The sequence below is a fragment of the Diaphorobacter sp. C33 genome, assembly GCF_030503915.1.
Taxonomy (GTDB): domain Bacteria; phylum Pseudomonadota; class Gammaproteobacteria; order Burkholderiales; family Burkholderiaceae_C; genus Diaphorobacter; species Diaphorobacter nitroreducens.
The window spans coordinates 3,580,276-3,636,201 of sequence record NZ_CP129980.1 but is presented as its reverse complement, the minus strand read 5'-3'; the positions used below and the strand labels follow the sequence as shown (position 1 = coordinate 3,636,201).

52 protein-coding genes (1 of these 52 only partly in view) are annotated in these 55,926 nt (G+C 67.9%); 31 read left to right on the top strand and 21 right to left on the bottom strand.

The window, feature by feature from the left end; translation table 11 throughout:
- The 3 genes from QY917_RS17160 to QY917_RS17150 all read right to left on the bottom strand — a co-directional run.
- Window positions 1-953, bottom strand: the 5' portion of a protein-coding gene (locus QY917_RS17160) for an ABC transporter substrate-binding protein (RefSeq protein WP_123675000.1). 628 nt of this gene lie to the left of the window's left edge; only the first 953 of its 1,581 coding nucleotides appear in the window; its start codon is at window positions 951-953; the stop codon falls past the left edge of the window.
- A gap of 255 nt (window positions 954-1,208) precedes the next feature.
- Window positions 1,209-2,402, bottom strand: a complete 1,194-nt coding sequence (locus QY917_RS17155) for a porin (RefSeq protein WP_012655666.1) — start codon at window positions 2,400-2,402, stop codon at window positions 1,209-1,211.
- A 332-nt stretch (window positions 2,403-2,734) separates the two neighbouring features.
- Window positions 2,735-3,766 (bottom strand): porin, encoded by a 1,032-nt coding sequence (locus QY917_RS17150; protein WP_088887586.1) that lies wholly within the window; start codon window positions 3,764-3,766, stop codon window positions 2,735-2,737.
- 311 nt (window positions 3,767-4,077) lie between these two features.
- On the opposite strand from QY917_RS17150, the gene coq7 reads away from it, so the two are divergent.
- Complete coding sequence (gene coq7 / locus QY917_RS17145) at window positions 4,078-4,695, top strand: 2-polyprenyl-3-methyl-6-methoxy-1,4-benzoquinone monooxygenase (protein WP_047349133.1); 618 nt, start codon at window positions 4,078-4,080, stop codon at window positions 4,693-4,695.
- 16 nt (window positions 4,696-4,711) lie between these two features.
- On the opposite strand, the gene QY917_RS17140 is transcribed toward coq7, so the two are convergent.
- Window positions 4,712-5,161, bottom strand: coding sequence for an OsmC family protein (locus tag QY917_RS17140; RefSeq protein WP_011804132.1), 450 nt, complete (start codon window positions 5,159-5,161; stop codon window positions 4,712-4,714).
- A gap of 323 nt (window positions 5,162-5,484) precedes the next feature.
- Here QY917_RS17140 and ilvA point away from each other — a divergent pair, with 323 nt between their 5' ends.
- From ilvA to QY917_RS17125, 3 genes are all read left to right on the top strand, one after another.
- A complete protein-coding gene (gene ilvA, locus QY917_RS17135) occupies window positions 5,485-7,047 on the top strand; it encodes a threonine ammonia-lyase, biosynthetic (RefSeq protein ID WP_103738129.1) in 1,563 nt (520 codons plus the stop codon).
- A 66-nt stretch (window positions 7,048-7,113) separates the two neighbouring features.
- Entirely contained in the window at window positions 7,114-7,926 is an 813-nt protein-coding gene (locus QY917_RS17130) for an adenosylcobinamide-GDP ribazoletransferase (protein WP_123674999.1), read from the top strand.
- Entirely contained in the window at window positions 7,923-8,534 is a 612-nt protein-coding gene (locus QY917_RS17125) for a histidine phosphatase family protein (protein WP_123674998.1), read from the top strand. The genes QY917_RS17130 and QY917_RS17125 overlap by 4 nt, the downstream gene beginning before the upstream one ends.
- Before the next feature lie 56 nt (window positions 8,535-8,590).
- Here QY917_RS17125 and QY917_RS17120 read toward each other — a convergent pair whose 3' ends face one another.
- Window positions 8,591-9,040 carry a type II secretion system protein N gene (locus QY917_RS17120; RefSeq protein WP_123674997.1) on the bottom strand — a complete coding sequence of 150 codons (450 nt, stop codon included), beginning with the start codon at window positions 9,038-9,040 and terminating at the stop codon, window positions 8,591-8,593.
- A gap of 50 nt (window positions 9,041-9,090) precedes the next feature.
- Here QY917_RS17120 and gspG point away from each other — a divergent pair, with 50 nt between their 5' ends.
- From gspG to QY917_RS17070, 10 genes are all read left to right on the top strand, one after another.
- The gene (gene gspG, locus QY917_RS17115) at window positions 9,091-9,543 is read left to right on the top strand and encodes a type II secretion system major pseudopilin GspG (RefSeq protein ID WP_162844519.1); all 453 of its coding nucleotides are present in this window, start codon (window positions 9,091-9,093) and stop codon (window positions 9,541-9,543) included.
- Between the two features lie 33 nt (window positions 9,544-9,576).
- Entirely contained in the window at window positions 9,577-10,125 is a 549-nt protein-coding gene (locus QY917_RS17110) for a prepilin-type N-terminal cleavage/methylation domain-containing protein (RefSeq protein ID WP_012655660.1), read from the top strand.
- Window positions 10,122-10,520 carry a type II secretion system minor pseudopilin GspI gene (gene gspI, locus QY917_RS17105; RefSeq protein WP_123674996.1) on the top strand — a complete coding sequence of 133 codons (399 nt, stop codon included), beginning with the start codon at window positions 10,122-10,124 and terminating at the stop codon, window positions 10,518-10,520. Before QY917_RS17110 ends, gspI begins: the two co-directional genes overlap by 4 nt.
- 151 nt (window positions 10,521-10,671) lie before the next feature.
- A complete protein-coding gene (locus tag QY917_RS17100; RefSeq protein WP_123674995.1) occupies window positions 10,672-11,349 on the top strand; it encodes a type II secretion system protein J in 678 nt (225 codons plus the stop codon).
- Between the two features lie 194 nt (window positions 11,350-11,543).
- Window positions 11,544-12,491: a type II secretion system minor pseudopilin GspK gene (gene gspK / locus QY917_RS17095; RefSeq protein WP_123674994.1), complete on the top strand. Its 948-nt coding sequence runs from the start codon at window positions 11,544-11,546 to the stop codon at window positions 12,489-12,491.
- 59 nt (window positions 12,492-12,550) lie between these two features.
- Window positions 12,551-13,780, top strand: coding sequence for a type II secretion system protein GspL (gspL, locus tag QY917_RS17090; RefSeq protein WP_047349125.1), 1,230 nt, complete (start codon window positions 12,551-12,553; stop codon window positions 13,778-13,780).
- Window positions 13,777-14,322 (top strand): type II secretion system protein GspM, encoded by a 546-nt coding sequence (gene gspM / locus QY917_RS17085; protein ID WP_123674993.1) that lies wholly within the window; start codon window positions 13,777-13,779, stop codon window positions 14,320-14,322. The genes gspL and gspM overlap by 4 nt, the downstream gene beginning before the upstream one ends.
- A gap of 16 nt (window positions 14,323-14,338) precedes the next feature.
- Window positions 14,339-15,151: a type II secretion system protein N gene (gene gspN, locus QY917_RS17080; protein WP_123674992.1), complete on the top strand. Its 813-nt coding sequence runs from the start codon at window positions 14,339-14,341 to the stop codon at window positions 15,149-15,151.
- 4 nt (window positions 15,152-15,155) lie between these two features.
- Window positions 15,156-17,501, top strand: coding sequence for a type II secretion system secretin GspD (gene gspD / locus QY917_RS17075; protein WP_123674991.1), 2,346 nt, complete (start codon window positions 15,156-15,158; stop codon window positions 17,499-17,501).
- 11 nt (window positions 17,502-17,512) lie between these two features.
- Window positions 17,513-18,901, top strand: a complete 1,389-nt coding sequence (locus QY917_RS17070; RefSeq protein ID WP_047349121.1) for a GspE/PulE family protein — start codon at window positions 17,513-17,515, stop codon at window positions 18,899-18,901.
- Between the two features lie 130 nt (window positions 18,902-19,031).
- Here QY917_RS17070 and QY917_RS17065 read toward each other — a convergent pair whose 3' ends face one another.
- Entirely contained in the window at window positions 19,032-19,556 is a 525-nt protein-coding gene (locus QY917_RS17065; protein ID WP_123674990.1) for a CZB domain-containing protein, read from the bottom strand.
- A gap of 196 nt (window positions 19,557-19,752) precedes the next feature.
- Here QY917_RS17065 and QY917_RS17060 point away from each other — a divergent pair, with 196 nt between their 5' ends.
- The 4 genes from QY917_RS17060 (at window position 19,753) to QY917_RS17045 (ending at window position 23,422) form a co-directional block, all read left to right on the top strand.
- Complete coding sequence (locus tag QY917_RS17060) at window positions 19,753-20,784, top strand: LLM class flavin-dependent oxidoreductase (RefSeq protein ID WP_123674989.1); 1,032 nt, start codon at window positions 19,753-19,755, stop codon at window positions 20,782-20,784.
- A 61-nt stretch (window positions 20,785-20,845) separates the two neighbouring features.
- On the top strand, window positions 20,846-22,075 hold the full coding sequence (gene gspF / locus QY917_RS17055; RefSeq protein ID WP_123674988.1) for a type II secretion system inner membrane protein GspF: 1,230 nt from the start codon (window positions 20,846-20,848) through the stop codon (window positions 22,073-22,075).
- Complete coding sequence (locus QY917_RS17050; protein WP_011804114.1) at window positions 22,072-23,013, top strand: 5'-nucleotidase; 942 nt, start codon at window positions 22,072-22,074, stop codon at window positions 23,011-23,013. The genes gspF and QY917_RS17050 overlap by 4 nt, the downstream gene beginning before the upstream one ends.
- A gap of 31 nt (window positions 23,014-23,044) precedes the next feature.
- Window positions 23,045-23,422 (top strand): EF-hand domain-containing protein, encoded by a 378-nt coding sequence (locus QY917_RS17045; protein ID WP_123674987.1) that lies wholly within the window; start codon window positions 23,045-23,047, stop codon window positions 23,420-23,422.
- 100 nt (window positions 23,423-23,522) lie between these two features.
- Here QY917_RS17045 and QY917_RS17040 read toward each other — a convergent pair whose 3' ends face one another.
- The 3 genes from QY917_RS17040 to QY917_RS17030 all read right to left on the bottom strand — a co-directional run bounded on the left by QY917_RS17040 (window position 23,523) and on the right by QY917_RS17030 (window position 26,994).
- Complete coding sequence (locus QY917_RS17040) at window positions 23,523-23,963, bottom strand: hypothetical protein (protein WP_012655649.1); 441 nt, start codon at window positions 23,961-23,963, stop codon at window positions 23,523-23,525.
- Between the two features lie 195 nt (window positions 23,964-24,158).
- Window positions 24,159-24,665: a DUF1854 domain-containing protein gene (locus QY917_RS17035; protein WP_123674986.1), complete on the bottom strand. Its 507-nt coding sequence runs from the start codon at window positions 24,663-24,665 to the stop codon at window positions 24,159-24,161.
- Between the two features lie 16 nt (window positions 24,666-24,681).
- Window positions 24,682-26,994 (bottom strand): ABC transporter ATP-binding protein, encoded by a 2,313-nt coding sequence (locus QY917_RS17030; protein WP_123674985.1) that lies wholly within the window; start codon window positions 26,992-26,994, stop codon window positions 24,682-24,684.
- Window positions 26,995-27,245: 251 nt separating this feature from the next.
- On the opposite strand from QY917_RS17030, the gene cphA (QY917_RS17025) reads away from it, so the two are divergent.
- The 3 genes from cphA (QY917_RS17025) to QY917_RS17015 all read left to right on the top strand — a co-directional run bounded on the left by cphA (QY917_RS17025) (window position 27,246) and on the right by QY917_RS17015 (window position 32,600).
- Complete coding sequence (cphA, locus tag QY917_RS17025; protein WP_123675247.1) at window positions 27,246-29,417, top strand: cyanophycin synthetase; 2,172 nt, start codon at window positions 27,246-27,248, stop codon at window positions 29,415-29,417.
- 94 nt (window positions 29,418-29,511) lie between these two features.
- Window positions 29,512-32,097, top strand: coding sequence for a cyanophycin synthetase (gene cphA / locus QY917_RS17020; protein WP_123674984.1), 2,586 nt, complete (start codon window positions 29,512-29,514; stop codon window positions 32,095-32,097).
- 26 nt (window positions 32,098-32,123) lie between these two features.
- Entirely contained in the window at window positions 32,124-32,600 is a 477-nt protein-coding gene (locus QY917_RS17015; RefSeq protein ID WP_287741135.1) for a CreA family protein, read from the top strand.
- A 68-nt stretch (window positions 32,601-32,668) separates the two neighbouring features.
- Here the strand turns inward: QY917_RS17015 and QY917_RS17010 are convergent, their stop codons facing one another.
- Together QY917_RS17010 and QY917_RS17005 are read right to left on the bottom strand one after the other, a co-directional pair.
- Window positions 32,669-33,331 (bottom strand): DsbA family oxidoreductase, encoded by a 663-nt coding sequence (locus QY917_RS17010; RefSeq protein WP_103738113.1) that lies wholly within the window; start codon window positions 33,329-33,331, stop codon window positions 32,669-32,671.
- Between the two features lie 71 nt (window positions 33,332-33,402).
- Window positions 33,403-34,977, bottom strand: a complete 1,575-nt coding sequence (locus QY917_RS17005; RefSeq protein WP_123674982.1) for an AMP-binding protein — start codon at window positions 34,975-34,977, stop codon at window positions 33,403-33,405.
- 182 nt (window positions 34,978-35,159) lie between these two features.
- Here QY917_RS17005 and alkB point away from each other — a divergent pair, with 182 nt between their 5' ends.
- Both alkB and QY917_RS16995 read left to right on the top strand, forming a co-directional pair.
- Window positions 35,160-35,822 carry a DNA oxidative demethylase AlkB gene (gene alkB / locus QY917_RS17000; protein WP_123674981.1) on the top strand — a complete coding sequence of 221 codons (663 nt, stop codon included), beginning with the start codon at window positions 35,160-35,162 and terminating at the stop codon, window positions 35,820-35,822.
- 159 nt (window positions 35,823-35,981) lie between these two features.
- A complete protein-coding gene (locus QY917_RS16995) occupies window positions 35,982-36,353 on the top strand; it encodes a response regulator (RefSeq protein ID WP_012655640.1) in 372 nt (123 codons plus the stop codon).
- A gap of 51 nt (window positions 36,354-36,404) precedes the next feature.
- Here the strand turns inward: QY917_RS16995 and QY917_RS16990 are convergent, their stop codons facing one another.
- From QY917_RS16990 to QY917_RS16975, 4 genes are read right to left on the bottom strand one after another with little or no spacing between them, the layout of a single operon-like run.
- Window positions 36,405-37,553, bottom strand: coding sequence for a hybrid sensor histidine kinase/response regulator (locus QY917_RS16990; RefSeq protein WP_123674980.1), 1,149 nt, complete (start codon window positions 37,551-37,553; stop codon window positions 36,405-36,407).
- Window positions 37,550-38,149 (bottom strand): chemotaxis protein CheB, encoded by a 600-nt coding sequence (locus QY917_RS16985; RefSeq protein ID WP_123674979.1) that lies wholly within the window; start codon window positions 38,147-38,149, stop codon window positions 37,550-37,552. Before QY917_RS16985 ends, QY917_RS16990 begins: the two co-directional genes overlap by 4 nt.
- Complete coding sequence (locus QY917_RS16980; protein WP_012655637.1) at window positions 38,146-38,979, bottom strand: protein-glutamate O-methyltransferase CheR; 834 nt, start codon at window positions 38,977-38,979, stop codon at window positions 38,146-38,148. The genes QY917_RS16985 and QY917_RS16980 overlap by 4 nt, the downstream gene beginning before the upstream one ends.
- Before the next feature lie 41 nt (window positions 38,980-39,020).
- Window positions 39,021-42,434: a response regulator gene (locus tag QY917_RS16975; RefSeq protein ID WP_123674978.1), complete on the bottom strand. Its 3,414-nt coding sequence runs from the start codon at window positions 42,432-42,434 to the stop codon at window positions 39,021-39,023.
- 504 nt (window positions 42,435-42,938) lie between these two features.
- Here QY917_RS16975 and infA point away from each other — a divergent pair.
- Window positions 42,939-43,208: a translation initiation factor IF-1 gene (gene infA / locus QY917_RS16970; protein ID WP_011804098.1), complete on the top strand. Its 270-nt coding sequence runs from the start codon at window positions 42,939-42,941 to the stop codon at window positions 43,206-43,208.
- Here the strand turns inward: infA and QY917_RS16965 are convergent.
- Window positions 43,205-44,266 carry an NAD(P)-dependent alcohol dehydrogenase gene (locus QY917_RS16965; protein ID WP_123674977.1) on the bottom strand — a complete coding sequence of 354 codons (1,062 nt, stop codon included), beginning with the start codon at window positions 44,264-44,266 and terminating at the stop codon, window positions 43,205-43,207. The two genes, infA and QY917_RS16965, sit on opposite strands and share 4 nt — an antisense overlap.
- A gap of 358 nt (window positions 44,267-44,624) precedes the next feature.
- Between QY917_RS16965 and QY917_RS16960 the strand changes: the two genes are divergently transcribed.
- Window positions 44,625-45,242, top strand: coding sequence for a DUF4256 domain-containing protein (locus QY917_RS16960; protein ID WP_302078063.1), 618 nt, complete (start codon window positions 44,625-44,627; stop codon window positions 45,240-45,242).
- Between the two features lie 118 nt (window positions 45,243-45,360).
- On the opposite strand, the gene QY917_RS16955 is transcribed toward QY917_RS16960, so the two are convergent.
- Window positions 45,361-46,263, bottom strand: a complete 903-nt coding sequence (locus QY917_RS16955; protein WP_012655633.1) for a LysR family transcriptional regulator — start codon at window positions 46,261-46,263, stop codon at window positions 45,361-45,363.
- A 115-nt stretch (window positions 46,264-46,378) separates the two neighbouring features.
- On the opposite strand from QY917_RS16955, the gene QY917_RS16950 reads away from it, so the two are divergent.
- A complete protein-coding gene (locus QY917_RS16950) occupies window positions 46,379-47,014 on the top strand; it encodes an NAD(P)-dependent oxidoreductase (protein ID WP_123674976.1) in 636 nt (211 codons plus the stop codon).
- A 168-nt stretch (window positions 47,015-47,182) separates the two neighbouring features.
- Here QY917_RS16950 and glmS read toward each other — a convergent pair whose 3' ends face one another.
- The gene (gene glmS / locus QY917_RS16945) at window positions 47,183-49,093 is read right to left on the bottom strand and encodes a glutamine--fructose-6-phosphate transaminase (isomerizing) (protein ID WP_123674975.1); all 1,911 of its coding nucleotides are present in this window, start codon (window positions 49,091-49,093) and stop codon (window positions 47,183-47,185) included.
- 136 nt (window positions 49,094-49,229) lie between these two features.
- On the opposite strand from glmS, the gene QY917_RS16940 reads away from it, so the two are divergent.
- From QY917_RS16940 to QY917_RS16930, 3 genes are all read left to right on the top strand, one after another.
- Entirely contained in the window at window positions 49,230-49,721 is a 492-nt protein-coding gene (locus tag QY917_RS16940) for an Lrp/AsnC family transcriptional regulator (protein ID WP_012655630.1), read from the top strand.
- 125 nt (window positions 49,722-49,846) lie between these two features.
- Complete coding sequence (locus QY917_RS16935; protein WP_012655629.1) at window positions 49,847-50,842, top strand: DnaJ C-terminal domain-containing protein; 996 nt, start codon at window positions 49,847-49,849, stop codon at window positions 50,840-50,842.
- A 2-nt stretch (window positions 50,843-50,844) separates the two neighbouring features.
- On the top strand, window positions 50,845-51,186 hold the full coding sequence (locus tag QY917_RS16930) for a chaperone modulator CbpM (protein ID WP_011804091.1): 342 nt from the start codon (window positions 50,845-50,847) through the stop codon (window positions 51,184-51,186).
- Window positions 51,187-51,220: 34 nt separating this feature from the next.
- Here the strand turns inward: QY917_RS16930 and QY917_RS16925 are convergent, their stop codons facing one another.
- From QY917_RS16925 to QY917_RS16915, 3 genes are all read right to left on the bottom strand, one after another.
- Window positions 51,221-51,991 carry an ATP-binding protein gene (locus tag QY917_RS16925; RefSeq protein WP_123674974.1) on the bottom strand — a complete coding sequence of 257 codons (771 nt, stop codon included), beginning with the start codon at window positions 51,989-51,991 and terminating at the stop codon, window positions 51,221-51,223.
- Between the two features lie 4 nt (window positions 51,992-51,995).
- Window positions 51,996-53,426, bottom strand: coding sequence for a bifunctional UDP-N-acetylglucosamine diphosphorylase/glucosamine-1-phosphate N-acetyltransferase GlmU (gene glmU, locus QY917_RS16920; protein ID WP_123674973.1), 1,431 nt, complete (start codon window positions 53,424-53,426; stop codon window positions 51,996-51,998).
- Between the two features lie 191 nt (window positions 53,427-53,617).
- Complete coding sequence (locus QY917_RS16915; protein ID WP_238526565.1) at window positions 53,618-53,986, bottom strand: DUF2917 domain-containing protein; 369 nt, start codon at window positions 53,984-53,986, stop codon at window positions 53,618-53,620.
- A 223-nt stretch (window positions 53,987-54,209) separates the two neighbouring features.
- On the opposite strand from QY917_RS16915, the gene QY917_RS16910 reads away from it, so the two are divergent.
- Both QY917_RS16910 and QY917_RS16905 read left to right on the top strand, forming a co-directional pair.
- Window positions 54,210-55,220: a LysR substrate-binding domain-containing protein gene (locus QY917_RS16910; RefSeq protein ID WP_011804087.1), complete on the top strand. Its 1,011-nt coding sequence runs from the start codon at window positions 54,210-54,212 to the stop codon at window positions 55,218-55,220.
- A 251-nt stretch (window positions 55,221-55,471) separates the two neighbouring features.
- Window positions 55,472-55,900: a bacteriohemerythrin gene (locus QY917_RS16905; protein WP_012655624.1), complete on the top strand. Its 429-nt coding sequence runs from the start codon at window positions 55,472-55,474 to the stop codon at window positions 55,898-55,900.
- The last annotated feature ends 26 nt before the right edge of the window (window positions 55,901-55,926 follow it).

The following is a 55,926-nucleotide window of genomic DNA, read 5'->3' as shown; positions in this document are numbered from 1 at the left end:
ATGTTGCGCGTGAGGGCATTGGCGTCGATGGACTGGTACAGCGCCTTGCGCACGCGCAGGTCCTTCAAGGGGTTCTTGCCCTTGATGTTGGAGCCCACGAGTTCGTCGCGGAACTGGTCCATGCCCAGGAAGATGGTGCGGTTCTCCAGTCCGTCCACCACCTTGATGGTGCCCGACGAGCGCAGGCGGGGCAGATCCTGCGGTGAGGGGTCCAGCACCAGGTCCACCTCACCCGACAGCAGGGCGGCAATGCGCGTGGCCGCCGACTTGATGGGGGTGTAGACGATCTCGGTCACATTGCCTTCCATCTGGCCCCACCAGTTCGGATTGCGCTTGAAGACCATCTTCACGTCGGGCTGCCATGTCTCCAGCGTATAGGGGCCCGTGCCCATGGCGTTGCGATGGGCGAAGTTCTCATCGGTGCCCTTGATGTCCTTCGGCTCCACCGATCGGTTCTTCTCGGCCCAGGCCTTGCTCATCATGCGCAACTCGGTCATTTGCCGCAGCAGCACGGGGTTGGGCGACTTGAGGAAGATGTCGATGGTCTGCGCATCCACCTTCACCACCTTGTCGATGCCTTGCACATACGGCGTGTAGTTCGATGTCTTGGACATGGCGCGCTGCAGCGAGTACACGGCGTCATCGGCGGTGAAGGCGGAACCATCGTGGAACTTCACGCCCTGGCGCAGCGTGAAACGCACTTGTGTGGGGCTAACCTCGCGCCACGCCGTCGCCAGCATGGGCTCGACCTCGAAGGTACGGCTGTTGTAGTAGACCAGGCTTTCGTACACATACGAATGGATGGCGTTTTGCAGCGCGTTGTTTTGGGAGTGGATATCCCAGGTGGCGATTTCGCCCTGGCTGGCCCACTTGAAGGTCTTGGCATGCGCCGCTGGAGCCACGGCTGCCACGCAGGCCGCCGCAAGAGAAAGGATCAAGGCATTGATTCGCATGGGAATCCTCTTTTATAGAAAGGAGCGACTATGGCAGCGTGGCCGTGGCCACTGGCAAAGGGAAATCCCTGAAATGGTGCATCGCAGATGCGCCGCCATTCATCCGCAGTGCTGATGCAAAACCAATGCCCGGACTGCGTATCTACGCTCGGCGGGGCAAGAACCGTACTTCGGGAAAAAAACAACCTCCCGAAGGAGGTTGTTTGAAATCGGGGCGGGCCCATAAGGGCCCTTCCCCTCCCCACTCAATGTGCCTTAGAAGCGATGGCGGACACCCACGGTGATGCCGGTACGGCTGCGTGCGCCGCTCGCCGCATCCAGCACGAGCGCGCTGCCGCCGCTGATGCTGGTGTGGTCCACGCCGAAATAGGCATCGGTGCGCTTGCTGAAGGCATAGTCCGCCACGGCCACGTAGAAGTTGACATTGCCGTTGGAAGCACCCGTGGCCGAGCCCGACTGCTTACCGCGGAAGTAGTGCGCGCCCAGGTTGAGCTGAGGCGTCAGCTGATAGCCCACACCTACCTTGAACAGCTGGCGTTTGTTGGCGTCGCCCGGCTGGAAGCCGCCATTGGTCTGGCCGGCCCAGAATTGCCCCAGGATCGCTCCGTCTACGAGGTTACGGAAACCCTGGATCGGGTTGGTCACCGTAGCGTATTTCGCCTTGTTCAGGCCATAGCCTGTATTGAAGTACCACGGACCCGTGCGGTACGAACCGCCCAGAGTCCAGGCGTCTACGTCGGTGCCGCCTGGCAGCGTCGTGCGCATGTAGCCGCCGCCGACGGCAAACCCGCTCGCGGAGTAGCGCAGGTAGCCGCCAGCCGTCTTCCAGGCACCACCCCCCAGGGTGCCTGCAACGTAGGCAGGCACTTGCGCCGCCGAGGCAGGCAGGCCAGCTTCCAATGCCTTGGTGTCGTTGTTCTCGTCAAACGAATATTGCAGCGAGCCTACGAAGCTGCGGTCCGGCGTTGCGAAGGTGTACTTCAGCATGTTGCTGGTACGCGCGCCCATGGCCATTCCCAACTCAGGTTTGTAGGCTTCCATGTAGGGGGAATACGGGAACGAAGCGTAGGTGCTGGTCACCACGTCGAACAGGACATTCCACTGACGTCCGGCAGTCAGGCGGCCATAAGGGCCTTGCAGACCCAGATAGGACAGTTGGAAGAAGGGGGTGGAAACACTGCCGTCATCGGCATTGAGACGGTTTTCCAGCACCACCAGGGCCTTGGACCCGCCACCCAGGTCCTCCTCCACATTGATGCCCCAGCGGCTTTGCGACATGCCGCCACCGATCATCTTCGTCAGGCCATCTTTGCCGGCACCTTCGTTGTTGGTGTGGCGCACGGCGGCATCCACGATACCCCACAGCTCCACCTTGCTGGTACCGGCGGACTGGGCCATTGCCACGCCCGCGCCGCACAGCGCCAGGGCAGCCACAATTTTCTTTTGCATACGACAGACTCCTCTTGGATTGATAACCGGCTCAAGATTCGCAGCCACGCCTTGATGAACTCGCTCACTGGACGTGCGCCACTCGCTTCACAACACTCGACTTCTCCTCCACCAGGGGCCCTGCGGCCAAATCGTGTTCTTGGCAGGAAGCGAGGAGGCTTCATTGTTGAAAACCCGCCGAGCAGGGGCAAGGGCCCATCGCTTTACAGCCACAGGGGTTAACCCGAAAAATCGTCGCACAAGAGACACCAAACCGCAGACGAAAAAAAACCGCTGCCCGAAGGCAGCGGTTTTGTCTTCTTTATCCAAGCTGGCCTCACGCCAGCCCGAGATTAGAAGGAGTGGCGAATACCCAGTTGCACGCCAGTCTGGTTCTCGCCAGCGCCGGGGCCGCCGGTGCTCAGGCTCTTGGCAGCCAGACCCAGGTTGGAAGCGTCCTTGTTCTTCATGTAAGCCACGGTGCCGTACAGAGCCGTACGCTTGGACAGGTTGTGGACATAACCCAGGCTGATCTGGTGAGCCTTGGAGTCGATGGCCTTCTGGTCGTACAGAGCGTACTGCAGCTTGACTTCGCCAGCGCCCACGGGAGCGGAAGCACCCAGAGCGTAGGCGTTGACCTTGCGGTCGGAAGCGCCGGGCACGTCATCCTTGGTCTGCTGGACGATGGCGTTCAGCTTCACAACGTTCAGGTTGTAAGAACCAGCCACGGTCAGAGCGTTACGCTCAGCGTCGGCAGCCAGGTTGCGCTGGTCGTACGACACAGCCACGCCCAGGGGGCCGTTTTCGTAGGCAACGTAGCCACCGACGTAGCGGCCGGCCTTGCCGGAGGTTTGCTCGTCAAAGCCATAGCCCAGGCCAGCGGTGAAGCCGCTGAAGTTGGGGGTGTAGTAGCTGATCATGTTGCTCGAACGGATGCCGTTGGCATCGCCGCTCGTGCCGTACCAGTTGCTCCAGCCCATGAATTGGCCGATACCGGTCTGACCGAACAGGTCGTAGGAGCTGGTCTTGGAGTAGCCAGGGGTCAGTTCACGGCCCAGGCGCACTTCACCGAAACCACCAGCCAGGCTGACCGTGGAACGGCGCTGGAAGTTGAAGCCAGCTGCGTTGCCGTTGTCACCGAAGATTTCGCCTTCCAGCCAGAAGCCAGCCTTCAGACCGCCACCCAGGTCTTCCACGCCGCGGAAGCCCAGACGGCTCGTTGCGTTGCCGCTGGTGCTCAGGCCATACACGCTGTCGCCAGCGGCGTTAGCGTTGTCCACGTAGCCGAAAGCGGTGTCAACGATACCGAACAGCGTCACGGAGGATTGGGCCATTGCGGCGCCGGAAGCAGCCAGCACTGCCAGGGCAATCAGGGATTTTTTCATTGCGAGTTACTCCAAGGTTAAACAGAGGGCCCCGGATCGTAGAGGACTTGGAGGTGCGGCTCACGCACAGCCCCGCCGGTTCCCCGGGCCAACCTCCTGGTGGGGAAGTTGGTCCTATTGCAACAGAGCCCGCCAGGTTTCGCAAAGGAAATCCCTCAGAATCGGGCCAAAAGCGGGTTTTCGTTGCTGTACCGCAACATGGCCAAAACGGCAGCAAAACCGTCTTATTGTTGCTCCGAGTAAGCACTTACCGTACGGTTTTTTGCGTTACCTGCGCCATTACGTGCGCGTAAACAACGTTTTTGTTACCCATGGACACACTCCTCATTGCCGCAGATAGCGCCCTGCGAACCTTGTTCGCTCGTCCGAGAGCGGGAGAACCCTCACCGGCACGCTCCCTGCCTGCGGTGGACCTCTCCGTCGAGCAAAGGCGTCTCTCCAGCGCGTTGATGCGCGTCAATCATGTCGGGGAGGTGTGTGCCCAGGGCTTGTACATGGCGCAGTCGTGCGTGACCCGCGACCCCCAACTGCGCAGCGATCTCCTGGCCGCGGCGCGCGAGGAAACCGACCACCTGGCCTGGACCCGCGAGCGGCTCGACGCCCTGGGGAGCCGGCCCAGTCTCCTCAACCCCTTGTGGTTCGCTGGCGCCTTCGCCATCGGCCTGGTGGCGGCCCGGGTCAGCGACCAGGCCAGTCTGGGTTTTGTGGTGGAGACGGAGCGGCAGGTATCCGCCCATCTGCAAGGGCACCTGCGCCGCCTGCCGGAGGCGGACCTGCCCTCTCGCGCCATCGTCGACCGCATGCAGCGGGATGAAGAACGCCACGCGGCCCAGGCGCAGGCGGCGGGCGCCCTTCCTCTACCGCCCCCGGCGCGTTGGCTGATGAAAGCCGCCGCCAAGGTCATGACGACGACTGCACACTACATCTAGTACGTCCCGCCGCGCTTCAGGCCTCGACGATCTCAAAGCCCGTCGTGATCTGCGCGGTCTTGCCCAGCATGATGCTGGCCGAGCAGTATTTCTCATGGCTCATGGCGATGGCACGCTCCACGGCCGCCGGCGGAATGCCGCGCCCGGTCACCGTGAACTGCATGTGGATCTTGGTGAACACCTTGGGATCGACCTGCGCCCGCTCGGAGGTGAGCTTCACGCTGCAGCCGCGCACATCGTGCCGGCCGCGCTTGAGGATCAGCACCACGTCGTAGGCCGTGCAGCCGCCCGTGCCGGCTAGCACGGTCTCCATGGGACGCGGGGCCAGGTTCTGGCCGCCGTTCTCGGGACGGTCGGCGTCGGGCGCCCCGTCCATGGCCAGCACATGGCCGCTGCCGGTCTCCGCAACAAAGCCCATGCCGGAGCGCGTGCCGGCGTTGCCGGTCCAGCTGACGGTGCATTCCATGTTGTTTTTCTCCAAAAAATCAGGGTGAATCTGTAGCAAATGATGAACGCAGGTGCGATTTTGCTGCAACGCAACAACCGCAGCGCTACAATGCGCCCATGCGTTACCCGCTTCGCACTGTTCGCACAGCGGGGTTCGCACCGATTGTCTCCTCCATCTCCTCAAAGGATGGATTCAGCCCCAGGCTTTACCGCTTGGGGCTTTTTTTTGCCCTGCGGTGAGCCGTCCCTAACCCTGCGGGCGCGCCGTCCTATGATGTGCGCCCGGCTGAGCGCGCCCTGGACGCCCCGTCCGCACCGCAGCGCCGCCCGCCGGTTTGCACCATGACCCAGCCTCTCACCCCGTTCGATTACCTCACAAAGATCCTCACCGCGCGTGTCTATGACGTGGCGGTGGAGTCCGACCTGCAGCCCGCCCGCGCGCTGTCGCGGCGGCTGCACAACAAGGTGCTGCTCAAGCGCGAAGACCAGCAGCCCGTCTTCAGCTTCAAGCTGCGCGGCGCCTACAACAAGATGGCGCAGCTTTCGCCCGAGCAGCTGGCGCGCGGCGTGATCTGCGCCTCGGCCGGCAACCACGCTCAGGGCGTGGCGATGAGCGCCAGCAAGCTGGGCACGCGCGCCGTGATCGTGATGCCCACCACCACGCCGCAACTCAAGATCGATGCGGTGAAGACGCTGGGCGGCGAAGTGGTGCTGAGCGGCGAGAGCTATTCCGACGCCTACGAGCGCGCCGCACAGCTGCAAAAGGAAGAAGGCCTGACCTTCGTGCACCCCTTCGACGACCCGGACGTGATCGCCGGCCAGGGCACGATCGCCATGGAGATCCTGCGGCAGGTGCAGCAGCTGGGCGGCAAGCTGGATGCCGTGTTCGTCGCCATCGGCGGCGGCGGGCTGATCGCTGGCGTGTCCAACTACATCAAGGCCGTGTGCCCTGGCATCAAGGTCATCGGCGTGCAGATGAACGACTCGGACGCCATGGCGCAATCGGTCAAGGCGCATCAGCGCGTCACGCTGCCGGACGTGGGCCTGTTCTCCGACGGCACGGCCGTGAAACTGGTGGGCGAGGAAACCTTCCGCGTCGCGCAAAACCTGGTGGACGACTACGTGATCGTCGACACCGATGCCGTCTGCGCTGCGATCAAGGACATCTTCGTGGACACACGCAGCATCGTGGAGCCTGCGGGCGCCCTGGCCGTGGCCGCCATCAAGCAGTACGTGGCCAAGCACAAGACCAAGGGCGAAACCTACGCCGCCATCCTGTGCGGCGCCAACATGAACTTCGACCGGCTGCGCTTCGTGGCCGAGCGCGCCGAGGTGGGCGAGGAACGCGAAGCCCTGTTCGCCGTCACCATCCCCGAGGAGCGCGGCAGCTTCAAGCGCTTTTGCGAGGTGGTGGGGGCCCTGCCCGGCGGACCGCGCAACGTGACCGAGTTCAACTACCGCATCAGCCACGAGCGGCGCGCCCATGTGTTTGTGGGCCTGTCCACCACGGGCCGCGGCGAGTCCGAGAAGATCGCGCGCAACTTCCACAAGCATGGCTTCGAGGCGCTGGACCTCACGCACGACGAGCTGGCCAAGGAGCACCTGCGCCACCTCGTCGGCGGCCATTCGGCGCTGGCGCGCGACGAGCGGCTGATGCGCTTCACCTTCCCCGAGCGCCCCGGCGCGCTGTTCAAGTTCCTGAGCCTGATGCAGCCCACCTGGAACATCTCGCTGTTCCACTACCGCAACCAGGGCGCGGACTATGGGCGCATCCTCGTGGGCATGCAGGTGCCGGCCGACGACGCAGCGCAGTTCGATGCCTTCCTGCAGACGCTGGGCTACCCCTATGTCGAGGAAACGCAGAACCCGGCCTACCGCCTGTTCCTGCAGGCCAACGGCGCATGATGCAAGCCATTTTGGCCTCCAGCGCCCGTCCATCAAGCGCGAGCAGCTATTGATTCGATAGTAATCATGCGGACCCTGCGCCACTATCTGCTGGCCGTGCAGTTCTTCACGCGCATCCCCGTCACGGGCCGGCTGGCCACGTGGGTGGGCTACAGCCCTGCGATGCTGCGCGCCAGCAGCGCACATTTCCCCGGTGTGGGCTGGCTGGTGGCCGCCATGGCGGTGGGCAGCTATGCGGCACTGTGGCTGGGGCTGGGCGGCGCGGGCTTTGCACCGCTGGCGGCGGCGGTGGGCTGCACCATCGCCACGGTGCTGGTGACCGGGGGCTTCCACGAGGACGGCCTGGCCGACGTGGCCGACGGACTGGGCGGCGCCTACCAGCCCGAGCGCGCGCTGGAGATCATGAAGGACTCGCGCATCGGCGCCTTCGGGGCCATGGCGCTGGTGCTGGCGCTGCAGGCCAAGGTGGCCCTGCTGGCGCAGCTCGGCCACCTCGGCTTGTCCAGCGCGCTGGCGGCATTGGCCGGGGGACATGTGCTGTCGCGCCTGTGGCCGCTCGTCATCGTGCGCGCGCTGCCGCATGTGGGCGACACGGCCACGTCCAAGAGCAAGCCGCTGGCGGACCAGATCTCCGTACGCGCGCTGGCGGCCGCGGCCTTGTGGTGTTTTCCGGCGCTAGCGCTTGTATATCAAGCGCTGGGCGCTTTGGTATTGATAGCAAGCCTGCTGGCCAGCGCCGCCGGTGCGGCCTGGATGCTGTGGCGCTTTGCGCGTCGACTGCAAGGCTTTACCGGCGACTGCCTGGGCGCCACACAGCAGGTGGGCGAGATCGGCTTCTATCTGGGCGCGGCCATCGCGCTGGCGCAACGGGCGGCATGAGCGCGCCGCGCCTGTGGCTGGTGCGCCATGCGCGCCCCGAGGTGGCGCCCGGCCTGTGCTACGGCCGCCTGGACGTTGCCGCCGACGCGCGCCATAGCCGCGAGAGCGCACGCCTGCTGGCGCAGGCGCTGCCACCCCGTCTGGCCGCCCTGCACCACTCTCCGCTACAAAGATGTGAGCTGCTTGCGCAGGACCTGCTTGCCCTGCGGGCCGATTTGGCTTCAAAGGCTGAGCCCCGCATCACCGAGATGGACTTCGGCCAGTGGGAGGGCCGCGCGTGGAACGACATCGCCCGTGCGGACATCGACGCCTGGACCACGCGCTTCGTCCACCATGCGCCCGGCGGCGGCGAGCCCCTGGCGGCCATGCTCACGCGCGTGTCCGCCGCGCTGGACGAGGCCGCGGCCCAGGCGCACGCCGGCGGTGGCGATGTGGTCTGGATCACGCATGCCGGGGTGGCCCGCTGCGTGCACTGGCTGCTGACGCACGGCGCCGCGCGCATGCCGCTGTCCCATGAATGGCCGCAATCGGCTCCGGGCTACGGCGCCTGGACCACGGTACTTCTGCCACTGAAAGGCCGACCGCAGGCAGCACCGGCGCGCGGTTAGGTTATGGGCGCTCCCGTCGGATATGCAGGCCCCGCCGGCGCGGGATCCCCGCCAGGTCAGGGCCGCTTGCGCGGCATCTCCAGCGCCAGCGTCGTGGCGCCGTCCATCGACGCCCCCAGCCGCGCGGCGCCCTTGCCCAGGGACTGCAGCACCAGCCCCGGCTCCACATTCGCGCCCACGCGGTAGGGCTTGGCCGGCTTGCCGTCCACCGCGATCAGCGCGGCGCCGCCGCCGCTGGCCGTGCCGGCCAGCACGCCCATGAGCACGAAGCGGCTGGCTGCAGAGGGTGCCGCCTCGGCGGCCGTCAGCACCGGGCTGGCCCCGAGCAGGCGCGCGAGCGCCTGCGTGTCGGTCACCACCGGCTCGGGCGCCGCGGCAGCCGGTGCCGTGCCGGCCGGGCTTGCGGACAGCTTCAACCCCCAATAGACAGCAGTCGCGCCCGCCAGCGCCCAGAGCAGCAGCGTGGCCAGGCGCGGGGCCCAGCGGCCGTATGTGTTTGTCACCATTGCACGATTATGATTGACCGGATATGTCCATTCCGAGTCGCCGCTTCGAGATGCAGCCCAGCCCTTCCTCCCTCGCGCACCGCGCCCGCCGCCGCCTGTCCGCGGGCTTCACCCTGATCGAGCTCATGGTGGTGCTGGTCATCATCGGCGTGCTGGCCGCGCTGATCGTGCCCAACGTGCTGGACCGCGCCGACGACGCGCGCAGCACGGCCGCGCGCACCGACGTCACCAACATCATGCAAGCGCTCAAGCTCTACCGCCTGGACAACCAGCGCTATCCCACGGCCGAACAGGGCCTGCAAGCGCTGATCGCCAAGCCCAGCGCCGGCCCGGTGCCGAACAACTGGCGCCCCTACCTGGAGAAGCTGCCCAACGACCCGTGGGGCCGCCCCTACCAGTACCTGAGCCCCGGCATCAAGGGCGAGGTGGACGTGATGTCCTTCGGCGCCGATGGCCAGTCCGGCGGCGAGGGCAAGGATGCCGACATCGGCAGCTGGCAGTAAGCCGCAGGGCCCGGCGCCGGCGCCATCCCACGCATGACACGGGTACACCCCAGCCCAGCGGACGCCGCGCAGGGGCCTCGGCCGGCCGCGCCACTACGCCGCGCAGGCTTCTTCTCCCCCCGCCCCTTGCGCAGCAGGCGAGACAGGCAAAGCCGCGCAGCTGTCGCCCAGCGGGGTTTTACGATCCTTGAATTGCTGGTGGTCATTTCCATCATCGCCCTGGCGACCGCCGGCGTGGGCCTGGCACTGCGCGACAGCGGCGCCACCCAACTGCAGCGCGAAGGCGAGCGGCTGGCAGCGCTGCTGGAGTCGGCGCGCGCGCAATCGCGCGCCTCCGGCGCGGCGGTGCGCTGGCGTGCCGATGCCCAGGGCTTTCGCTTCGAGGGCGTGCCGCCCGACACATTGCCCAACCGCTGGCTGGACAGCGCCACCGGCGTGCAGGGCCCTGCGGAACTGTGGCTGGGGCCGGAACCCCTCATCGGCCCGCAACAAGTGGTGATCGTGAGCGGCGCGCACCCCGACCGCGCGGTGCGCGTGGCCACCGACGGGCTGCGCCCGTTTGCCGTGCAGGCGCTGCCATGAGCCACCGCGCGCGAACGGGCACGGGGGCGCGGCGCCGGCGCGGCGCGGCGCGCGGCTTCACGCTGGTGGAGGTGCTGGTGGCACTGGGCATCGTCGCCATCGCCCTCATGGCAGGCCTGCAGGCCACCTCCGCCCTCACGCGCAACGCCACGCGCCAGACCGACGTGGTGCTGGCCCACCTGTGCGCCGAGAACGAGCTGAGCCGGGTGCGCCTGTCGTCGCAGATGCCGTCCATCGGCGACACGCGCGTGGCCTGCGAACAGGCGGGTCGGCGCTACGACGTGGCGGTGACGGTTTCGCCCACGCCCAATCCACAGTTCCGCCGCGTGGACGCGCAGGTCTTCGAGGCCACGCTGCCCGTGCTGCGGCTGTCCACCATCGTGGGGCGGTATTGAGATGCCCCCCCTGAGTCGCTTCGCGCCTACTCCCCCGGGGGGAACGACGCCCGTGGCCTGGCAAAGCCAGTTCCATGGCGTCCGCCCGCGCGGCCTGCGCCGCGGCCTTCCGACAGATCAAGCGCGGCACCGGGTTTGCGCAGAGTCCCCCATGCAAGCAGCGCGCGGCTTCACGCTGGTGGAGCTGCTCGTGGCCATCGCGGTAATGGCGCTGCTCGCCATCGCCAGCTGGCGCGGGCTGGATGGCATGGCGCGCTCGCAGCAGCTCACGCGCGAGCGCACCGACGAGCTGCTGGTGCTGCAGACCGTGCTGGCCCAGTGGGCGGCCGACCTGGATGCCCTGCAGGCCATCGACCATACCGAACCCATCGCCTGGGACGGCCAGGTGCTGCGCCTCACGCGGCGCGGCACGCGCCAGCCCGACGAGGGTGCGCTGGTCGTCGCCTGGGCGCGGCGCAGCGTGGACGGCACCGCCCGCTGGCTGCGCTGGCAGTCCCCCCCGGTGCGCACCCGCACGGAATGGAATGCCGCCTGGCAGCGCGCAGCCCAGTGGGCGCGCACACCCGGCGAGGCCGAGCGCCGACAGGAAACCGTGCTGATGCCGCTGGCCAATTGGCAGCTGTACTACTACCGCAGCGGCGCCTGGGGCAATGCGCTGTCCACCGATACCAGCGCCAGCGCACCGCGCACGGTCGGCGGGCTGAGCAGCGCCGCCGCCAGCATCCCCGACGGGGTGCGCCTGCAGCTCACGCTGCCGCCGGGTGGCGCACTCTCGGGCGTGGTCACGCGGGACTGGGCCAATCCGCTGCTGGGTGGAGGCAAGTCGTGACCGATTCCTGCCCGCTATCCGCCGTCCTGCCCGCCGCCTCCGACACACGCGACTGGCGCGCACCAGGCGAGGGCCGCCGTGCCAGGGCCCCGACGCACTGGTGGCGCCGCCCCGCCCGCGTAACGGGAGCGGCGGGTGGACGCAAAGCCCCTCGGGGTGTTTCTCATCAAGCCGGCGCCGCACTGCTGGCCGCCATGCTCACCGTGACGCTGGTCGCCACGTTCGCGGCTGCGGCCATGTGGCAGCAGTGGCGCGCCATCGAAGTCGAAACCGCCGAGCGCGCACGTATCCAGTCGGCGTGGATCCTGATCGGCGCGCTGGACTGGTCCCGCCTGATCCTGCGCGAAGACTCCATTGCCCGCAGCGGCGACGGCACCGACAACCTCTCCGAACCCTGGTCGGTGCCGCTGGAAGAAGCGCGCCTGTCCACGTTCCTCGCGGCCGACCGCAACGTGGCCCAGGTGGAAGACGCGAGCACCGACACCACCAACGCCTTCCTGTCGGGCCAGATCACCGACCTGCAGGCCCTGCTGAACCTGCGCAACCTGGCCAACGAGGGGCAGGTGGACGCCACGGCGCTGCGGCAATTCCAGCGGCTCTTCGAATACCTCGGACTGCCGCGCGCACAGCTGGACATGCTGGCGCGGCAGATGCTGCGCGCCGAGGCCAAGGACAGTGACTCCGCGAGCGCCGCGCCGCTGCTGCCGCAAAGCGTGGCGCAACTTGGGTGGTGGGGCCTGCCGCAGCGCAGCGTGGATGCGCTCGCGCCCTACGTCACGCTGCTGCCCGTGCGCACCAAGGTCAACCTCAACACCGCCAGCGCCGTGGTGCTGTGGGCCAGCGCCGACGGGCTGGACATGGCCGAGGCGCAGCGCCTGGTGCAGGCACGCGACTCCAACCACTTCCGCAGCGAGGCCGACGCCGCCAAGCTGCTGGGCAACTCCAGCCGCATCTCGGCCACGGTGCATACGGTGTCGTCCAGCTACTTCGAAGTGCGCGGGCGACTGCGCCTGGACATGGCCGTGGTCGAAGAGCGCTCGCTGGTCTACAAACAGCGTGGGGACGTGCGCACGCTGTGGCGCGAACGTGGCGGCCTCGTGCGCACGACGGCTCCCGGCACTGCGGCCGCTGGCGCGCGGTGACCGGCCGCCTTGGCACGAAGCGTCACATCACGCCCCTAAAATGGTCTGTTAACCCATTCATGAGCACCCTTGTCCTAACCCTGCCCCTGGGAACGCCGGGGCCCGCCGCCGAATACAGCTACACGCTCACGGCCGACGGCCACACCGCCACCCGCCACGCCAGCACCACCGCCGCCTTGCTGCCCGACCCGGGCCGCGCCGGCGAGATCGTGGCCGTGGTGCCTGCGCGCGCGCTGTCATGGCAGCAGGTGACGCTGCCGCAGGGTGCGACGGCCCAGGCCGGCCGGCTGCGCGCGGTCCTGGAAGGACTGCTCGAAGAACACCTGCTCGACGACCCCGCGCAACTGCACTTCGCGCTGCAGCCCGGCGCCCAGCCGGGCAGCCCTGCCTGGGTGGCCGTGTGCGACCGCGCCTGGCTGCGCGGCGCCCTGCAGGCGCTGGAAGCCGCGGGGCGGCCGGTGGACCGCGTGGTGCCCGAGTTCGCTCCCGGCCCCACCGCCAGCGGGCAAGAGGAATGCGACGTGCTCGGCACTCCCGAGGACGCCCAGCTGGTACTGACCGGCCACGGGCCGCAACAGGCCGTGGCCGTGCTGCCGCTGGCCGCGGCCGCCGCGCTGGCGGCGCGCCCCGCAGATGATGCGCCGCCCGCCGTGCGCGCCGAACCCGCCGTGGCTGCCCTGGCCGAGCGGCTGCTGAACCGCCCGGTGCAGCTGCACACCGCCAGCCAGCGCGCGCTGGTGGCCGCGCGTGGCGACTGGGACCTGGCGCAGTTCGACCTGGCCAGCACCGGCCACACGCGCGCGCTGCGCAAGCTGGGCAGCGGCGCCAGCGCCTTTGCGCGCGCACCCCAATGGCGGGCCGCGCGCTGGGCACTGGCCGTGGCCGTGGTGGTGCAGGTCGTGGGGCTCAATCTCTGGGCGTGGCAGGACCGCCAGGCGCTGGCGGCCAAACAGGCCGGCGTGCGCAACGCGCTGACCCAGACCTTCCCGCACGTCAAGGTCGTCGTGGATGCACCGGTGCAGATGGAGCGCGAACTGGCGCAGCTGCGCCAGGCCGCCGGCAGCGTGTCGCGGCGCGACCTGGAGCCGCTCATGGCCGCCGCAGGTGCCGCGCTGCCCCCGCCGCGCGTGCCCACGCAGATCGAATATGCCAATGGCGAACTGCGCCTGCGGGGCCTGGAGCTGGCACCCGAGGAACTCACCGCCATGAACCAGCGCCTGGCCGCGGAAAGCCTGAGCGCGCAGCCGCGCGATGGCGCCCTGCTGGTGCGCGCCGAGGACCGCCCATGAACACCCGCACCGCTTCGACCTCGCCCGCGCCGGTTCCCCCTGCGCTGGCCGCGCTGCGCGCCCACTGGGCCCGCATGGCGCCGCGCGAACAGTCCCTGGTGCTGGCCGCCGCGGCCGTGGTGGGGCTGGCCCTGCTGTGGTGGATACTGCTGGCGCCCGCACTGCAGCAGCTGCGCGGTTCGGGCGCGCGCCACGCAGCCGTGGACGCGCAACTGCAGCGCATGCAGGCCTTGCAGGCCGAAGCGCTGCAGCTCAAGGACGCGCCCCGCCCACCCGGCGGCGAGGCCCTGCGCACGCTGCAGACCACGCTGGCGCAGCAATTGGGCGCAGCCGCGCAGATGAACGTCGCGGGCGACCGCGCCACCGTCACCCTCAAGGGCGCCCCCGCCGAGGCCCTTGCCCAGTGGCTGAACCAGGCGCGCAGCACCGCGCGCGCCGTGCCGCTGGAAGCCCGCCTGGTGCAAAGCGCCGCGCCCGCCAACGCTGCCGCGGCCGCCGTCCGCTGGGACGGCACGCTGGTGCTGGCGCTGCCCCCGCAATAGTCCACGCCCCCTGCCCGTGCCACGCTCCCTGCGCCCGACCCCTTCGCTGACACTGCCGCGCGCGCCCTGGCGCTGGGCCGTGGCCGGCGTGTGCCTGGGCGCGCTGCCCGCGCTGGTGCTGTGGGCCCCGGCGCGCTGGCTGGCCACAGGCGTACAGCAGGCCAGCGGCGGGCAACTGCAGCTGCAGCAGGCACGCGGCACCGTCTGGAACGGCTCGGCCCGCCTGGTACTGACCGGTGGCGCCGACAGCCAGGACCAGGCCGCCCTGCCCGGCCGGCTGCAGTGGCAGCTGCGCCCCGCGTGGAACGGGCTCAGCGCCCGCCTGACGGCCGACTGCTGCATTCCCGCCACCGCGCCGCTGCAGGTGCAGGTGGCGCTGGGCCTGGGTGCCGTGCGCGCCCAGGTGGCCGATGGCCAGAGCCAGTGGCCGGCTGCGGCGCTCGCGGGCCTGGGCACCCCCTGGAACACCGTGCAGCCGCAGGGCCGCCTGCAGCTGCGCACCCAGGCGTTCGCGCTGCAATGGGCCGCAGGGCGTCTGCAGATGCAGGGCCAGGTGCAGCTGGATGCGCTGGGCCTGTCCTCGCGCCTGTCCACGCTGCGGCCCATGGGCAGCTACCGGCTGCAGGTGCAGGGCGGCGGCGCGCCCACGCTGCAGCTGTCCACCCTGGAGGGCGCGCTGCTGCTGTCGGGCAGCGGCCAGTGGGTGGGCAAACGCCTGCGCTTCACGGGCGAGGCCAGCGCCGCGCCCGGGCGGGAGGCGGCCCTGGCGAATCTTCTGAATATCATCGGGCGGCGCAGTGGCGCGCGCTCCATCATCACCGTGGGTTGACCCTATGACCAACTTGCCCCGCCACCCCCTGCGGTTCACTCTTCATTTGATAGCTGCTAGCGCTTTATTGACGGGCGTTAGCAGCCACATTCATGCACAAACCTCCGGGCAGCGCGCCGGCAGTGTGCGGCCCAGCGAGCCGGTGACGCTGAACTTTGCCAACGCCGACATCGAGGCCGTGGCGCGCACCATGGCCACCATCACCGGCAAGAACGTGGTGGTGGACCCGCGCGTGAAGGGCCAGATCACGCTGGTGACCGAGAACGCGGTGCAGCCCAACGCGGCCTTCCAGCAGTTCCTGGCCGCGCTGCGGCTGCAGGGCTTCACGGTGGTCGAGTCGGCGGGCCTGTACAAGGTCGTGCCCGAGGCCGATGCCAAGCTGCAGACCGGCAACGTGAGCGTGTCCCAAGGCGGCGCGGGCGGCACGCCCGCGGGCGGGCAGGTCGTCACGCAGATCTTCAAGCTCAACTTCGAGAACGCGGCCAACCTGGTGCCGGTGCTGCGCCCGCTGATCAGCCCCAACAACACCATCAACGTGAACCCCGGCAACAACTCGCTGGTGATCACCGACTACGCCGACAACCTGCAGCGCCTGGCGCGCATCGTGGCGGCCATGGACGTCTCCAACGCCAGCGACGTGGAGGTGATCCCGCTGCAGCACGCCATCGCCACCGACCTGGCGCCGCTGGTGTCGCGCCTGATCGAGGGCGGCAGCGCCACTGCCACAGGCACTGCGCAGGGCGTGGCCCAGGGGCAGACCGACAATTCGTTCAAGACCACGCTGCTGGCCGAGCCGCGCAGCAACGCGCTGATCGTGCGCGCCGCCAACCCGGCGCGCGTGGCGCTGGTGCGCTCATTGGTGGCCAAGCTGGACCAACCGGCCGCGCCGGGCAGCTCCGCTGCCAGCGGCAACATCCACGTGGTGTACCTGAAGAACGCCGACGCCGTGAAGCTGGCCACCACCCTGCGCGCAGCGCTGGGCAGCGCGGGGGGCAGCGGCACCAGCAGCGGCGGCGGCACGGGAACCGGCAACCTGTCGGGGGGCCTCACGCGGACCGGCGCATCGGGCCTGGGCCAGACCAGCGGCCTGGGCAACAGCACCAATGCCAGTGGCAATGCCGGCGGCCTGGGCAGTTCGGGCCTGGGAACGGGCCAGGGCAGCAGCGGCAGCAGCGATGCCAACCAGCCGTCCACCGGCGGCATCATCCAGGCCGACCCGACGACCAACTCGCTCATCATCAGCGCGCCGGAGCCGCTGTACCGCCAGATCCGCGCCGTGATCGACAAGCTGGACGGCCGCCGCGCGCAGGTGCTGATCGAGAGCCTGATCGTGGAGGTGAGCGCCAACAAGGTGGCCGAGTTCGGCATCCAGTGGCAGGGCGTGCTGGGCAATTACGGCAGCACGCTGGGCGTGCTGGGCAACAACTCCAGCGTGGCCGGACGCAACATCCTGGATCTGGCGCTGGCGGCGGCCACCGGCAACGTGACCTCCATCGCCAATGCCAAGCCGGCGGCCGGCATGAACCTGGCCGTCGCACCGCGCATCAACGGCAAGTACTACCTGGGGGCGCTGGCCAACTTCCTGGAAAACACGGGCGATGCCAACGTGCTGTCCACCCCCAACCTGCTCACGCTGGACAACGAGGAGGCGCAGATCATCATCGGCAACAACGTGCCGTTCGTGACGGGCTCCTACGCCAACACCGGCGGCAGCGGCGGCGCGGTCAACCCGTTCACCACCGTGGAGCGCAAGGACGTGGGCCTGATGCTGCGCGTGCGCCCACAGATCAACGAGAACGGCACCGTCAAGCTCACGATGTACCAGGAGGTGTCCAAGGTCGCGGAGAGCACGCTGTCCAATGCCAACGGCCCCTCCACGAGCAAGCGCTCCATCGAGTCCACGGTGCTGGTGGACGACGGCAGCGTGATCGTGATCGGCGGCCTGCTGGAAGACAGCTATGCGCTGGGCCAGGACAAGGTGCCCGTGATGGGCGACCTGCCCGTGGTGGGCGGGCTGTTCCGCAATGAAAAGCGCACGCGCCAGAAGACCAACCTGATGGTCTTCCTGCGCCCCATGGTGATCCGCGACAGCGCCACCAGCGACGCACTGATGGTGGACCGCTACGAGGCCATTCGCGCGCTGCAGCAAAGCACGCAGCCCGCGCCCAGCACGATGATGAGCGGTGTGTCCGAGGCGCCGGTGCTGCCGCCCCTGCCCGCCCCCGCCTCGTCCGCCGCGCCCGTGCAGCCCGCGGCCGCACCTGCGCCGCTGGCGCCGCTCGCACCCCAGCCGCCCGCGCGCACCGCCACGCCGCCCAGCATGGGCCAGTCGCCCTACAGCCCGCAGTAAGGGCCCGCCGCATGCGCCACCCCCTGCCCTACGCATTTGCGCGCAGCAGCCAGCTGCTGCTGGAAGACGACGGCCAGCAGCTCGTGCTGTGGCACGGCCCGCAGCCGGACGCCGGCGCGCTGTCCGAAGTGCTGCGCAAGCATGCCGTGCACCAGTTCATGCCGCTGGACGCACCCACGCTGGCGCAGCGCATCAGCGCGGCGTATTCGCAAAGCGAATCCAGCGCGGCCACGGTGGTGAGCGAGGTGGAGGAAGGCGCCGACCTCTCGCGCATGATGCAGGAGCTGCCCGCCGTGGAAGACCTGCTGGAGTCCGCGGGCGACGCGCCCATCATCCGCATGCTCAACGCCCTGCTCACGCAGGCCGTGCGCGACGGCGCGAGCGACATCCACATCGAGCCCTACGAGCGCCACTCCAGCGTGCGCTTTCGCGTGGACGGCACGCTGCGCGAGGTGGTGCAGCCCAACCGCGCGCTGCACGCCGCGCTGATCAGCCGCCTGAAGATCATGGCGGACCTGGACATCTCCGAAAAGCGCCTGCCGCAGGACGGACGCATCAGTCTGCGCCTGGGCACCCGCGCCGTCGACGTGCGCGTATCCACGCTGCCCAACGCCCATGGCGAGCGCGCCGTGCTGCGCCTCTTGGACAAGAGCGAGAGCAAGCTGAACCTGGAGGCCGTGGGCATGCAGGGCGAGGTGCTGGCGCGGCTCGCGCACCTGATCCAGCAGCCGCACGGCATCATCCTCGTGACCGGCCCCACGGGCTCGGGCAAGACCACCACGCTGTACGCGGCGCTGGCGCGGCTGGACGCCGCGCGCAGCAACATCATGACGGTGGAAGACCCCATCGAGTACGAGCTGCCCGGGGTGGGCCAGACGCAGGTCAATGCCAAGATCGACCTGACGTTTGCTAAGGCCCTGCGCGCCATCCTGCGCCAGGACCCCGACGTGATCATGATCGGCGAGATCCGCGACTTCGAGACCGCGCAGATCGCCATCCAGGCCTCGCTCACCGGGCACCTGGTGCTGGCCACGCTGCACACCAACGACGCGGCCAGCGCCATCACGCGCCTGACCGACATGGGGGTGGAGCCGTTCCTGCTGTCCTCGTCGCTGCTGGGGGTGCTGGCGCAGCGCCTGGTGCGCAAATATTGCGGCGAGTGCCACGGCGCAGGCTGCGACCACTGCGGCCATACCGGCTACGCGGGGCGCACCGGCGTGTTCGAGCTGCTGGTAGTGGACGACGCCATCCGCGCGCAGATCCACAACCAGGCCCCAGAGGCCGAGGTGCGTACCCAGGCCCTGGCCGGCGGCATGACGCTGATGCGCGACGATGGCGAGCGGCTGATCCACGCCGGCATCACCAGCCGCGAAGAAGTGCTGCGTGTGACGCGCGACTGAGCGGACAGGCCGCAGCGGCGCCTTTCAAAAACAGGAGCGCGGCACGCTTGCCAAGACTGGGTTTTCAATACAAATTGCATTGAAAACCATTACAGACAAGCGCTAGCAGCTCCTATATCAATAGCGCATTTCAGCGTTTACCTGCGGCCATCGGCTGGGGAGGACGCTTCCCGTGGTCCAGCCCGCGCTGCAGTTCCTTGAGCAGCAGCACCACCTGGCGCGACGCATGCTGGCAGCTCTTGAACGCCTGCTCGGCCCGCAATTGATCGCCCTGCGCCAGATGCGTCAACAACACGGCCGCCTGGTGGTGAAAGTACTGGTGGCGGCGCATCAGCATGTCGAAAGCAGGAAAGTGCCCCAGCGCCACGCGCCCGCTGCCGTGCAGCCAGCGGCCCAGCTCGGAACAGGTGTCGTCCACCACCGTTTCGGGGCGCAGCTGTTCGTCGCGCGCGCCCGCCAGCGCTTGGGCCAGCCAGGGCAACCAGCGTTCGTGCATGACGATGGCAGCCTCGATGTCGAACGCCGCCAGGAGCCGCGAAGCCTCTTCGTCGTACAGCACCAGCGCGCTGGCCTCGCTCGCAGGCAGCGAAGTCCAGTCCTCAGGCGCGGCCAGGCCGTCGGCACGCGGCTGAAACAAACGGCTGAAGAACCCCATAGACACCCCCCGCACGCCCCGTGCATCACTTCCTGGCAGCGTCGCACAGGACGCCAAAAGTGACAATATGTTTCGTGTGTTGATTTAAAACAAATTCAGTATATCAATAGCAAAACGCTATGCACCATGCGGGGACCACTGCACCACCATACCCGCGGCGCAGCACGGATTTCACCCGCTGCCCACAATCGGTGCCATGACCGCACATTCCCTGCCTTTACTTTCCATGCTTGATCTCGTGGCCGTGCGCGAGGGCGGCACCGTGGCCCAGGCACTGCAGGTCGCCGTGCAGACGGCGCAGCATGTGGAGGCGCTGGGCTTCAAGCGCTACTGGCTGGCCGAGCACCACAACATGCCGGGCATCGCCAGCTCTGCCACGGCCGTGCTGGTCGGCCACGTGGCCGGGGCCACGCGGTCCATCCGCGTGGGCTCGGGCGGCATCATGCTGCCCAACCATGCGCCGCTGGTGGTGGCCGAGGCCTTCGGCACGCTGGCCGAGCTCTACCCCGGCCGTATCGACCTGGGGCTGGGCCGCGCACCCGGCACCGACGGCGCCACCATGCGCGCCCTGCGCCGCGACCGCGTGGAGACCGAGGCCGACTTCCCCCGCGACGTGGCCGAGCTGCAGCAGCTCTTGGCGCCCGCGCAGCCGGGCCAGCGCATCACCGCCGTGCCGGGCGCCGGCACGCAGGTGCCCCTCTGGCTGCTGGGCTCCAGCCTGTTCTCGGCGCAACTGGCGGCGCAGATGGGCCTGCCCTACGCCTTCGCCTCGCACTTTGCGCCGCGCATGCTGCACGCGGCCATCGACATCTACCGCCGGCTGTTCCGCCCCTCGCCGGCCTGCGCCAAGCCCTACGTGGTGATCGGCGTGCCCGTGATCGCCGCACCCACCGATGACGAGGCGCAGTACCTGGCCAGCAGCACCTACCAGCGCGTGCTGGGCATCCTCACCGGCCAGCGCGGACTGCTGCAGCCGCCGGTAGAGGGTTATCTGCAGAGCCTCGCGCCGCAGGAGCGCGCCGCCGTGGCCGACTTCCTCGCGGTCGGCGTGGTCGGTGGCCCGCAGACCGTGCGCGAGGGCCTGCAGGCGCTGCTGGCCGCCACGCAGGCCGACGAATTCATGCTGGTGAGCGACGTGTACGACCCGGCGCTGCGCCTGCGCTCGCTGGACATCACCGCCCAGGCGCACGCGGCACTGTCACCCGCAGCGGCTACCATGGCGGGCTGAACGGGTCGACTGCGGCCCGCCCAGTTTGCCCCTGCTCGCCCACCGCCGCTGACTTCTCCGCATGCCCGCCTATTCCTTCGAAGCCCTGGACGCCCAAGGCCATGTGCGCCGCGGCACCCTGGAGGCCGACAGCCCCAAGGCCGCCCGCAGCCTGCTGCGCGCCCAGGCCCTGGTGCCCCTGGATGTGGAGGCGCTGGCCGCTGGCGCCGTCCCCGGAACACCCCCCACGCTGGCGCAGCGGCTGTTCACGCGGCCGGTGTTCAACGCCACGGGGCTGGGCGTGTGGACGCGGCAGCTCGCCGGGCTGGTGGGCTCGGGCCTGCCGCTGGAGCGTGCGCTGACCGCGCTCGCCGAAGAGGCGGACGATGAGCGCCAGCGCCACCTGCTGGCCACGCTGCGCGCCGAGGTCAACGCCGGCTCCACCTTCGCACGTGCGCTGGCGCAGCACCCGCGCGAGTTCTCCGACATCTACTGCGCCGTGATCGGCGCGGGCGAGTCCAGCGGCGGTCTGGCCGAGGTGCTGGACAGCCTGGCGGACGATCTGGAGCAGCGCCAGGCCTTGCGCGCCAAGCTCATCGGCGCTGCGCTGTACCCGGCCATCGTCACCGTGATCGCGATCGTCATCGTGCTGTTCCTGGTGGGTTATGTGGTGCCGCAGGTGGCCAGCGTGTTCGCGGGCACCAAGCGCGCCCTGCCCTTCCTCACGGTGGCCATGCTGGCCTTGAGCGACGTGGTGCGCAACTACGGCTGGGCGTTGCTGGGCGGGCTGGTCCTGCTGGCTTTCGGCGCCCGCGCCGCGCTGGCCCAGCCGCGGCTGCGCGAGAAATTCGACGCCGCCTGGTTGCGCCTGCCGCTCGTCGGCAAGCTGGCGCGCGGCTACAACGCGGCGCGTTTCGCCGGCACATTGGCCATGCTGGCAGGCGCGGGCGTGCCCATTCTCAAGGCGCTGCAGGCCGCGGCCGAGACGCTGAACAACCGCGCCCTGCGCGCGGACGCACTCGACGCCCTGGTGCTGGTGCGCGAGGGCGCGCCGCTAGCCTCGGCACTGGCGCAGAAAAAACGGTTCCCCGGCCTGGTGGCCATGTTCGCGCGGCTGGGCGAACAGACGGGCCAGTTGCCCACCATGCTGCAGCGCGCCGCCACGCAATTGGGCACCGAGGTGCAGCGCCGCGCCATGCAACTGGCCACGGTGCTGGAGCCGCTGCTCATCGTGGCCATGGGCGGCATCGTGATGCTGATCGTGCTGGCGGTGCTCATGCCGATCATCCAGCTCAACCAGTTCGTCAAATGAGCGCCACCCTGCAGGACAAGCTCGTCGTCGCGATCTCGTCGCGCGCACTGTTCGACTTCGAGGAAGAGAACCGCCTGTTCGAGGCCGGCGACGAGCAAGCCTACATGCGCCGCCAGCTGGAGCTGGTGCATGAGCCCGCGCGCCCCGGCATTGCCTTCCCTCTGGTGAGAAAGCTCCTGGCGTTCAACACGCCCGATGCCGCGCGCGTCGAGGTGGTCATGCTGTCGCGCAACGACCCTGCCAGCGGCATGCGCGTGTTCGCCTCGGCCAAGGCGGCGGGCATGCGCATCGAGCGCGGCGTGTTCACGCGCGGGCGCAACCCGTTTTCCTATCTGCGGCCGTTGGGCGCGCACCTCTTCCTTTCAGCCAACGAGACGGATGTGCGCGAGGCGCTGTCCATCGGCTTTCCCGCCGCGCGGGTGATGATCGACTCCACGCCTGCGGGCGACCGCTATCCGCGCGAAGTGCGCATCGCCTTCGACGGCGACGCGGTGCTGTTCTCCGACGAGGCCGAGCGTGTGTACCAGCAGGGCGGCCTGCCTGCCTTCCTGCAGCACGAAGTGTCCCATGCCGCCACGCCGCTGGCCGAAGGGCCGTTCAAGCCGCTGCTGGCTGCGCTGCACCGGCTGCAGCAGCAGGCGGACGCCTCGCAGATGCGCATCCGCACCGCGCTGGTCACCGCGCGCAGCGCGCCGGCGCACGAGCGCGCGATCCGCACGCTGCTCGACTGGGGCATCACCGTGGACGAGGCCATGTTCCTCGGCGGGCTGGAAAAAGGCCCCTTCCTGCGCGAGTTCGAGCCCGACTTCTTCTTCGATGACCAGACGGGCCACGTGGCGTCCGCCGCACGCCATGTTCCGGCGGGGCATGTCAGCAGCGGCATCGCCAACACAGCGGCTGCGCTACAGGGTGATACAGCCCGCCCCCCGCGGCGTTGAACCTGTGGCGGCGCGCCGGCTCTACTCCTGAATGTTGCCCTCACGCTCCTTCCGCCCCTTTACGCGCCTGCTGACGGCCCCGGCAGCCTGCGCGTGGCTCATGGCCTGCGCGCTGACGGCTCCGCTGGCCGCTCAGGCGCAGGGCGTGGCCCATGCCACCGCGCCCCGGCACAGCGCCAGTGCGCCCCTGACCAAGGGCGAGATCAAGGCGATCCGCCAGTTCGAGATGCTGGATTTCAACGGCGACGGCAAGCTCAGCCGTGCTGAAGTGGCCATCGTGCCCAAGGTGGCTGCGGCGTTCGAAGATGCGGACACCAACCGCGACAACTATGTGACGCTGGACGAGGTGCGCGCCTTCGCCATCAAGTACCGCGCCGAGCGGGACCGCGCCCGCGCGGCGGCGCGCTGAGAGCGCCGGCGGACCCAAAAATACCAGTCCAATTGGCCTCCAGCGCTTTACCAATAAGCGCTAACAGCTACTTATCTGATAGCAACCGCCGGAGCAAAACTCACAAACCGCCCGTGCGCTTGACCTTGGGATCGGAGTACGTGAGCGACTGACGGTCCTGCACCTGCTGGGCCAGTCGCTCCTGGAGGGTGTTCTTGTTGATGTCTTGCGCCAGCTCCACCGCACTGCCGCTGGCACGCCACATCGACTGGATGAATTCCAGCAGTTGCTTGTAGATGGGCTCCTTGGGCGGCTCCTCAGGCTCCTTCGGCGCTTCCTTCTTGGCCTCGGCCAGGGTCCAGTCGCGGTTGTTTTCGTCGGGCGCCGAGGGCTTGGTGGGCTCGCGCAGGCTGGCCCCCTCGCCCAGGCGGTCCGTGGACTCGACAGGATTGGCAGCGTTCACGGGCCGCACCGCCACGGCCCCCGAGGCACCCGTGGAATACAAGTCCGCGCCCGTGGTACGCCACTGGGCGGGCGATCGGTCTACAGGTGGCAGTTGCATGGCATGGGTCCCCTCGTGAATGCGGCCGGCGGCAGTCGCAACTACCACCTCGTCGTACATTCATTACGGCAAACAAAAGGGGAAATTGAGGCCTTATTAGCCTTTTGTCACAAATTCATGCGGCAACCATGTCTGATTGACGTGGGCTATGACAGGGACAAACGGGCACAGGCCGCGCCAGGTAAGCGCCAGACGCTATAAAAAACGCTCCAGCAACTTGCGCGATGCACGGTCCAGCGCCGTGACATCCGGCACATGGAACTGCAGCCCGTCGCTGGCGGCGATGAGCAGCTTGGTGCGCCCCTCCAGCCGGCGGATGTCTTCCTCGCCCTTGAGCACCAACTGCGTGGCGCCGCGGTCGGTGTCCACCTCCCAGGTACTGGGGGTGGAAAAGCTCGACACGGAGCGGATGCGCGTGATGGTGGGCACAAACTCACGCGCGGCCAATTCCTCCTCGACCAGCGCACGCACGGCAGGCGCCAGTTGTTCCAGGCGGGGCACCCAGGCCAATTCATGGCCGTCCGGCCCGACCAGCGACAGGCCTTCGCCGGGAGCGGCAATGGGGAAGGCGCGCACGGGCGTCACGCCCACATGCGCGGTGCCGTCGGCCGCGCGCAGCACCAGCCGGCCATGGGGATTACGGTGCAGGTCCCAGCCTGCCGCGAGTGCCGAAGCGGTGGAGAGGGATGTGTGAAGGGTCATCGCGTGTCTTTCTCGCTCAGGTGTTGCCCGCGGGGTGAGCGGAGTGCTCGCGCACTTCGATGCGCACGCCCGCGGCCTGGGCGTCTTCCTCGGCACGGCGCGCCTGCGCCTCGTACAGGCGCCAGTAGGCACCCTGCTTTTCCATCAGTTCGTCGTGCGGCCCCACTTCGACGACCTCGCCCCGGTCCATGACCACCAGGCGGTCGGCCTTGCGCAGGGTGGACAGCCGGTGGGCGATGGCGATGGTGGTGCGACCCTGCACCAGGTTGTCCAGCGCCTTCTGGATTTCCTTTTCGGTTTCAGTGTCCACGGCGGAGGTCGCCTCGTCCAGGATCAGGATGCGCGGGTCGATGAGCAGCGCGCGCGCAATGGAGATGCGCTGGCGCTCGCCGCCCGACAGGCCCTGGCCGCGCTCGCCCACCAGGCTGTCGTAGCCATGCGGCAGGCGCAGGATGAATTCGTGCGCATGCGCGGCGCGCGCGGCGGCGACGATCTCCTCGCGCGTGGCGTCGGGCTTGCCGTAGGCGATGTTCTCGGCAATGGTGCCGAAGAACAGGAAAGGCTCCTGCAGCACCAGGCCGATGTGGCGGCGAAAGTCCGCCACCGCCATGCGGCGGATGTCCACATCGTCCACGAGGATGGCGCCGTCGCTCACGTCGTAGAAGCGGCTGATGAGGTTGACCAGGGTGCTCTTGCCAGAGCCGCTGTGGCCCACCAGGCCGATCATCTCGCCGGGGCGGATGGTGAGCGACAGGTTCTTGATGACCGTGCGGCTGCCGTAGCGAAAGCCCACGTCGCGCATCTCGATGGCGCCCTGCACGCGGTCCACCTTCACCGGGTTGACGGGGTCGGGCACGTTGCTCACATGGTCCAGGATGTCGAAGATGCGCTTGGCGCCGGCTGCCGCCTTTTGCGTGACGGAAACGATGCGGCTCATCGAATCCAGCCGTATGTAGAAGCGCCCGATGTAGGCGATGAAGGCCGCCAGCACGCCCACGGTGATCTGGTTGCGCGCCACCAGCCAGATGCCGAAGCCCCAGACCACCAGCAGCCCCACCTCCGTCATCAGCGAGACGGTGGGCGAGAACAGGCTCCAGGTCTTGTTGAGCTTGTCGTTCACCTCCAGGTTGTGCTGGTTGGCGGCACGGAAGCGGTCCGCCTCGCGCTTTTCCTGGGCGAAGGCCTTCACCACGCGGATGCCGGGGATGGTGTCGGCCAGCACGTTGGTCACTTCGGACCACACGCGGTCGATCTTCTCGAAGCCGGTGCGCAGCTTGTCGCGCACGGTGTGGATCAGCCAGGCGATGAAGGGCAGCGGCACCAGCGTGACCAGCGCCAGCCACGGGTTGATGGAGAACAGGATCGCCGCCGTCATCACGATCATCAGCACGTCGGTGGCGAAATCCAGCGCGTTGAGCGACAGAAAGACGTTGATGCGGTCGGTCTCGGAGCCGATGCGCGCCATGAGGTCGCCGGTCCGCTTGCTGCCGAAATAGTCCAGTGACAGCCGCATCAGGTGTTCGTAGGTGGTGGTGCGCAGGTCGGCGCCGATACGCTCGGACACCAGGGCCAGGATGTAAGTGCGCGCCCACCCCAGCGCCCAGGCCAGCAGCGCCGCCAGCAGCAGCCCCCCCAGGTACAGCAGCACCATGCCGGCGGGGATCTGCTGGCCGCTCTGGTAGGGAATGAGGATGTCGTCCATGAGCGGGATGGTCATGTACGGCGGCACCAGCGAGGCGGCGGTGGAGGCCAGCGTGAGCGCGAAGCCCGCGGCCAGCTGCTTTTTGTAAGGCCGGGCGAAACGCCACAGGCGCAATAGCACCCAGGTGGAGGTCTGCGGCGCCTGCTGGCGCGCACAGGCCGTGCACTCGTCGCTGTCGGGCGGCAGCGGCGTGCCGCACACGGCGCAGCGCGGCACGTCTTGCGCTTCGGGCGCGATGGCGCCTTGCAAGCTGTCCAGGCGCCGCACCTGGGCGTCCAGCCGCTGCTGCAGGTGCAGCGCCTGGGGATGGCGCCCCAGCGTGAAGCGCCACAGCGCCAGGCGCCGGTCGGTATCGTGCAGCTCCACCGTGCCCACGCCGCCATGGTCCAGCAGTCGCAGCGCCATGCCGGGCGCCAGGGGCCATTCCTGCGCCGGCGCGTCACCAGCGCGCGCCAGCAGGCGCCGCTCGGTCAGCACCAGCAGGCCGGGGGCAAAGCGCAGGTCGGGCGTCAGGTCAACCTCGAAGGCGGCCTGCACGTTTTCGTCAGGAGCGAGCACTGCCCGCATCTCGGCCCCCCAGGGGCCAGACAAGACACCCGAGGCGTCCACAGAATGGTGATGTTGCATTTGGTTTTGTATGTCCACCCCCGCACGGACGGGGCGTTGGCGGGCCAGTCCGGGCCCATGGGGGGCATTGTCGGCCACCGCGCCCCAGGCCCTTGCGCCGCCGCGGTATCCCCTCGTAACGCACATCATCAGCCCGCGGCTGACACCCGCCAGTGCTGAGCTGCGCCAGTATCGGCGCACAATCTCAGCCCATGGGCATCGCCACATCCGCCGCAACCCGGCAGATATCCGAATCTTCCACGCTGCACTTCATGGCCAAATTCAACGATATCCAACTCCTGCGCACCACCTATCTGCGCGGCCCCAGTGTCTGGACCTACCGCCCGGTCCTCGAAGTCTGGCTGGACCTGGGGGAGCTGGAAGACTACCCCTCCAACAAGATTCCCGGCCTCAACGAGCGCCTGACCACCTGGCTGCCGGATCTGGTGGAGCACCACTGCGGCGTGGGCGAGCGCGGCGGCTTCCTGCTGCGCCTGAAGGAAGGCACCTGGATGGGGCACGTGCTGGAGCACGTGGTCATCGAGCTGCTCAACCTCTCGGGCATGCCGGCCGAGTTCGGCCAGACGCGCGAGATCTCCCGGCGCGGCGTGTACCGCATGGTGTTCCGCTGCCCCGAAGAGGCCGTGGCCCGCGTGGCGCTGGAGCATGGCCACCGTCTGCTGATGGCCGCCATCAATGACGAGGCATTCGACCTCAAGGCCGCCATCCACGCCATCAAGACCGCCATCAACGACCGCTACCTGGGCCCCAGCACCGGCTGCATCGTGGACGCCGCCAGCGCCCGGCGCATTCCGCACATCCGCCTGAACGACGGCAACCTGGTGCAACTGGGCTACGGCGCCGCACAGCGCCGCATCTGGACCGCCGAGAGCGACCAGACCAGCGCCATCGCCGAGGGCATTGCCCAGGACAAGGATTTCACCAAGCGGCTGCTCGCCTCCTGCGGCGTGCCCGTGCCGGAGGGCCAGATCGTCCGCAACGCCGATGAGGCCTGGGAAGTGGCGCAGGAGATCGGCTTCCCCGTCACGGTGAAGCCCTCGGACGGCAACCATGCGCGCGGCGTGACGCTGGAGCTCTCGCGCGAGGCCGATATCAAGGCCGCCTTCGCGCTGGCCGAGCCCGAGGGCTCGGATGTCATCGTCGAGAAGTTCATCGACGGCGTGGAACACCGCCTGCTGGTGGTCGGCGGCAAGGTGGTCGCCGCCACCAAGGGCGAGACGGTCAGCGTGCACGGCAATGGCCAGTCCACGCTGCGCGAGCTGGTGGCCGTGCTCAACGAAGACCCGCGCCGCGGCCCCGAGCAGGAGTACCCGCTGGACTGGATCGACGTGGAAAAAGGCGCCGTGCAGCTGGAGCTCAAGCGCCAAGGTGTGACGCCCGACACCGTGGTGCCCTCGGGCCAGGCCATCTTGCTGCAGCGCAACGGCAACATGGCCATCGACTGCACCGACGACGTGCACCCCGACGTGGCTTACTACGCCCAGTTGGCCGCGAAAATCGTGGGCCTGGACATCGCCGGCATGGACATGATCCTGCAGGATGTCTCCAAGCCCATGAAGGAACAAGGCGGCGCCATCCTCGAGGTGAACGCCGGCCCCGGCCTGCTGATGCACCTCAAGCCCACCAGCGGCGCGCCGCGCCCCGTGGGCCAGGCCATCGTCGAACACCTGTTCCCCAGCACCGAGGAGGCCTCGGGCGCGGGCCGCATCCCCATCGTGGGCATTGCGGGCACGCGCCACAACGCATTCACCGCGCGCTTCGTGGGCTGGCTGCTGCAGCTGTCGGGCAAGCTCACGGGCGTGGCCAGCAGCGAAGGCATGTTCCTCAACAACCGCCGCACACAAAAGAGCGCCACCGCCCACTGGGCCGGCGCGCACCGCCTGCTGACCAACCGACTGGCGCAGGCCGCCGTGATCCAGACCACTGCCCGCTCCATCCTGGAGGAAGGCCTGGCCTACGACCGCTGCCTGGTCGGCGTGGTGACCGACATGGACGGTTTCGAGACCCTGGCCGACCATGACGTGCTGGAGCAGGCCCAGATGACGCGCGTGCTGCGCACCCAGATCGACGTGGTGCTGGACGAGGGCGCAGGCGTGCTCAATGCCGACATCGAGCAGGTGGCCGACCTGGCGCGCCTGTGTGATGGCGAGGTCCTTCTGTATTCCCTGTCGCCAGACAACCCCTTCGTCGCCGCGCATCGGGCCGAGGGCGAAGGCCGCGCCGTGTTCGTGCGCGGTGAGCAGGTCGTGCTGGCCACGGGCGCCAGCGAACGCGTGCTGGGCACGCTGGACGCCCTGAGCCTGCCCGGCGGCCACCGCCCGGACACGGCCGCGATGCTGGCCGCGATTGCCGCAGCCTGGTCCATGGACATCGGGCCGGACCTGATCGCCGCGGGCATCAAGACCTTCGACTATGCCGCGTGACGCCGCGAATGCTTTCAAAAGCATAGCTGCCACCGCTCACCCCACAAGCGCTACAGGCCAATTTGACTGAAAAATCGGGCTGAAAGAAAACACCATGCAGATCACCCGCATCCGCGCCCTGCGCGGCCCCAACCTCTGGAGCCGCAACACCGCCATCGAAGCCGTTGTGCACTGCGAGCCACAAGAGTGCGGCTACGCAGACATCGCGGGTTTTGAAGACCGCCTGCGCGCGCGCTTTCCCAAGATCGGCGCCCTGCAGCCCCACGGCGCCGACCAGCGCCTGTCGCTGGCCCACGTGCTCGAAGTGGCCGCCCTGTCGCTGCAGGCCCAGGCCGGGTGCCCCGTGACCTTCAGCCGCACCCACGCCACGCTGGAAGAAGGCACCTACCAGGTGGTGGTGGAGTACACCGAGGAGGCCGTGGGCCGCCTGGCCATGGAGCACGCCGGCGCCCTGCTGCAGTCCGCGCTGGCCGATACCCCCTTCGACGCCGATGCCGTGGTCGCCGAGCTGCGCGAGCTGGACGAGGACGAGCGCATCGGCCCGTCCACCGGCTCCATCGTCGACGCCGCCGTGGCGCGCGGCATCCCGTTCAGGCGCCTGACCAGCGGCTCGCTGGTACAGCTGGGCTGGGGCTCCAAGGCGCGCCGCATCCAGGCCGCCGAGCTGGACACCACCAGCGCCGTGGCCGAATCCATCGCCCAGGACAAGGACCTGACCAAGCGCCTGCTGCACGCCGCCGGCGTTCCCGTGCCGCTGGGGCGCCCGGTGGCCGACGTAGAGGACGCCTGGGTGGTGGCCCAGGAAGTGGGCCTGCCCGTGGTCGTGAAGCCCCAGGACGGCAACCAGGGCAAGGGCGTGGTGGTCAACATCACCACCCGCGAGGGGCTGGAGGCCGCCTACAAGACCGCCCGCGAATTCGGCGACGAGATCATGGTCGAACGCTTCCTGCCCGGCCACGACTTCCGCCTGCTGGTGGTGGGCCACCAGCTCGTGGCCGCCGCGCGCCGCGAGCCGCCCCAGGTGCTGGGCGACGGCCAGCACACCATTCGCGAGCTGGTGGACATCGTCAACCAGGACCCGCGCCGCGGCTCGGGCCACGGCACGGCGCTGACCAAGGTGCGCCTGGACGACATCGCCATCGCGCGCATCGCCTCCGAAGGCCTCACGCCCGACTCCGTGCCCGTGCAGGGCCAGCGCGTGGTGCTGCGCAACAACGCCAACCTGTCCACCGGCGGCAGTGCCACCGATGTGACCGACGACGTGCACCCCGAGATCGCCGCGCGTGCCATCGAGGCCGCGCAGACCATCGGCCTGCACATCTGCGGCGTGGACGTGGTCTGCGAAACCATGCTCAAACCCCTGGAAGAGCAAAACGGCGGCATCGTCGAGGTGAACGCCGCGCCCGGCCTGCGCATGCACCTGGCCCCGTCGTTCGGCAAGCCGCGCAACGTGGGCGTGCCGATGGTGGACGAGCTGTTCGCGCCCGGCCAGGACGGGCGCATCCCACTGGTGGCCGTCACTGGCACCAATGGCAAGACCACCACCACGCGCCTGATCGGCCAGCTGTTCGCCGCGCACGGCCTGCGCGTGGGCATGACCAACACCGACGGCGTGTACGTGAACGGCCGCCAGATCGACAGCGGCGACTGCTCGGGCCCCAAGAGCGCGCGCAACGTGCTGTTCCACCCCGAGGTGGACGCGGCCGTGCTCGAATGCGCGCGCGGCGGCATCCTGCGCGAAGGCCTGGGCTTTGACCGCTGCCAGGTGGCCGTGGTCACCAACGTCGGCGCGGGCGACCACCTGGGGCTGAACTTCATCACCACCGTGGAAGACGTGGCGGTGCTCAAGCGCGTGATCGTGCAGAACGTAGCCGCCGACGGCTACGGCGTGCTCAACGCCGCCGACCCGCACGTGGCCGCCATGGCCAGCGTATGCCCGGGCAAGGTGATCTTCTTCGCCGTCGACCGCCACCACCCCGTCATGGCCACGCACCGCGCCCAAGGCAACCGAGTGGTGTATGTGGATGGCGACTCCATCGTGGCGGCCGAAGGCTCGTGGCGCGAGACCATCCCCCTGCGCGAGATCCCGATCACGCGCGGCGGCACGATCGGCTTCCAGGTCGAGAACGTCATGGCCGCGATCGGCGCGGCGTGGGGCGTAGGCCTGCCCTGGCAGACCATCCGCCGCGGCCTGGCCGGCTTCATGAACGACAGCGACAACGCGCCCGGCCGCTTCAACGTGATGGACTACCGCGGCGCCACCGTGATCGCCGACTATGGCCACAACCCCGACGCCATGCGCGCGCTGGTGCAGGCCGTGCAGGCCATGCCGGCCCAGCAACGCAGCGTGGTGATCAGCGGTGCGGGCGACCGGCGCGACCAGGACATCGTCGAGCAGACCCAGATCCTGGGCCAGGCCTTTGACGACGTGGTGCTGTACCAGGATGCCTGCCAGCGCGGCCGTGCCGACGGCGAGGTGCTGGCGCTGCTGCGCCAGGGCCTGCAGGGCGCGCCGCGCACGCGCTACGTGACCGAGATCCACGGCGAGTTCCTCGCCATCGACCATGCGCTGGAGCGCCTGCAACCGGGCGACCTGTGCCTGGTGCTGGTGGACCAGGTGGAGGAAGCCCTGGCCCACTTGGCGCAGCGCTGCAGCGAAGCCTCGGCGGTTGCGCCATGAATGCGCGCGGCGGCCTGCGCGCAGGCATGGCAAGCCTGGCGCTGCTGGCCTGCACCCTGGGCTTGGCTGCCGGGCCGGCCGCGGCCCAGGCCGAGAAGATCGGCACCGTGGACACCGCCTTCCAGTGGATCGGCCGCGACCACGACATCATCGTGGAGGCCTATGACGACCCCGCCGTGCAGGGAGTGACCTGCTATGTGTCGCGTGCGCGCACCGGCGGCATCAAAGGCACGCTGGGCCTGGCCGAGGACCGCGCCGAAGCCTCCATCGCCTGCCGCCAGGTCGGGCCCATCACCTTCGTGCAGCCGCTCAAGGCGCAGCAGGAAGTGTTCAGCGAACGCATGTCCATCCTGTTCAAGCGCCTGCGCGTGGTGCGCATGGTGGACGCCAAGCGCAACACGCTGGTGTACCTGACCTACTCCGAAAAGCTCATCGACGGCTCGCCACAAAACAGCGTGACGGCCGTGCCCGTGGACCGGGCCACGCCGATCCCGCTGCGCTGACAGGTTTCAAGCCAAAACAGGCTGCAGCGCTTGATGAGCAAGCGCCATCAGCTATCAATAAAAGAGCATCACGCCTGCTGCGCGATCTGCCGCAGCGCCTGCTCGAACACCTCGACCGGCTGGCCGCCCTGGATCAGGTGGCGGTCGTTGATGATCACCGCCGGCACCGAATGGATGCCGTGCCCCTGGTAGAAGGCCTCGCGCTCGCGCACCGCCTCGGCATATTCCTGGGACGCCAGCACGGCGCGGGCGCGCGCCTCGTCCAGCCCCAGTTGCGCCACCAGACGCAGCAGCACGCCGTGGTCGCCAGGGTTCTCGCCCTGCGTGAAATACGCGGTGAACAGCGCGTGCTTGAGCGCGCCCTGCTGCTCCGGCGTGCCCTCTTCCTCCAGCCAGTGCAGCAGGCGGTGCGCATCGAAAGTGTTGTAGATGCGGCCGCGCCGGTCCATGTTGAAGGTAAAGCCCAACTGCGCGCCGCGCGCGGCGATGGCCTCGCGGTTTTGCTGTGATTGCTCCGGCGTGGCGCCGTACTTTTGCTGCAGGTGTTCGCCGATGTCCTGGCCCTCGGGGCCCATCTGTGGGTTCAGCTCGAAGGGCTGAAAGTGCAGATCCAGCGCCACCTCGCCGTCCAGCCGCTTCGCGGCCTGCTCCAGCGCGTGCAGGCCGATGGCGCACCAGGGGCAGGACACGTCGGAGACGAAGTCGATCTTGAGGGAGACGGGTTGGTTCATGGCATGGGCTCCAGCCGGGGCAAAGCGCCCATGGTAGGGGCGACGCAATGTCCGCGCCGCTCCCGGGTCTGTTACGCCCCGCTCCCCGCCCCTTCGGCCTGCAGCCATGCGCGCAGCTCGGTCTTGAGCACCTTGCCATAGCTGTTCTTGGGCAGGGCCGGCACCCAGCGGTAGGCCTTGGGTCGCTTGAAGCGCGCGATGTGGTCCAGGCACAAAGCGTCAAGTTCCGCGTCAAGTTCCGCGTCGAGTTCCGCATGCAGCGCGGCATCGTCCACGGCGCCGCCCTCGCCCGCCACCAGGAAGGCCACCACCACCTCGCCCCAGTCGGCGTCGTGCTGGCCCACCACGGCCACCTCGCTCACGCGCGGGTGCAGCAGCAGCACCTCCTCCACCTCGCGCGGGTAGATGTTGGAGCCACCCGAGATGATCACGTCCTTGCTGCGGTCGCGCAGGGTCAGAAACCCGTGCGCGTCCAGGCTCCCAACATCGCCCGTGTGCAGCCAGCCGCAGCGCAGCGTCTGCGCAGACGCCTCGGGATTGCGCCAGTAGCCGGCCATCACCGTATCGCCGCGCACCACCACTTCGCCCAACTCGCCCGTAGGCACGGGTCGGTCCTCGTCATCCACCACCCGCACCTGTACGCACGCATGCGCCACGCCCACCGAGGCGATGCGCTCGGCCCAGCGCGGGTGCGCCGTGTCGGCCAGGTGCTCGCGCGCCAGCGCGGTGATGGTCATGGGGCTTTCGCCCTGGCCATAGATCTGCACGAACTTCTGGCCCATGGTGTCGATGGCGCGGCGCAGGTCGTCCACATACATGGGACCGCCGCCATAGACGATGGTCTTGAAGCCGTCCACATTGGCGCCCGTGCGGCGCACATGCTCCACCAGCCGGTGCACCATGGTGGGCGCCGCAAACAGCGACAGCTGGCCCACGTCCGCGGCCAATTGCACCAGCTCGGCCGGGTCGAACCCGCCGGACGCGGGCACCACATGGCGCGCGCCGCGCAGCATGTGGGCGTAGTTGTACAAGCCCGCGCCGTGCGACATGGGCGCGGCATAGACCATGGCGTCGCCGGGCTGCACGTCGTCCACGTCGGTGAAGTAGGCCATGGTCATGGCCAACAGGTTGCGGTGCGTCTGCATCACGCCCTTGGGCCGCCCGGTGGTGCCCGAGGTGTAGAACAGCGAGGCCACGTCGTCGGGGGCGCGCTCCTGCAGCGCCAGCGGCACGCCCTGCGCCGCTTGCTCCCAGGCGGATGCCCCCAACACCTGCACCGCCGCGGCGTCGGCGCCCGCAGCCAGCGCCGCATCGTGCAGCGCCGCAGACACGCACACCACGCGCGCGCCGCTGTCGGCAAGCACATAGGCCAGCTCGCGCGCGTGCAGCTTGTAGTTGACGGGCACCGAGATGGCGCCGCACCAGTGGATGGCGTGCAACGCCTCCAGGTACTGTGGACCATTGGCCGAGAAGATGGCCACGCATTCGCCCGGCTGCACGCCGCAATGCGCGCGCAGGTGTGCGGCCAGCGCGGCCACGCGCGCGGCAAGGGTACGGTAGTCGTGCAGCAGGCATGTGCCAGCCAGCAGCGCGGGCCGCTCGCCATGCACCAGCGCGCTGCGCTGCAACAGGTGGGCAATGTTCATGGGGTTGTCGCGTTGTCTCCTGGTGCGACTATAGGCAAGCGCCGGCAGCGCGCACAGTCGCAGAAATACACAAGGGAAATCCCTGGCGGGGATGAGCGCCGACCAATCGATTGCTCCTTAATCAGTAGCACATTGCGCTGGATGGTTAAGCGCTGGGGGCCCTTTTGGCTCACACTACGTGCATGCCATCTGTGCCCTCCGAAGACCTGTTTGCCGACGACCCCGCGGAGCCATCCACGCTGGCGCTGGGCATGCAGGCCGTGCTGCTGCGCGGCTTCGCGCTGGCACAGGCACCCCAGTTGCTGGAAGAAGTGCGACAGGTGGTGCGCCAAGCGCCGTGGCGCCACATGCAGACCCCTGGAGGCAAGGCGATGTCGGTAGCCACCACAGGCTGCGGGCCGTTGTCGTGGGTGAGCGACCGGCGCGGTTACCGCTACGCTGCGCTGGACCCGCTGACCGGCAAGCCCTGGCCCGCCCTGCCGGCGGACTTCGCGCAGCTGGCACATGCCGCAGCGCAGGAGGCCGGCTTTGCCGCTTTCGTGCCCGACGCCTGCCTGATCAACCGCTACGCCCCCGGCACGCGCCTGTCGCTGCACCAAGACCGCGACGAGCAGGACCTGGCAGCGCCCATCGTGTCCATCTCGCTGGGTCTGCCCGCCACCTTCTTGTGGGGTGGCGCCACACGTGGCGAGCGCGCCTTGCGCGTGCCGCTGCGCCATGGCGACGCGGTGGTATGGGGCGGGGTGGACCGGCTGCGCTTTCACGGCGTGCTGCCGGTGGCGCCGGGCCAGCACCCGGCAACGGGCGAATGCCGCATCAACCTCACGCTGCGCAAGGCCACCTGACGCTACATGTTTGATAGCTGCTTGCGCTTACTGGATGGCTCTTGTAGCCATTTTTAACGATAATTTCGCAGAACGGCACATTGTCTTACACCGGCGTAAGACGTTCCCCGCACAATGCCCTTTTGCCCTGCGGCAGAGCCCGCTTCCCAAGGACCTTACTTGCGCATCCTCTACGTCGAAGACAACTGCGAACTGCGAGACACCATCGGCCTGCTGATGGAGGGAGAAGGCCGCACCGTCGTCACCTGCGCCACGGCCGAGGAGGCCTTGCAGCGCGATGCGGCCCAGCCGCACGACGTGGTGGTTTCCGACGTGAGCCTGCCCGGCATGAGCGGGCTGGATCTGTGCCGCCACCTGCTGGCAAGCAACCCCCAGCGCTGGGTGGTGCTCTGCTCGGGCTATCCGCTGGAGCACGGGGTGGGCACGCTGGGCCCGCATGTGCGGTCCCTGCTCAAGCCGTTCGAGCTGGAAGAGCTGGAGGAGTTGCTGGACGTGATCGCCAGCCACCTGCAAAGCGCCAGCCCCGCCTGAGGCGGCACGTGCCCGGCGCTGAAGGCCCGGCATCCCCCCGCCCCCGTCCTGTCAAGCCGCCACCGCGCGCCGCGGCAGCGTCACCGTGAAGCAGGTGCGCCCCGCCTGCGAGGCGGCGTCGATCGTCCCGCCATGGGCCTGCACGATCTGGTGCACGATGAACAACCCCAGCCCCAACCCCTGGTGTTGACCGGCCCGGTTGCGCCGGCCCGTAAATGGCGCGAACAGCCGGGGCAGCAGTTCGGCGTCAATCCCGCCGCCATTGCTCACGCGCAGCACCACGATATCGGCGGCGGCGCCGTCCAGTGACAACTCCACCGGCTGGTCGGGCGTGCCGTGGTGCATGGCGTTGCCCAGCAGGTTCGCCAGCATCTGGCCCAGGCGCTCTTCGTCCCACTCGCCGCGCAGATCCCCTTGCTGCTCAAGCCGCAGGTGGCGCTCGGGGTGGCCGGCACGGACTTCCTGCACCACGCGCTGCGCCTGCGGCCCCAGGTCCATGGGTGCAGGCTCGATGGCCAGCCCGCCATGCTGGCGGGCGCGCGTCACATCCAGCAGGTCCTCGATCATGCGGCCCATGCGCCGCCCGGCCTGCTGCACGTTGCACGCCAGAGCCTGCACCTTGGCGGGCTCGGGAGCGCGCTGCAGCGCACTGGCCACGGCCATGATGGCGCTGAGCGGGCTGCGCAGATCGTGGCTGAGCACGGCCATGAACATCTCGTTGATGTACAACGCCTCGGTGCGCTCCTGCAGTTCGCGTGCCAGCGCATGCCGCTGGCGCTGCAGGTCGAAGAACACCCGGGCCTTGTTGACCAGCATGTGGGGGTCGACGGGTTTGTAAAGGAAGTCCACCGCACCTTTTTCGTAGCCGCGGAACTGCCAGCCCTGGTCCCGCGAGCCGGCGGTGATGAAGATCAGCGGGATGTGCCGCGTGCGCTCGCTGCCGCGGATCAACTCCGCCAGTTCGAAACCGTTCATCTCGGGCATTTGCACGTCCAGCAGCGCCAGCGCCACGTCGTTGTGGGCCAGCAGCAGTTCCAGCGCCTGGGCGCCGGAGCCGGCCATGAGGATCTCTACGTCCTCATCCTTCAACAGCGCCTGCAATGCGACAAGGTTTTCAGGAACGTCATCCACGATCAGGCATTTCACGCACGCGCCGGTTCGATGACTCGCGGCCTGTGCAGCCGGTGGGGCAAAAATCACGAAAGTCCCTCCTTATGCAAGGTGGTCAACAGCGCGGCGATGCGTGCCGGGGGCAGCACCTGATCGGGTTGGATCAGGGCCAGCGCCGCCTGCGGCATGGCCATGGACGAAGCGCTGTCGGGCGACTGCACCACCGTGGCGCCGCCAGCGGCCTGCACTGCGCGCAAGCCCCGCGCTCCGTCACTGTTCGCGCCCGACAGGAGCACGGCCATGAGCCGCGGCCCATATTCATCGGCGGCGGATTCGAACAACACGTCGATCGACGGGCGCGAAAAATTCAGCGGCGCATCCACGGACAGGCACAGCCTCGGCCCCGAATCCACCAGCAAATGATAGTCAGGCGGCGCGAAATACACCGTGCCCGGCTCCACGGGCTCCTTGTCCTGGGCCTCGCGTACCGGCAGGGCGCAGCGCTGGCGGAAGATGTTGCACAGCAGGCTGGGCCGCTCGCGCGGCAGGTGCAGCACGACCAGCAGGGCCGCATGGAAACCCGCAGGCAGCGCGGGCAGCACCGCGCCCAGCGCTTCGATGCTGCCGGCCGACCCGCCAATGGCAATGGCGTCCAGGCGCACGCGTGGCGAAGCCACCTGCCTCATGCGTCACCTCTCTTCTGAAAGATGCGCTCGGGCGCCACGAAGTCCTCGAATGCCGGCGCGTGCGAGGAAAAGCGCAGGGATTCCTTGGCCCCCAGGCCCAGGAATCCACGCCGGCACAGCGCCTCGCGGAACAGGCCCAGGGCGCGGTCCTGCAGCGTACGGTCGAAGTAGATCAGCACGTTGCGGCAGGAGATGAGGTGCACCTCGGCAAATACACTGTCGGTCGCCAGACTGTGGTCGGAGAAAACGATATGCCGGCGCAGGCTCTTGTCGAACACCACGCGGCCATAAGCGGCGCTGTAGTGGTCGGACAGCGAGGAACGCCCGCCCGAGCGCGCATGGTTTTCGGTGAAGCCGGGCACGCGCTCAATGTCGTATACGCCCGCCTCGGCACGCTGCAGTGCCGTGCTGTTGATGTCGGTGGCGTAAATCAACGAGCGTTCCAACAACCCCTCTTCACGCAGCAGGATGGCGAGCGAATATGCCTCCTCTCCCGTGCTGCAGCCCGCGACCCAGATCTTGAGCGAGGGGTAGGTACGCAACAGCGGCACCACCTTTTCGCGCAGCGCGCGAAAGTACTCCGGGTCGCGGAACACATCGCTGACCTGCACGGTGAGGTAGTCCAGCAGCGCGGGAAACACCCCGCGCTCGTGCAGCAGCCGATGCTGCAGTTGGGACAGCGTCTCGCAGTCGAACCGCGTGAGCGCGGCCTGGAGCCGGCGCTTGAGCGACGACTGCGCATACCCGCGGAAGTCGTAGTGGTAGCGCAGGTAAATGGCCTCGATCAGCAGCTGCTGCTCGATCTCTGCGGTCTTGCGTTGGTGCGGCAAGTGTTGGCTCCGATATCGTGGGTCCTCGCGCTGGCGCACGCTCACTTGGGCATCCACACCCTCATCAGCGACAGGAGTTTCTCCACGTCCAGCGGCTTGGCGATGTAATCGTTGGCGCCGGCGGCCAGGCATTTCTCCTGATCGTCCTTCATGGCCTTGGCGGTCAGGGCGATGATGGGCAGACGGCGCCACTCGGGGCGCCGGCGGATTTCCGCCATGGCGGTAAAGCCGTCCATCTCGGGCATCATGATGTCCATCAGCACCAGGTCCACGGTGCTCTCGCCGGCGGCGTTGGCACGTTCCAGCGCCTCCAGGGCCTCGCGTCCGTTGCGCGCGATCTCCACGCGCGCCCCCGTGGGCTCCAACACGCTGGACAGCGCGAACACATTGCGCACGTCGTCCTCCACCACCAGGATGGTGCGCCCTTCGAAAGTGGACTCACGGTCGCGCGCCAGCTGCAGCATGCGGCGCCGGTCGTCCGGCAAGGTGGACTCCACCTGGTGCAGGAACAGCGTGACTTCGTCCAGCAGGCGCTCGGGCGAGCGTGCGTCCTTGATGATGATGGACTTGGAGAAGCGGCGCAGCTGCTGTTCCTCGTCGCGCGACAAGTTGCGCCCGGTATAGACGATGACGGGCGGAAAGGACACCTCTTCCTGCTCGGCCATCTGCTGCAGCAGCTCGTACCCGTTCAGGTCAGGCAGGTGCAGGTCCATCACCATGCAATCGAACGTGCTGCCCTTGAGCAGGTCCAATGCCTGCCGCGCGGTGGCGGCGCCCACGATCTCCACGCCGTCGGTTGCCAGCAGCTGGCGCACGCTCTCGCGCTGGCGCGCGTCGTCCTCCACCACCAGCACGCGGCGCATGCTCTGGGTGAATTTGGCCTGCATGTGGAGCAGCGCCTGCTCCAGCTCCTCACGCTTGACGGGCTTGAGCGCATAGCCGATGGCGCCGCGCTCCATGGCCTCCTGCATGTAGTCGGCCACCGAGACCACGTGCACGGGAATATGGCGCGTGGCGGGGTTGCGCTTGAGCTGGTCCAACACGCCCAGGCCGGAGAAATCCGGCAGGTTCATGTCCAGCACCACCGCGCTGGGGCCGTATTCCAGCGCCGCCGCCAGGCCGTCGCTGCCCGTCGAGGCAATGACGCACTGAAAACCCATCTCATGCGCGAGGTCGCAAAGGATGCGCGCAAACCGCGGGTCGTCCTCGATGACCAGGATGGTGTAACGCCCCTGTTCCAACTGCGCCCGGTCATCCGGCACGACGTGCACGGGGGCGCATGGTTTTGCCGCCGGGGCCTCTGGCTGGCTCGCAGGCGGTGGTTCGGCCGCGCGCGTGGCAAGCGCCGGCGCCGCTGGCATCTTTGCCGGACGCTCGCCCGGATCGCCGACAAGGGGCGCCGTGACGGGCAGGGTCAGCGTGAAGACGCTGCCTTCGCCCGGCGCACTCTGCACCGCGATGCTGCCGCCGAGCAACTGCGCCAGATCCCGGGAGATCGACAGGCCCAAGCCAGTGCCGCCGTATTTGCGATGGGTACTGCCATCGGCCTGGTGGAAGGCATCGAAGATGCGCTCTTGCTGGTCGGGCGCGATGCCGATGCCCGTATCCCGCACGGCAAAGCACAGCGTGTCGTTGTCTCCTGCGAAGACGCGCATGGTCACTTCGCCGCGCGCGGTGAACTTGAGCGCATTGGAAAGCAGGTTTTTGAGAATCTGCGCCAGGCGCTGCGCGTCGGAGGTTATGAATGCCGGCACGCCCGGCTCCATCACCGCGTTGAATTGCAGGCCTTTGTCCTGCGCCTGGGCCCGCAGCGGCTCCATCACGCCCGCCACCACTTTGGCCACCGTCACCTGGCCAATTTCGACCGAGGTCTGCCCCGCCTCGATCTTTGACAGATCGAGGATGTCGTTGATGAGGTTCAGCAGATCGGTGCCAGCGTTGTGGATGGTCTGCGCATAGCGGACCTGTTCCGCCGTCAGGTTCTGCTGCTTGTTGTCGGCCAGCAGCTTGGCCAGGATCAGGCTGGAATTCAGCGGTGTACGCAATTCATGGCTCATGTTGGCCAGAAACTCACTCTTGTACTGACTGGCCTGCGCCAAATCGCGCGCCTTGGCCTCCAGGGCGTCCTGTGCAGTCAGCAGGCGCTGCTTTTGGTACTGCAGCTGCTCGGTCTGCGCTTCCAGCTGGGCGTTGCTGTGCTCCAACTCCGCCTGCTGCGCCTGCATCAGGTTTTGGGACTCCTGCAGCATGCGGCTTTGCTGCTCCAGTTCCTCGTTGTTGACGCGCAGCTCTTCCTGCTGCGCCTGCAACTCCTCCGCCTGGCGCTGCGTCTCGTCCAGCAGACTCTCCAGGCGCGAGCGATCCAATGCGCCCCGAACAGCCTGGGCCAGCTGCTCCCCGGCGCGCACAAGGAAGTCAACCTCGTGCGGAGCGACCGTGCGGAACCACCCCATCTCGACCACCGCGAGCGCTACGCCATTGAGCACGATGGGCATCATCACCAATTCGGCGGGCGTGGCCTGGCCCGTGCCGGAGGTCACCGGCAGATAGCCGCTGGGCACGTGGCGCACATGCTGAAGAGTGCGGCTCTGCAGCGCCTGGCCCAGCAGGCCCTCTCCCGCCCGCACGGCCGCAGGGCCGGTGTCGGGCGCCAGCGCATAGCCGCCCATGCGCTCGAAGACGCCGTGGCCTTGCGTCACGTAGATGGCCCCCACCCTGGCATCCAACTCCGTCGCCAGATAGCCGATGACAGCGCCCGCCATGTCATGGATGCGCTGCTCACCTTGCAGCCGCGTGCCCAGCCTTACGAGGTTGCCTTTGATCCAGTTCTCGACCTCGCGGCTGCGGTACTCCGCCATGGTCATCACCGCGGACGCACAGGTCAGCAGCAACAGCACGGCGGCACTGCCCCACGTCAGGTAGGCCGAGATGCCAAACGCTCCTTCCCACACCTCCCGCTGGGCCTGCAGTTGCTGCTGTTCGGTGTTGAGCATCTCGCGCACCAGCGTGCGGGTGGTTTCCATGGTGGCCTGACCGTCGCCGCGCATGGCCTCCAGGGCCTCCTCGCGCCGGCCCTCGCGCTGTAGCGCAACGATGTGCGCAAGTTCGGTCATGCGCTTGGTGGCCAACCCCTGCAATTGGTCGAAGCGCTGCTGCTCCAAGAGACTCCCGCGCGTCATCCCGCGCAGCTTCTCCAGGGCCACCGGCACGGCCGCCTGGGCTACGGTGAACAAGCCCAGCGTCTGCTCCTGCCCCGACAGCAGGTAGCCCCGCTTGGCGGATTCAGCGTCCTTCAAATGCGACCAGACCATCTGGATCTGCGTGATCCGTTCGACCGTCGCGTTGAGATTGTCCACGGCTTTCGCGCGCTCGTCGTTGGACCGGTAGGTGAGCACGGCGATCAACAGGGCGGCAAATGCCGCCAAAGCAAATCCCACCATCAGGCGGACGGGCATGCCCCCTCGGATGGCCGTTCGGGGCCGAGCATCGGAACTGGAGACAGTCATGTGTGACGTGGAGTAAACATTGCCGCGCGATGATAGGAGCAACGGGTCCCTTGCTCCTGTAGGGCAACGTCTTCACCGCAGCGTATCCCTCTAGCGATCTTATGTCGCACCTGCCAGCAGGGCCAATCCACCACTGGTCAGCAAGGGTTAGGTAATCGTCCTAAACTCCCATCCTTTCCCGCGTTACGCGCGCCCGGGGAAGCAGATCCCCGCAGCGGCAAGCGCCGGCTTCCTACCCCTTCCCTCGGTGATCCGCCGCACTGTGCGTTCTGCAGCGCGCATACGGCCCTTCATTTCACTGCCGCAGGTGGCAACGCGCCAGCGCAGCAAAAGACGGGCAATACCTCGTCTATCGCGCCGGACGGCCGGCGCGTTCCGCAGCCTGTGCTCTCACAGGCCCCCAGGCAAGGGCATGCCCATGCTGGCTCTTGCCGTCGATCTCAAAGGAGTTCCGTGTCCAATAAAGAGCAGTTGATTGAAATGCAAGGCAAGGTAGACGAAGTGCTGCCGGATTCCCGTTTTCGCGTAGTTCTCGAGAACGGACACACCCTCATCGCCTATTCGGGCGGAAAGATGCGCAAGCACCGCATTCGAGTGCTTGCGGGCGACACCGTGTCGCTGGAGATGTCCCCCTACGACCTCACCAAGGGCCGTATCACCTTCCGCCACCTGGAGCCGCGTGCCGGCGGCGCACCGCGCCGCCCCTCGCCCCATCGCCGCTAGGCCCCGGCCGATTCGGCCAGCGTGGCGATGTCGATGACGAAGCGGTATTGCACGTCGCCCTTCAACATGCGTTCATAGGCGGTATTGATCTCATCGGCGCGGATCAACTCGATATCCGCCACGATGCCATGCTCCGCGCAGAAATCGAGCATCTCCTGGGTCTCGGGAATGCCGCCGATCAAGGAGCCAGCCAGCGTGCGCCGCTTCATGATGAGGTTGAACACATTGGGCGACGGATGGGGCGACGCCGGCGCACCCACCAGCGTCATCGCACCGTCGCGCCGCAGCAGGCGAAGGAAGGCATCCAGGTCGTGCGGCGCCGCCACCGTGTTGAGTATGAAGTCGAGACTGTTGGCATGCGCGGCCATCTCCTGCGGATGACGGGAAACCACCACTTCGTGCGCACCTAACGAGAGCGCCGCAGCGCGCTTGGATTCAGAGGTGGTGAATGCCACCACATGCGCCCCCATTGCGTGCGCCAGCTTGATGCCCAGGTGGCCCAGCCCGCCGATGCCGACCACACCCACGCGATGCCCCAGACCCACCTTCCAATGGCGCAATGGCGAGTAGGTGGTAATGCCCGCGCACAGCAGCGGAGCAACCGCGGCCAACTGCCCTTGCGGATGGCGCACCCGCAGCACATAGCGCTCATGTACGACGATCTGTTGCGAGTATCCGCCCAGCGTGTGGCCGGGCGCGTCCTCGGTCGGGCCGTTGTAGGTGCCGACCATGTGGCCGCAATAGTTCTCCAGCCCTTCGTCGCAATCCTGGCAATGCCGGCAGCTGTCGACAATGCAGCCCACGCCGACCAGGTCGCCCGCCTGGAACGCCGACACCTGCGCGCCCACGGCCACTACGCGCCCGACGATTTCATGCCCCGGCACGCACGGATACAGCGTGCCCGCCCATTCCGAACGCACCTGGTGCAGGTCGGAATGGCACACACCGCAATAGGCAATGCCAATCTGCACGTCGTGCGCGCCCGGCGCGCGCCGTGCGATCTCCAGGGGCTGCAATGGGCGGTCGCTCGCGTAGGCGCCGTAGGCTTTGACGGTCATGGGGTTCTCCTGTGAATGGCTCACGCCCCTGTTGTACAGGTTCGATCCGATGCGTTTCGGAACAGAATCCTATCGGCACTTCCGGCCTGAGGCAGGGCCTGCCTTCCTCCGGGCGTCGCTGTAAGGCAGAGCGTTGCTGGAGTAGAACCGCTTCAACGGCCCCTCAGCCTGGCCATGCCCCCGACCAAGGAGTTGACATGAAGGACACGATGACACCCCCACACCGTGCGGTTGTGAAACGGCTGCTTGCCCACCTCTGCACCGGCCCGGTGGCGTGAAACCGTGACGTCTATGCCAGCCTACTCGGGTTTGGCACCCCACAGCGCTCGCGCTCAAAAAGGTCGCTGCTGGACATGCCATGCGTCGTCGTTTGGGCCCGCTGACGATGCAACAAGCCACCACCCAGGCGCTGAAGGCGCCGTTGCCAGGAGCAGACATGAAAACAGCACAACGTGATGTCCTTGTCCAGACGCTGAAAAAGCGGTTCGAGAGCCACATGCACCGGCACCCCACCGTCGTCTGGGCCGATGTCCATGAACGCTTGAATGCCAACAAACTGAAGGCGCTGCAGGACATGGAGGCAACGGGCGGCGAGCCCGACGTCGTCGGCAGTGCCGCCGCGGACGGAACCTACCTTTTCTGCGATTGCGCGGCGGAGAGCCCGAGCGGGCGCAGGAGCCTGTGCTACGACGCACAGGCCCTGCATGCCCGCAAGCTGCACAAGCCGCAGAACAGCGCCATCGAAGCGGCCGCGGCCATGGGCGTCACCCTGCTGACAGAGGCGCAGTACCGCGCACTACAGGAGGTAGAGGATTTCGACCAGAAGACTTCGAGTTGGATTTGGACCCCGCCAGACGTGCGCGAGCGCGGTGGCGCGCTTTTTTGCGACAGGCGCTACGGCCGGGTTTTCGTGTACCACAACGGCGCCGAGTCGTACTACGCAGCGCGAGGATTCAGAACGTCGCTGAGCGTCTAGGCCGCACCACCACCCGCCGTGCTTCCTCGCCTGTGGCCGAACCCCAGGCGATCCACGCATTACTGACCACGCTGCCGGGCGTTGCCGCAGTGCCCCCACTTCTTGCCTGCGGCCTGCATCAAGCCCTCCGGAGCATTTCGCCCTTCAGAAGCTCGACGAAGGCGCGCGCCGCAGGTGCGATGGCTGTGCCGGGCGGATACACGGCATAGACGCCTCCTTTGGGCAATGTCCATTCCGGGAGCAGCCGAACCAGCGCTCCACTGCGGATGTCACTCTCCAAGTGAAGCAAACTGCCAACCGAAACGCCTGCGCCATTGAGCAGCAAGGCGCGCAAGGCAACAGCGGAATCGGTGCGCAGCTTGGGCGCCATGCGCACCGTGATGTCCTTTGTCCCGTTGGTGAATGACCATGTGAGGGGCGCCGGCAGCAAGGTCAGCGCGATCCACCGGTGATGCGCCAGGTCCTCGGGAGCCTCCGGACGCGGACAGCGGGCCAGATACTCGGGTGACGCCAGGACCGCCTGCCCAAATTCCCCCAGTTTCGCAACCCGCGCGCTTGAATTGCGCAACCACCCCACACGGATGCTCACGTCGATGCCCTCGCCAACGAGGTCTTGCACCTTGTCACTGACCACAAGTTCCAAACTGACCTCGGGATGGCGGACAGCGAACTCCGCCACCACCGGCGACATGACCTGAACGGCATATTCAACAGGCGCACTGACACGCAAGCGGCCACGCAGACCCGATCCACGCGATCCGGCGTGTTGCAGCACCTGCTCAAGCCCCTGCATGAGAGGCGCGCTTTCTTCGAACAACCGTTGCCCCGCATCGGTGAGCGTAACCGTGCGCGTCGTACGGTGGAACAGGGCCGCGCCCAGCACGTTCTCCAGACGGCGAATCTGAAGACTCACCTGCGGACGCGCAATGTGCAGACGTTCGGCGGCGGCCGTGAAGCTGCGCGCATCGGCGACGGCCAGGAAAGCGCGCAACAGGTTGAGATCGCCCACGGGGGATGGCATGATTGGTTCGAATTAGATACCAGTATTGTTCTTTTTGTCCTCTTTTTCTGACGATGCGGCAAGAGGATCATTGACCCCGCATCCCGAATCCGCGGGTCAAAGAAAGGAACATTCCATGCGTATCGCACTGATCGGCGCCACTGGCTTTATCGGCTCCGCCATCCGCCAAGAGGCGCTCTCGCGCGGTCATCACGTGACCGCCATCGTGTCCAACCCCGCAAGACTCCCCGCCGCGCAGGGCCTTGAGGTTCAGGGCGCAGATGCCCTGGATTCTCAGCAATTGCGAGCGGTTCTCCGTGGGCACGACGTCGTGATCAGCGCATTCAGTGGCCATGCCAACTCCGACGTATATGGCTATTACCTCAAAGGAATGCACTCCATCATCGATGCAGCGCGTGCCACGGGCGTCCGCCTGCTGGTCGTCGGCGGGGCGGGCAGTCTGGAGGTCGAGCCCGGCGTGCAATTGCTCGACACACCGTCGTTCCCTGAACAATGGAAAGCGACGGCCGAGGGTGCCCGAGCAGCCCTGAAACTGCTGCGCGAAACACCGGATGTGGATTGGACGGTGCTGAGCCCTCCGCCCATGATCCACCCGGGAACCCGCACCGGACAGTACCGGACCGCGAACGATGCCGTGATCATGGGCGATAGCGGGCCCAGCGACATCTCGCTGGAGGACTACGCGGTCGCCATGGTGGATGAAGCAGAGTCCGCGAAACACCGCGGCCTGCGCTTCACCGTGGCGAACTGAGAGCGAACTGAAAACGAACCGAAAGCCCCGTGCCGGTTCGCGCCCGACCCGGGCCGATCCTCTGCCCCGGCTTTCGCTGCACCAATGAAACACCGATGCCGGCGATAGGCATCGTTGGAATACCACAACCGGGCGGCGGCAACCGTCGCGCCGCCGGTGTGCTTGGCCTTACTCCACCGTGACGCTCTTGGCCAGGTTACGGGGCTTGTCCACATCCGTTCCGCGCGCGCAGGCCGTGTGGTAGGCCAGCAGTTGCAGCGGCACCACGTGCAGCAGCGGCGACAGGGCGCCGTAGTGCTCTGGCATGCGGATGACGTGCAGACCTTCGCTGCTGTCGATATGGGTATCGGCATCAGCCAACACGTAGAGTACGCCGCCACGGGCGCGCACTTCTTCCATGTTGCTCTTGAGCTTCTCCAGCAGCGCGTCGTTGGGCGCCACGGTCACCACCGGCATGCTGCTGGTGACGAGAGCCAGCGGGCCGTGCTTGAGTTCACCCGCAGGGTACGCCTCGGCGTGGATGTAGCTGATCTCCTTGAGCTTGAGGGCACCCTCCAGTGCAATGGGGTAGTGCAGTCCGCGACCCAGGAACAGGGCGTTCTCCTTCTTCGCGAAGTCCTCGGACCAGCTGATGATCTGCGGCTCCAGCGCCAGCACGGCCTGCAGTGCGGCGGGCAGGTGGCGCATGGCTTTCAGGTAGTTGCCCTCGGCCTCCTCGGTCAGGCGCCCGCGCGACTGCGCCAGCGCCAGGGTCAACAGGAACAGTCCCGCCAACTGCGCGGTGAAGGCTTTGGTCGACGCCACGCCAATCTCCACGCCGGCGCGGGTGACGTAGGCCAGCTCGCACTCGCGCACCATGGCGCTGGTGGCCACGTTGCAGATGGTGAGCGTGTGGCGCATGCCCAGGCTCTGCGCATGGCGCAGCGCGGCCAGGGTGTCGGCGGTTTCGCCGGATTGGCTGATGGTCACCACCAGCGTGCGCGGGTTGGGCACGCTGGTGCGGTAGCGGTATTCGCTGGCCACTTCCACCTGGGTGGGAATGCCCGCGATGCCCTCCAGCCAGTACTTGGCGGTGCAGCCGCTGTAGTAGCTGGTCCCGCAGGCGAGGATGAGCACGGAGTCGATCTCCTTGAACACACGCCAGGCTGCCGCGCCCGGCTGTCCGGGCTGGCCCACGCCGTCGAACAGCTCGGGCACGATGCCCTGCAGGCCGTGCAACGTGTCGGCAATGGCGCGCGGCTGTTCGAAGATTTCCTTTTGCATGTAGTGGCGATAGGGCCCCAGCTCCACCGCACCACTGTGTGCGTGCACGGTGCGCACGGGGCGGCTGCCGGCGTCCAGCGGCTGGCCATCGGCCGTGGTGATCCAGTAACGGCCCAGTTGCAGGTCCACCAGGTCGCCCTCTTCCAGGTACACGATCTGGTCGGTCACACCAGCCAGGGCCATGGCATCACTGGCCAGGAAGTGCTCACCCTCACCGACACCCAGCACCAGGGGCGAGCCCGCGCGCGCGCCCACCACGCGGTGCGGCTCGTCCTTGTGGATCACGGCGATGGCGAATGCGCCGTGCAGCCGCGCAGTCGCCGCGCGCACGGCCTGGAACAGGTCGCCGTCGTACAGGCTGTCCACCAGATGCGCGATGACTTCGGTATCGGTCTGGCTGGAGAACACGTAGCCGCGCGCCTGCAACTCGGCGCGCAACTCCTCGTGGTTCTCGATGATGCCGTTGTGCACCAGCGCGACGCGGCCGGGGCGCTCTGCCTGCGCCGGCGCGGCACCGGGTCCGTGGCTGAAGTGGGGATGGGCGTTGTGCACGACGGGGGCGCCGTGCGTGGCCCAGCGGGTGTGGGCGATGCCCGTGGCGCCTTGGAGGTGTTCATGGTTCACCTGCGCCAGCAATTCGGCCACGCGGGCAGTGCTGCGCGCACGGTGCAGGCCACCCGCGGGCATTTCGCCCAGGCTCGCCTCGTGCACGGCGACGCCGCAGGAGTCATAGCCGCGGTACTCCAGCCGCTGCAGGCCTTGCACCAGGATGGGAACGATATTGCGGGTGGATACCGCGCCGACGATGCCGCACATAAATACTGCTCCGATGAAAGAATGGGCGAGATGCTAGGCGGCCTCTCCAGAAATTTTTGATCTGTTTTTCATGGCATATGAACAAAAATTTCTTCCGTCATAATTTAAGAAATATTTCTTCATAAAGCACACTTTGATGGAATCTGATTCCTCGCTGGATGCCGTGGATTTGCAATTGCTGGACCTGCTGCAGCGCGACGCCTCCCTCAGCAACCAAGCTCTGGCAGAACAGGTACATGTCTCACCACCCACCTGCCTGCGCCGCGTGCGGCGGCTGCACACCCTGGGCCTGATCGAGCGGCAGGTGGCGCTGTTGCAGCCCGACCGCCTGGCCGCGCTGCAGGGCCACGGGCTGGCTGCGATTGTGGAGGTTGCACTGGACCGCCAGGGTGCCGAGCACCTGGACGCGTTCGAGGCCCGCGCCGTCGCCGAAGACGAGGTCCAGCAATGCTGGCGTGTCTCGCCGGGGCCGGACTTCGTGCTCATCGTGCACACGCGCGACATGCCGGGCTACCTGGCCCTGTCGCAGCGGCTATTCACGCAGGACGCCAATGTGCGCAACGTGAAGGCGTTCTTCTCGGTCCACCGTGCAAAGTTTGAAACAAAAGTACCTCTAGCGCTTATCTAGCAAGCGCCAAGAGCTATTTAATTTATAGCAATCCTGCACGACCCCTTGACCTTCCGGGACATCGACTCCACTCTGTGAACCTCAAGGCCGCGCCCACTGCGGGCCGGCCATGCATGGAGGGACGCATGGAGTTCAAGGACTACTACCAGATCCTCGGCGTGGCACGCGACGCCACTGCCGCCGACATTAAGAAGGCCTACCGCAAGCTCGCGCGCCGGTACCACCCCGACGTGAGCAAGGAGGCCGATGCCGCGGCCCGCATGGCCGAGGTGAATGAGGCCAACACCGTGTTATCGGACCCGGAGAAGCGCGCCGCCTACGACGCGCTCGGCCGCGAGGCACCGCACCGCGCGGGGCAGGACTTCCGCCCGCCGCCGAACTGGGATGCAGGGTTCGAGTTCACCGGCACGCCCGGCGCCGAGGGCATGGACGCGGCGCAGTTCAGCGACTTTTTCGAGCAGCTCTTCGGCCGCGCCGCCCGCGCCCAGCGCAGCCGGCACGCGGGCCCGTCGGCCCATGATGGAAGCGGCAGAACCTCACCACAGCGCGGGCGCGACCACCACGCCAGCATCGAGCTGGACCTGCGCGATGCCTACCTGGGCGCCGAGCGCACGCTGACGCTGCGCGGTGCGCGGCTGGACGACAGCGGCCACCTGGTCAATGAAGAACGCCAGCTGCAGGTGAACATCCCCAAGGGGGTGCGGGAGGGCCAACTCATCCGCCTGGGCGGCCAGGGCGGCCCGGGCCTGGGCGGCGCGCCCGCGGGCGACCTGTTCCTGGAGGTGCATTTCAAGCCCGACGCACGCTGGCGCGCCGAAGACCGCGACGTGTACCAGTCCGTCACCCTCGCGCCCTGGGAGGCCGAACTGGGCGGCCCCGTCGAGGTGCAGACACCCGGCGGCGCCACCGTGGAAGTGACCGTGCCGCCGCGCTGGAAACCCGGCCGCAAGCTGCGCCTGAAGGAGCGCGGCATTCCCGCCGCCACGCCCGGCGACCTGTACCTGGAACTGCACGTGGCCCTGCCCCCCGCCACCAACGAGGCCCAGCAGCAGGCCTACCGCGCGCTCGCGCAGGCCTTCCCGCAATTCCAGCCCCGCAAGCCCTCTACGCAAGGAGCCTGAGCATGCCCACGCCCCCATTTGTTGATCATGCCCTGGCCGAGCTGCTGGACGAGCAGCCCCGCCTCACGCTGGAAGACCTGGCGCGCACCTGCTGCATGGGCCCCGACTGGGTCGTGGAGCGTCTGGAGGCCGGCTTGCTGCAAGGCGAGCAGGCCGGCGGGCACTGGCGGTTCAGCAGCGCGAGCGTGGTGCGCGCGCGGCGGCTGGCACGCCTGGAATCCACTTTTGACGCCGACCCCGAGCTGGCCGCACTGACGGCAGACCTGATCGAGGAAGTGACTGCGCTGCGCCAGCGCCTGCGCGAGCTGCAGACGCGCCTGGGCCTGCCTGCGGCGATGCCTTGAGCGCGGCGGCGGGAAGCGCGGCAAGCGCAGGCCGCTACCGCGCCGCAGCCGGCCACTCCAGCGCCACCGTGCAGCCCGCACCGGGCGCCGCGGTGGCCTGGATGTGGGCGCCATGGCGCTGCGCGATCGCCTGGCACAGCGCGAGACCCGCGCCCACGCCCTCGAATTCGGCTTCGCGGTGCATGCGCTGGAACACGCCAAAGAGCTGCTGCGCGCGCGTGCCATCAAAGCCCACGCCGTTGTCCCGCACGGTGATGCGCACACCGCCCTGCGCCGCAGGCTCAGCCTGCACCTGCACACGGGGCTGCGCCACGCCGCGCGAGAACTTCACCGCATTGCCCAGCAGTTGCACCAGCAACTGGGCCAGCAGCTCGGCATCGGCCTGCACGACGGGCAGATCCGGCGCAATGTTCCATGCCGCGCCTTCGGCCGCCGCACCCAAAGCCTGCCGAGCCTCCTGCACAGCCGCGGTCAGCGCAACGGCCCGGGGCCGCAGCGCAGCGCTGCGTGCGCGGGCGATGGCCTGCAGCCCGTCGATCATCTGCGCCATGCGGCGCGCGGACTGCTCCATCGTGGCCAGGAAACCCAGCGCCTCGTCCACCTGCGGCGGCTGCTCCTGTAGTACCTCGCGCACCAGCGCGCCATAAGAGGTGACGTGGCGCAGCGGCGCGCGCAGGTCGTGCGACACACCCCGTAGAAAGTCCTCCTGCGCCGCCGCCATATCGCTGATCTGCTGGCGCGCCTGGGCCAGTTCGCTGCGCAGCTGCGCCAGCGTGTCCGCCGGTGGAATGCCCTCGCCGGTCATGGCCTCAACCCTTGACCTGTTTGGCGGGGCGCTTCCAGTTCGCGATGCTCACCTGCCGGCCACGCGCCACGCTCAACCCCCCGGGTGGCGTGTCCTTGGTGATGGTGGAGCCGCCACCCACCGTGCCGCCCGCCCCAATGGTGACGGGCGCCACCAGCACGCAGTTGCTGCCGATGTGCACGTCGGCCTCGATCACCGTGCGGTGCTTGTTGGCACCGTCGTAATTGGCGGTGATGCTGCCGGCGCCGTAGTTCACGCGCTCGCCCACGCTGGCGTCGCCCAGGTAGGCCAGGTGGTTGGCCTTGGCGCCGTCGGCCAGCGTGCTGTTCTTCACCTCCACGAAGTTGCCAATGTGCACCTCACGCCCCAGTTGCGCGCCGGGCCGCAGGCGCGCGAAGGGACCAATCAGTGCGCCTTCGCCCACATGGGCGCCGGTCTTCTCGCCATCGATGTGGGTAAAGGGGTGGACCACAGCGCCCGCGGCGATGGTGGCGTTGCTGATGTGGCAATAGGCGCCGATGCGCGCACCCTCGCCCAGTTCCACGCGGCCGGTGAAGATGCAGCCCACGTCGATCTCCACATCCTGCGCACAGAGGATTTCGCCGCGCGCGCCGCTGCGCGCATCGTCGCGCAGGTCAAAGCGCGCGGGGTCGGCCAGGCGAATGCCCTGCTCCATGAGTGCCGCGGCCTGGGCGCGCTGGTGCGCGCGCTCCAGCTCGGCCAGTTGCGCGGGGCTGTTCACGCCCGCCACCTGCAGCGCATCGCCAATGCAGTGGGCCGCCACGGGCACGCCGTCCGCCACAGCCATGGACACGATGTCGGTCAGGTAGTACTCGCCCTGCGCGTTGTCGTTGGTCAGACGCGCCAGCCAGCCCGCCAGGCGCTGCGCGGGCACGGCCATGATGCCGCTGTAGACCTCGTCGATGGCGCGCTCGGCATCGTTTGCATCCTTGTGCTCCACGATGCGCTGCACCGTTCCGCCCTCGCCGCGCACGATGCGGCCGTACCCTGTGGGATCGGGCAGGCGCACGGTGAGCAGCGCAAGGCGCTCGCCCGCCCCGGCCTCGACCAGCGCGCGCAGCGTCGCGGCCTGGGTCAACGGCACGTCGCCCGACAACACCACCACCGTGCCATCGCCCGCAAGCGCGGGCGTGGCCTGCTGCACCGCGTGGCCCGTGCCCAACTGCGGCTCCTGGCGCACGAATTTCAAGTCAAAAGTGCCTCCAGCGCCCGCCAATCCTGCGCAAGCAGCTTCTACTTCTGTAGCGCCATGGCCCGTTACCACCACCACGCGGCGCGCCTGCAGGCTGGCGGCCTGGCCCAGCACATGGTGCAGCAGGGGCCGGCCGGCCAGGCGTTGCAAGACCTTGGGAATGCGGCTTTTCATGCGCGTGCCCTTGCCCGCGGCCATGATGATGATGTCCAGTGCTGTCATGAAGGTGTGGAGAGTGGAAGGTCGTCGTGTCCTGCCAGCCCAGGCCGGCAGCCCTCCGCCATTATCCCGCCGCCCATGCGCAGCCCCTCTGCGGCGCGGCTGCACCACCGCCTCTGATCGCTCCTAAAAAAATAGCTGCTAGCACCCGTCATTCGGGCGCTAGCAGCCAGTTTGATGCGATAGCCGGACGGTCAGGCGCGGCAGACATCGCCCCGGGGGGCGGCGTGCTGCGGTGACGGTGCGCGCACCGCGGCGGCGCTGCGCCACTGGAACTGCAGCGGCTCGCGGCCCATCGGCTCGACCACGGCGTGCTGGCCGGAGGCCACGCACACGCTCTGGCCCGCGTGCAGCATGAGGTCCCCCGAATCCTCGCGCCAGCCATGGGGGCCGTCGCTCAAGGTCACCCAGGCCAGGCCGCTGACCACGCGCAGTTGCATCGGCGCGCGGGGGTGCAGGCTGCGCGCCGCGCCCTGAGGAATGGTGCACAGTTCCGGTCCGGCAACGCCGGCGGGAACGCTGGAGGCTTGCGAATGCAGAACTTGCGAGGTGGTCACGGTCATCTCCTGGTAAACCCTTTGAAGTGACGCCAGTGTGCGACTGCGACCCGGGCACCGTCCAATGAAAACGGAAGGCCTCATCAATTACGGAACGGCATCAATCACGGTATCACCCCATGCCCCGGGGGACGGCAACCGCCAGCGATGCTCCCGCTGCCTGAGCAGCCTGCTGCGCGATCGATGAAAAAGCGCTAGCATTTTGATTCCCAATGGTCATCAATCTGCCATGAACTCCCCCCTCTTGCCCGCCAGCGCTCCTCCCATCGCGCATCTGCGCACCCGGCCCGTGGCCGTAGGCCATTGGCGCGCATTTCTGGCCGTGGCGCGGCATTTGAACTTCCGCGCCGCGGCCGAGGAACTGGCCCTGACCCAGTCGGCGGTGAGCCGCCAGATCCAGGCGCTGGAGGACGAAGTGGGCGTGCCCCTGTTTCTGCGCCACACACGCGCCGTGGAGCTCACCAGCGCCGGCGGCCAGCTGCAGCGCGCCGTGGCGCCCGCGCTGGAGCGCATGGACGCGGCCGTGCGCCTGGTGCGCCAGACGGCGGGGCGCAAGAGCGTGGCCATCACCACCTGGGCCAGCTTTGCGTCCATGTGGCTGATCCCGCGCATGGAGGAATTCCAGCGCGACAACCCCGACATCGACATCCGCATCGACGCAACCGACACCATCGTGGACCTGGAGACGGCCGACGTGGACCTGGCCCTGCGCTCCAGCGTGCCCGGCACGCAGGCCGCGGGCGCGCAGCGGCTGTTTGGCGAGCAACTGGCGGTGGTGGCCAGCCCCTGGCTCCTCAACAGCATGCCGCCCATCCGCACGCCGGCCGACGTGGCGCAGTTCACGCTCATCGAGGCAGGCGACGCGCACCGCATGCCCTATTTCGAGTGGATCACCTGGCGGCGCTGGTTCGAACTGCACGGCCTGGGGCGGCTGCAGCCCAAGCGCTGGCTGTACTTCAACTACGCGCAGCAGATCGTGCAGGCCGCGCTGGCCGGACAGGGTCTGGCGCTGGCGCGCATGCCGCTGATCGCGGAAAGCCTCGCCTCGGGCGACCTGCAGGAGGTGCTGCCGGGCCACCGGCTGGACTCTCCGCTGGTGTACTGGCTGGTCGTCGGCCCGCGCAGCGGCCAACGCCCCGAAATCCAGGCGTTCAGCGCCTGGCTGCTGCTGCAGGCCGAAGCCACGCGCCAAGCCGTCGGCGAAGTGCCGGACACGGATCTGAACGACGACATCTCCTGAGCGCGGCACGGTCGCTCCTCTATTTATAGCGGTTAGCGCCCGATGGGCGGGCGCGCTTGGCTTTTTTTGCTCAGGAATGCGTGGCAAACCGCTCACGCAGCCGGGCGCTTCGTCTGACGAAGATCAAGGCCCATGTAAATCCATGCGGATGGCATGGTCTTCCCCTATGGGTTGTCACGCAAAGGTCTGCGACCGTCGGCAGGCTATGCCCCGCCCCCGACAACACGAATAGACAAAAGAGAAGACCCTGTATGCCTTTCATGCCCTGGACCGCGGAACTGGAGCTTGGCCTGCCCGAAATCGACGACCAGCACCGTCAACTGGTCGCGCTGACCAACGCCCTGCACGATGAACTGAGCGCGGCGAGCCCGCGCCGCAGCGCCGTGGGCGAAATTTTGGAAGGCCTGGTGGACTACACGCACAACCACTTCATCGTGGAGGAGGTGCTGTTCCAGCAGCACGACTACGCCGAGACTCCCGCCCATAAGGCCGAGCATGACGGCTTCACGCGCAAGGCCATGGATCTGCTGACGCGCTTTGACGGCGGGCAGGAGGTCACGCTGGAGGCGCTGGAATTCCTCAAGCAATGGCTGGTGCACCACATCTGCAAGGTGGACCGCGCCTACCTGCCTTTCATGCGCGAGGCGCTGCAGGCGCAACGCACAGCCGCCCTGGCCTGAAAGGGCATGAAAAAAGCCACTGCGCG

Coding starts and splice junctions, on each gene's coding strand:
- QY917_RS17120 (WP_123674997.1), bottom strand. CDS start 9,040: ATGGTGACAAACACATACGGCCGCTGGGCCCCGCGCCTGGCCACGCTG.
- QY917_RS17035 (WP_123674986.1), bottom strand. CDS start 24,665: ATGACCCTTCACACATCCCTCTCCACCGCTTCGGCACTCGCGGCAGGC.
- gspD (WP_123674991.1), top strand. CDS start 15,156: ATGACCAACTTGCCCCGCCACCCCCTGCGGTTCACTCTTCATTTGATA.
- gspG (WP_162844519.1), top strand. CDS start 9,091: ATGCAGCCCAGCCCTTCCTCCCTCGCGCACCGCGCCCGCCGCCGCCTG.
- QY917_RS16960 (WP_302078063.1), top strand. CDS start 44,625: ATGCGTCGTCGTTTGGGCCCGCTGACGATGCAACAAGCCACCACCCAG.
- QY917_RS17010 (WP_103738113.1), bottom strand. CDS start 33,331: ATGAACCAACCCGTCTCCCTCAAGATCGACTTCGTCTCCGACGTGTCC.
- QY917_RS17050 (WP_011804114.1), top strand. CDS start 22,072: ATGAGCGCCACCCTGCAGGACAAGCTCGTCGTCGCGATCTCGTCGCGC.
- QY917_RS16965 (WP_123674977.1), bottom strand. CDS start 44,266: ATGACCGTCAAAGCCTACGGCGCCTACGCGAGCGACCGCCCATTGCAG.
- QY917_RS16955 (WP_012655633.1), bottom strand. CDS start 46,263: ATGCCATCCCCCGTGGGCGATCTCAACCTGTTGCGCGCTTTCCTGGCC.
- QY917_RS17110 (WP_012655660.1), top strand. CDS start 9,577: ATGACACGGGTACACCCCAGCCCAGCGGACGCCGCGCAGGGGCCTCGG.
- QY917_RS17015 (WP_287741135.1), top strand. CDS start 32,124: ATGGCAAGCCTGGCGCTGCTGGCCTGCACCCTGGGCTTGGCTGCCGGG.
- QY917_RS16910 (WP_011804087.1), top strand. CDS start 54,210: ATGAACTCCCCCCTCTTGCCCGCCAGCGCTCCTCCCATCGCGCATCTG.
- ilvA (WP_103738129.1), top strand. CDS start 5,485: ATGACCCAGCCTCTCACCCCGTTCGATTACCTCACAAAGATCCTCACC.
- QY917_RS17030 (WP_123674985.1), bottom strand. CDS start 26,994: ATGCAACATCACCATTCTGTGGACGCCTCGGGTGTCTTGTCTGGCCCC.
- QY917_RS16935 (WP_012655629.1), top strand. CDS start 49,847: ATGGAGTTCAAGGACTACTACCAGATCCTCGGCGTGGCACGCGACGCC.
- QY917_RS16930 (WP_011804091.1), top strand. CDS start 50,845: ATGCCCACGCCCCCATTTGTTGATCATGCCCTGGCCGAGCTGCTGGAC.
- cphA (WP_123675247.1), top strand. CDS start 27,246: ATGGCCAAATTCAACGATATCCAACTCCTGCGCACCACCTATCTGCGC.
- QY917_RS17100 (WP_123674995.1), top strand. CDS start 10,672: ATGCAAGCAGCGCGCGGCTTCACGCTGGTGGAGCTGCTCGTGGCCATC.
- gspM (WP_123674993.1), top strand. CDS start 13,777: ATGAACACCCGCACCGCTTCGACCTCGCCCGCGCCGGTTCCCCCTGCG.
- glmS (WP_123674975.1), bottom strand. CDS start 49,093: ATGTGCGGCATCGTCGGCGCGGTATCCACCCGCAATATCGTTCCCATC.
- glmU (WP_123674973.1), bottom strand. CDS start 53,426: ATGACAGCACTGGACATCATCATCATGGCCGCGGGCAAGGGCACGCGC.
- QY917_RS17005 (WP_123674982.1), bottom strand. CDS start 34,977: ATGAACATTGCCCACCTGTTGCAGCGCAGCGCGCTGGTGCATGGCGAG.
- gspF (WP_123674988.1), top strand. CDS start 20,846: ATGCCCGCCTATTCCTTCGAAGCCCTGGACGCCCAAGGCCATGTGCGC.
- QY917_RS16940 (WP_012655630.1), top strand. CDS start 49,230: ATGGAATCTGATTCCTCGCTGGATGCCGTGGATTTGCAATTGCTGGAC.
- gspI (WP_123674996.1), top strand. CDS start 10,122: ATGAGCCACCGCGCGCGAACGGGCACGGGGGCGCGGCGCCGGCGCGGC.
- QY917_RS16985 (WP_123674979.1), bottom strand. CDS start 38,149: ATGAGGCAGGTGGCTTCGCCACGCGTGCGCCTGGACGCCATTGCCATT.
- QY917_RS16925 (WP_123674974.1), bottom strand. CDS start 51,991: ATGACCGGCGAGGGCATTCCACCGGCGGACACGCTGGCGCAGCTGCGC.
- coq7 (WP_047349133.1), top strand. CDS start 4,078: ATGGACACACTCCTCATTGCCGCAGATAGCGCCCTGCGAACCTTGTTC.
- QY917_RS17140 (WP_011804132.1), bottom strand. CDS start 5,161: ATGGAATGCACCGTCAGCTGGACCGGCAACGCCGGCACGCGCTCCGGC.
- QY917_RS17150 (WP_088887586.1), bottom strand. CDS start 3,766: ATGAAAAAATCCCTGATTGCCCTGGCAGTGCTGGCTGCTTCCGGCGCC.
- QY917_RS16950 (WP_123674976.1), top strand. CDS start 46,379: ATGCGTATCGCACTGATCGGCGCCACTGGCTTTATCGGCTCCGCCATC.
- QY917_RS17125 (WP_123674998.1), top strand. CDS start 7,923: ATGAGCGCGCCGCGCCTGTGGCTGGTGCGCCATGCGCGCCCCGAGGTG.
- gspK (WP_123674994.1), top strand. CDS start 11,544: ATGCTCACCGTGACGCTGGTCGCCACGTTCGCGGCTGCGGCCATGTGG.
- QY917_RS17065 (WP_123674990.1), bottom strand. CDS start 19,556: ATGGGGTTCTTCAGCCGTTTGTTTCAGCCGCGTGCCGACGGCCTGGCC.
- QY917_RS17130 (WP_123674999.1), top strand. CDS start 7,114: ATGCGGACCCTGCGCCACTATCTGCTGGCCGTGCAGTTCTTCACGCGC.
- gspL (WP_047349125.1), top strand. CDS start 12,551: ATGAGCACCCTTGTCCTAACCCTGCCCCTGGGAACGCCGGGGCCCGCC.
- QY917_RS16905 (WP_012655624.1), top strand. CDS start 55,472: ATGCCTTTCATGCCCTGGACCGCGGAACTGGAGCTTGGCCTGCCCGAA.
- QY917_RS17155 (WP_012655666.1), bottom strand. CDS start 2,402: ATGCAAAAGAAAATTGTGGCTGCCCTGGCGCTGTGCGGCGCGGGCGTG.
- QY917_RS17070 (WP_047349121.1), top strand. CDS start 17,513: ATGCGCCACCCCCTGCCCTACGCATTTGCGCGCAGCAGCCAGCTGCTG.
- cphA (WP_123674984.1), top strand. CDS start 29,512: ATGCAGATCACCCGCATCCGCGCCCTGCGCGGCCCCAACCTCTGGAGC.
- QY917_RS17045 (WP_123674987.1), top strand. CDS start 23,045: ATGTTGCCCTCACGCTCCTTCCGCCCCTTTACGCGCCTGCTGACGGCC.
- QY917_RS16915 (WP_238526565.1), bottom strand. CDS start 53,986: ATGACCGTGACCACCTCGCAAGTTCTGCATTCGCAAGCCTCCAGCGTT.
- QY917_RS17040 (WP_012655649.1), bottom strand. CDS start 23,963: ATGCAACTGCCACCTGTAGACCGATCGCCCGCCCAGTGGCGTACCACG.
- alkB (WP_123674981.1), top strand. CDS start 35,160: ATGCCATCTGTGCCCTCCGAAGACCTGTTTGCCGACGACCCCGCGGAG.
- QY917_RS16975 (WP_123674978.1), bottom strand. CDS start 42,434: ATGCCCGTCCGCCTGATGGTGGGATTTGCTTTGGCGGCATTTGCCGCC.
- QY917_RS17060 (WP_123674989.1), top strand. CDS start 19,753: ATGACCGCACATTCCCTGCCTTTACTTTCCATGCTTGATCTCGTGGCC.